This is a genomic window from Postechiella marina (assembly GCF_039538365.1).
GTDB classification, from domain to species: Bacteria; Bacteroidota; Bacteroidia; order Flavobacteriales; family Flavobacteriaceae; genus Postechiella; species Postechiella marina.
The window spans coordinates 57,672-115,342 of the sequence record NZ_BAABCA010000005.1 but is presented as its reverse complement, the minus strand read 5'-3'; the positions used below and the strand labels follow the sequence as shown (position 1 = coordinate 115,342).

Below are 57,671 nucleotides of genomic sequence, written 5' to 3'. Positions count from 1 at the left end.
TTTAATTAATGTACATTTTCAGCCTAAAAAAAAAGCGAATGATATTAGAAAAGAAGAGGTCGATTTACTTATGGCAGCCATCAAAGAAAAATTAAAGAGAAAACATTTTTGGAATGAAAATTTAATTATGTTAGGCGATACAAATTTGTATAAAACCGATGGCGATATTGTTGATGTTATTACAAAATCTAACTTTTTTGAAGCCGAAAGCTTAAAAGGTAAAGTGACTAATGTTAGCGAAACAGAAGTTTACGATCGTATTTTTTTAAACGTAAATAAAAAATATTTTCATTTAGAAAAAGACGAAAACGGTAAAGATATAGGAAATGTATTTAAGCCTTTTGAATCGGTTTACTCCGAAGAAAAAAGACATTTTTATCATGATTATATGTTAGCACACAAAGACGATCCTAGTACACTAACATCCGATGCTAAATTTAAATCGTATTACCATCAATACTGGAAACGCAATCAGTTGTCAGATCATAATTTAGTTTGGATAGAATTTACAATAGACTCCACTAATGCTTTTTTAAAGAGTAAATTATAATAAGTTTTTAACATTGTTAAACGCGATAGCCTTAAAGTTTGTAATAACTTTGTTGGCAGTAGAGTAGTCTTGGTTTTTAGAGTGTATACTATCAAAACCAACACAAAATATATTTGCAGAATTAGCAGCTTTAATTCCGTTTGTAGAGTCTTCGATAACAAAGCACTCCTCTCTGTTAAAACCAGAAGCTTCTGCAGCTTTAATAAAAATTTCTGGATGTGGTTTAGATGCTTTTAAATCGGCTCCACTTAATTTAGCTTTAAAATATGGGTTTAAATTAAACCTATTAAAAATACGGTTTATACTTGGCATAGAGGCAGACGAAGCTAAAATTAAAGTTAAACCATTAGCATGGTAATCTTTAATTAAGTCTAACACGCCATCAATTAAATCAAAGGTTTTATCGTTTTCAAAAATTTGCTCGTAATGTTTTCTTTTAATAGATACCAATGTCTCTGGAGATGCATCAAGGTTAAAAGTTTCACAAACTTGTTTGCATACATTTAATGTAGATTGACCTGTAAAAGCTTCATATTGCTCGCTTGTTACATCTGCATTTACGTCTTTAAACATCATATGGTAAGCTTTATGGTGCAAAGGTTCGCTATCTATAATAACACCATCCATATCAAATATAACTGCTTTTAACATTGTATCTTTTTTTTTACGAAGATATTAGAAAGACAAATAATACCAAATATATTTAAAATTGATTTTAGGATAACGACATAAAAAGTTATTTTAAAATTTAAAAGCTGTAATTTGCTTGCCCAATATTATTATGATATTAAATATTGTAAATAAGAAAAACGATCTAGTTTATGAATAACACAAACAAGGCAACTACAAACTTCCATAAAAGAAACAAGCACAAATCAGGGTATAATTTAGATGCTTTAGCTGCTATTTATCCAGATTTAACACCTTTTGTTTTTGTAAATAAATTCGATAAAAAAACAATAGATTTTGCAAACCCTAAAGCTGTTAAGGCTTTAAATACTGCTTTGTTATTTAAACATTACGATGTTGCGTATTGGGATTTTCCAGAAGCAAATTTATGTCCGCCAATTCCTGGTCGAGTAGATTATATTCATCATTTATCAGATTTGTTAAACAAATCAGAATTAAGAGAAAATATTTCTGTGTTAGATGTGGGTACAGGAGCCACATGCATTTATCCCATTTTAGGTCAGTCTGTTTATAATTGGAGTTTTGTTGGTACAGATATAGATCAATCATCTCTTAAAAATGCTCAGAATATTATTAATAAAAACGAATTGGGAGAATACATTTCGCTAAGGCATCAACCTCAAACATCATTAATCTTAAAAGGTGTTATAAAAGAGGACGATCAATTTTCTATAACCATGTGTAATCCGCCTTTTTATAAGTCTGAAACTGAAGCTCTAGAAGCTACAACTAGAAAATTAAAAGGGTTAAAAAAAGACGATAAGCCAACCGTTAGAAACTTTGCAGGAACCTATAACGAGTTGTGTTACTTAGGAGGCGAAAAAGCTTTTCTGCATAATTATTTATACGAGAGTTCTTTGTTTAAAGAACAAAGCCAATGGTTTACATCTTTAGTGTCTAAAAAAGAGCTAATAAAAGGTATGGAAAAATCATTAAAAAAGTTAGGGGCAACTCAGGTAAAGGTTATTAATATGGGACAAGGTAATAAACTGTCTCGCATTTTGGCATGGACATTTTCTAGTTAATAACAATATCAATTTCAACTCTAAAAATTTGATGAGTTTATTGAAAATAATGAGGTGATTTTAGGTTTTTAATGCGAATTTTTTCGAATAAAATTACATTTGCTACTTTATATATAAAATGGCTATATTGTACTACCTTAATAAGCACTATAGCTAGGTTTTTAAAAGCTTGAATTTATAGTGCTTAACTAAATTTAGACTAATAATATAGCACATGAAAAAATTAGCATTACACTGGAAAATAATAATAGGAATGGTTTTAGGCATCATATATGGGCTTATAATGCTTTCTTTAAATGCCGAGTGGTTTGTTCGAGATTGGGTAGAACCTTTTGGTGGTATTTTCGTTAAAATGTTAAAGCTTATTGCTGTGCCTTTAATTTTAGCGTCTTTAATAAAAGGTATTTCAGATTTAAAAGATATTTCTAAGTTTAAAAAAATGGGATTGCGTACCATTATAATCTATGTTTTAACAACAGTAATGGCCATTACCATAGGTTTGGTATTAGTTAATACTATAAAGCCAGGAAACGGTGTTACTCAAGAAACCGTAGAAACTTTAAAAGATAAATATTCTAACAGCGATAAAGCAACAACTATAATAAGCAATGCAAAAGCGCAAAAAGAATCTGGGCCATTACAATTTATTGTAGATATGGTGCCCGATAATGCGGTGTACGCCATGAGTAATAATAAGTTAATGCTACAGGTTATTTTCTTTTCTATATTGTTAGGTATTTGTATGCTTTTAATACCCGAAAAAGATGCAAAACCATTAAAAGATTTTTTCGATTCGCTTAACGAGGTTGTTTTAAAAATGGTCGATTTAATTATGTTATCTGCACCCGTAGCAGTATTTGCATTGTTAGCTACCGTAGTAGTTTCTGCAGACGATCCAGATATTCTTTTAGCCTTATTAAAGTACACTGGTGTTGTCGTTTTAGGTTTAGCATTAATGATTTGTTTTTATGTTACCGTAGTATCTATTTACACAAAAAGATCTCCGTTATGGTTTTTAAATAAAATAAGTCCTGCGCAACTATTAGCATTTTCAACAAGCAGTAGTGCAGCAACTTTACCAGTAACTATGGAGCGTGTAGAAGAGCATATTGGTGTAGATAAAGAGGTAACTAGTTTTGTATTACCAGTAGGAGCAACCATTAATATGGATGGTACTAGCTTATATCAAGGTGTTGCTGCGGTTTTTATTATGCAGGTTTTATGGCCAGAAGGACTATTATTTAGCAATCAACTAATTATAATAGTAACAGCTCTTTTAGCATCCATTGGTAGTGCAGCAGTTCCAGGAGCAGGTATGGTAATGCTTGTAATAGTGCTAGAGGCTATTGGTTTTCCTTCAGATATATTACCTATAGCACTTGCTCTTATTTTTGCGGTAGACAGACCTTTAGATATGTGCAGAACCGTAGTAAATGTAACAGGAGATGCTGCAGTATCTATGATTGTTGCAAAATCTTTAGGCAAACTACACGATCCAAAAGTGAAAAACTGGGACGATAATTACGATGCTGTTAAATAAATAATAATGAAAACAATTACTATTTCTAAACCATTAGTTACTACAGATTGGCTAGCAAATAATTTAAAAGCAGATAACCTTGTTGTGCTAGATGGAACCATAAACAAAGTTTTTAATGACTCTACACTACAAATACCAAAGGCACGCCTTTTCGATATTAAGAAAAAATTTAGCAATACTGCAAATCCTTTTCCTAGTGCATTTCCATCTATCGCGCTATTTCAAGAATCGGCACGAGAACTAGGTATAAATAATAATAGTGCTATTGTGGTTTACGACGATAAAGGTATTTATTCCAGCGCACGTGTTTGGTGGTTGTTTAAGGCTTTCGGATACAAAAATGTAGCAGTTTTAAATGGTGGCTTTCCTGCGTGGTTAAACGCAAAATTACCTACAGAACCTATGGAAACTTATACTGGAGAAATAGGCGATTTTACACCAAAGTTACAACCAGAATTAATGCGCTTTTTTAACGATGTGCAAACCGCATCGCAAGCAAAAACACATATTATAGTAGATGCCCGATCTTCTGGGCGTTTTAATTGCGAAACACCAGAACCTCGCGAAGGGTTACGAATGGGAACCATTCCAAATTCGGTTAATTTACCTTTTACCAATTTATTAAACAATGGCATTTTTAAGTCGCAAGTAGAAATAGAGCACCTATTTAAAAATGTGGCTGAAAAAGACGACGATATTATTTTTTCTTGCGGATCTGGAATTACAGCCTGTGTGCTGGCATTAGGCGCAGAACTTTCTGGATACAAAAACATATCGGTTTACGATGGTTCTTGGACAGAGTGGGGCAGTTTAGTTACAGAGTAGACGTTTAGTTAATAGAAGCTATTTCCCGCTTTCCGCTATATCTTTTTGAGAAAAACAAAAAGGATGCCGCATCAATCGGGGCTAGATTATCAGCTATGTTTGGGGGTAATATAAATATATGGTTTTGTATTAAAACGCTTATAGATAAATGCTAATTACTTCATCATCAATTTTAAAAGTATAACCTTCAACTAAACAAAACATTAATCATAATTTTTTTTAGCATCATTTTGTTTTTAATTATAAATAGTAATAAGTGGAGCTTAGTTAATTAGATTCTTTTAATAAAAAGCAACAAGCCATCGGTATACCTTCAATAAAAAAAGCAGAATATCTTAAATCGTTTTTTTAATTATATTTGCATCTTAATTTTGGCAATAACAACTGCCTGTAACCGTTCCGCTTGGAGCTTGTAACATCTACATTTTATTAGTTGTAGAAAGGTTTATAAAAGGCAATATGGAAAAAAGTAAACTTAAAGATTTTTTATTATCATTCGAACAAATACCTACTTTATTATACCTTTTTAAATGGATTTTAATCTGTTTAGTATTAGGTGTGTTAGCAGGAAGTGTTTCAGCTTTTTTTCTAATAAGTTTAGATTGGGCTACAAATTATAGAGAATCTCATTTATGGATTATTGCTCTTTTGCCTGTAGGCGGTTTTATAATTGGCTTATCTTATCACTTATATGGTAGCAGTGTTGTAAAAGGTAACAATTTATTACTAGAAGAATTCCATTCGCCTAAAAAAATAATTCCGTTTAGAATGGTACCTCTGGTTTTATTTGGTACAATTTTAACGCATTTGGTTGGTGGTTCTGCTGGTCGAGAAGGCACAGCAGTACAAATGGGTGGAGCTATTGCCGATAGGTTTACAAAAGTACTTAAATTATCTAATCGAGATAGAAAAATTCTTTTAATAGCAGGTATTAGTGCTGGTTTTGCCTCGGTTTTTGGTACGCCATTAGCTGGTGGTATTTTTGCACTAGAAGTGTTAGTATTGGGTAGAATACGTTTAGATGCTATTATACCAAGTTTTATGGCTGCTGTTTTTTCTAACTATTTTTGCGAAATATGGAATGTATCGCATACGCATTACAATATAAGTGTGGTTGCCCAAATAACACCTGTAAATGTTTTATGGGCTCTGTTAGCTGGTATTATTTTTGGACTTGTAGCCATGCTTTTTTCTAAATCGACACATTTTTGGAGTAATCTATTTTCTAAACACATAAAGTATCCACCACTTCGACCTGTTATTGGAGGCGCAATTTTAGCAATAATTTTATATTTTATGGGAACCACAAAATATATAGGTTTAGGTATACCTATGATTGTTGATGCGTTTAGCGAAAACCTTAATTCTTACGATTTTTTTCTTAAAGTCTTATTTACATCTTTTACCTTAGGAGCTGGTTTTAAAGGTGGTGAGGTAACACCTTTATTTTTTATAGGTGCTACATTAGGCAATGCACTTATTTGGTTTATACCGTTGCCTATGCCTTTACTTGCAGGCATGGGGTTTGTAGCTGTTTTTGCTGGTGCAACTAATACGCCTATAGCTTGTACTATTATGGGAATCGAACTTTTTGGAATAGAATCTGGTGTGTTTATTGCTTTGGCTTGTTCTACAGCTTATTTATTTTCTGGACACTCTGGTGTGTATGCTTCGCAAATAATTGGGAGTGCAAAACACGAATCGCTTGATAAAGAAATGGGACTTTCTTTGTCTGATATTAGTAAGAATAGACATAAAGAGTGAGGTTTAGATAATATTTTGTGAAACAGCCTAGCAGGAATGGGTATTAGGTATGACTGTACGTGTTTAATTTATAGTTGTTTAGTCATTTCGACAAAAGGAGAAATTGCATAACCAAACTTCAGTGAGTAAAGTGTGGGATATCTTACTGCGTTCGACATTACAGTACGTGTTTAATTTATAGTTGTTTAGTCATTTCGACGAAAGGAGAAATCGCATAACCAGACTTCAGTGAGTAAAGTGTGCGATGTCTCACTGCGTTCGACATGACAGTACGTGTTTAATTTATAGTTGTTTAGTCATTTCAACAAAAGGAGAAATCGCATAACCAGACTTCACCCTAAAATAAAAAAAGTACTTATATTTATTTCATGCAAAATAAATACTTCGTTTATATTACAACGAATCAGTATAGAACAACTTTATATATTGGTTTTACCAACAATATTCAAACAAGATTATCTCAGCATTATTTTGATAGTCAGAATTCAAAAAAGTCTTTCGCGGGTAAATATGCTTGTGTTTACTTAGTTTATTATGAGGTTTTTGAGTTCCCAAAAGAGGGTATACACAGAGAAAAGCAATTAAAAAAGTGGAGTAGGCGTAAGAAGAATATGTTAATAACAGATTTTAATCCTAAATGGGAAACGTTGAATAGTCAAGTTTTTTAAAAGATGGGTATATATTCGTTTCGATTTTAGCAAAAATCACCATAGCAAAGCACCAGTGATTAACGAGTGCAATGTCTCACTGCGTTCGACATTACAGTACGTGTATAATTTATAGTTGTTTAGTCATTTCGATAAAAGAAGAAATCGCATAACCAGACTTCAGTGAGTAAAGTGTGCAATGTCTCACTGCGTTCGACATGACAGTACGTGTATAATTTATAGTTGTTTAGTCATTTCGACAAAAGAAGAAATCGCATAACCAGACTTCAGTGAGTTGCGAGTGCGATGTCTCACTGTGTTCGACATGACAGTACGTGTATAATTTATAGTTGTTTAGTCATTTCGACGAAAGGAGAAATCGCATAACCAAACTCTTGTGAGTTGAGAGTGAGATGTCTCACTGCGTTCGACATGACAGTACGTGTATAATTTATAGTTGTTTAGTCATTTCGACGAAAGGAGAAATCGCATAACCAAACTCTTGTGATTAGCGAGTGCAATATCTCACTGCGTTCGACATGACTGTGTGTGTTTAACCACAACTAAGTATCTTAAAATTAGAATTTATTTTTTTAGCACACATAATAAGTACGAATAGCAAAAAGAAAAAAATAAAACGTTTAAAAATAGCCACAACAAGTACGTGCGCAAGGGATTGAAACGACATCCTTTTTTTACTTACCATTCTATATTTTTGTGTTGAATTGGAAGTTTGTAGACAGCCATGTTACAAATTTTGGGCAATAACCTTTAAAAAAGATATAGTTGAAAGCCCGACCTTTTTAGGTTGCGCCCAAATTGCATTACTCTAAAAATTTACTTTTTAATTTTGGAGTTGGTATCATACAAGCTTCTTTTTTACCATACCATTTATAACGGTTTTTAGCAATATAGCTGTAAACCCAGTTGCGAATAAATGGAGGTACAATAAAAAAAACACTTAAAATATTAGTAGGAAAGCCTAATTTTGAAGCTATTTTTAAAGCAGCTGTACTTTTGGATACAATGCCTTTTTCTGGTATAAACAGTAAAATAGAATCTGTTTTTTTTGGGTCTATATTATAAGTTTTTATAAGTTGTTTGCCTATATTACTTTGTAAAGGAGCAAACATAAAGCAATCTTTTTTATCGTGTTTTATAACGTATTGCACAGAGGTGTTACATAGGTTGCAAACCCCATCGAAAAGAATTAGTTGTTTGTTTTTTGGTAACTTTATCATTTCTTCATAGCTTCTACAAGCTCTAATTGGTCTATACTAACGTTAGTCGTAAATATACCATAATTAACAACAGCTTTGTTTTTTTCAATTTTATCTACGGTACCAATAGAGCGACCGTCTTCCATACGTACGCGGTCTCCAAGTCTAATAATAGCTTTTGGTTTTGGGTTTTCTATAGCCTTTTTCTTGGCTTCCTTTTTCTTTTCGCGAATAATTTCAACTTTCTTTTCTACCTCTTTTTTTACTTGTATTTCTTTAGCCTTAACTTTCTTTTTTTGCTTGGCTGTTATTTTTTTGCGTTTAGAGTTTTCTATTTGTACAAGTCTAAAAAGCTCATCCATTAATGGACGTTTTTGCTTGTTGTTAAAGTACTTTTCGGCTATATCGTTTACCTTTTGGCCTAGATAGATAAGACGTTGATTGCTGTCGTATAATTCTTGATAGCTTTCTAGTTTTTTTTGAATTTTATTGTTTATTTCTTCAAGTTTATCGGCTTCTTCAATTTTCTTTTTCTCGTTTTGTTTAAGTGACTGTCCTGTTTTTTCAAGACGAGAACGTTCTTTTTGAAGTTTTGCAATAGTAGCATCAAAACGAACTTTACTGCGTTCTATTTTTTTCTTAGCACGATTTATTAAACTGTACGGGATACCATTTTTTTGTGCAACTTCAAAAGTAAAACTGCTACCTGCTTGTCCAATAACAAGTTTAAATAAAGGTTCTAACGTGCGCTCGTCAAATAGCATGTTGGCATTTAACATGTTTGGCAACTCGTTAGCCAATATTTTTAAGTTAGAATAGTGAGTGGTAATAATTCCAAAAGCTTCACGATGGTAAAATTCTTCTAGAAAAGTTTCTGCTAAAGCACCACCAAGTTCAGGATCAGATCCAGTTCCAAATTCATCGATAAGGAACAGCGTATTTTTGTTACATTTTTTAAGAAAATAGTTCATTTGTTTAAGTCTGTAACTATATGTACTTAAGTGGTTTTCTATAGATTGATTGTCTCCAATATCGCTTAAAACCCTATCGAAAAGGCAAACTTTACTACGCTCGTGTACAGGAATTAAGAGTCCGCTTTGTATCATAACCTGTAATAGCCCAACTGTTTTTAAAGTAATACTTTTTCCGCCTGCATTAGGTCCAGAAATAACTATAATTCTACTGTCTTGTTCTAAGCTTATAGTTTGCGGAAACGTAGTTTGCTTATTCTCTAAATTATTTAAATAGAGTAGAGGGTGGTAGGCGTCGCGAAGAAACATGCTGCGGTCTTCTGCTATTTCTGGAAGAATAGCATTCATGGATTTGGCATATTTTGCTTTTGCTGATATTACATCTATATCTATTAAAAAGGCTTGGTATTTTTCTAATAAAGGCAGAAATGGACGAATAAAATTGGTAACTTCTTTTAAAATACGGTTAATTTCTTCGTTTTCTTCAAACTCTAAATTATTTAACTCTCTAGAGTGTTGTAATGTTGTTTCTGGCTCAATATATACAATGCTTCCGGTTTTACTGCTCCCCATTATAGAACCTTTAACCTTACGTCTGTGCATGGCTTTTACTGCAAGTACTCGTTTGTTTTCTACAACAGACTCTCTAATATCATCTAAGTATTCTAAATTATGATACGTGTTTAATGCGGTAGAAAAACTAGCATTAATTTTACCTTTTATTCTGTTTATAGACTGTCTTAAATCGTAAAGTAGAGGAGATGCATTGTCTTTTATATCTCCAAAACGATCTACAATACCATCTATTTTATCTATAATTATTTTAGTTACCTCAACATAAAAAGCATGGTCGTTAAGTCCGGGGTAGTATTCTTTAAACTTTTTTAAGTAAGTAACAATTTCGTTTGCTGTAATACTAATAGATACTATTTTTTTTAAGCTATGTACTTCTAAATAAGTGTTTTCTATTTTTAAAAGTTTAATTTCTTTGCTAATAGAATCGAAACCATGATTAGGAATTCTATTATCGTTATAAAAAGAAGATAAATATTCGTTAGTTAATTTTAAAGCATAAAGTAAGTCTTCTTTAGATTTGTAAGGTGAAATTTTTAAAACACTTTCGTTACCTAAAGGTGTAATACAGAGTTCGCTTACTTGCTGTAAAACAGTAGAAAACTCTAAATCTTGTAATGTTTTATCGTGAATATTAATCATTCGTTAATCATAATCTGTTGTAAAAGCACAAATTTAGGAACTATAGAGCGAAAATGAGGAGAAAACCAATTTAAAATAAATTCTTTTCTAATCTTTGTAACTTCGTCGTCAATTTTAATACTAATACGGAAACTATAAATTTATGAATTTTTTTAAGCGCGTTTTATCTACAATTACAGGAATTATAATTTTCTGTGTTATTTGTTTTGTTGGTTTATTTCTTTTAGGTGTTTTGTTTGGATCTGGATCTGAACAAGAAATTAAAGTAAAACCCAATACGGTATTAGATTTAAAATTAGATTTTCCTATTAAAGATTATGCAGGTAAAACAGAATTTGCTGAGTATCCTTTTTTAAATGAAAACGAAAAAAATGGCCTTTTTAATATTATTGATGCCATTAATTATGCAGCAACAGATAATAATATTAAAGGAATTTCTATCGAAAATAATTTTATTAATGCTGGTATATCTCAAACAAAAGCGCTTCGGGATGCTTTATTAAAGTTTAAAACGTCAGGGAAATTTATAACTGCTTACGCCGATATTTACACACAGAAAGATTATTATTTAAGCTCGGTTGCAGATACTGTTTATATAAACCCTGTTGGAGCTATGGAGTTTAAGGGTTTGTATTCTCAGCGTTTATACTATAAAGATTTTCAAGAAAAATCGGGTTTAAAAATGGAAGTTGTTCGTTTTGGTAAGTATAAAAGTGCTGTAGAGCCTTATTTAGCAAACAAAATGAGTGCAAATAATAGAGAACAAATAACGGTGTATTTAAATTCTATTTGGAGCGAGATAAAAAAAGAAATATCAGACAGTAGAGGTGTTACTGTTACTAGACTTAATACTATTGCAGATAGCCTTTTAGCTAGAAATGCGAAATTAGCTAAAGCAGCTAATTTGGTAGATCGTGTTGCTTACTACGATGAGTATATTGGCGATTTAAAGCAAGCTATAAATGTTGAAGACAAAAAGAAACTTGAGCGTATTACCATTAAAAAGTATGCTAAATATGTTGCGCCTAAAGTTAGAAAAGGAAATTATAAAAATAAGATTGCTGTTATTTATGCAGAAGGTGAAATAATTTATGGTGAAGGCGATTTAGGTTTTGTTGGGCAAGGCAGTATGAACAAATCTTTAAAGAAAGCTAGGGAAGACGATAAAATTAAAGCAGTTGTTTTAAGAATTAATTCTCCCGGAGGAAGTGCCTTAGCGAGTGAGCTAATTTGGAGAGAAATAGAACTTACTAAAAAAGTAAAACCTGTAATTGTGTCTATGGGTAATTTAGCTGCTTCTGGAGGATATTATATTGCTTGTAATGCCGATAGAATTTTTGCAGAACCCACAACTATTACGGGCAGTATTGGTGTTTTTGGCACATTGCCTAATGCAAAAGAACTGGCAGATAGTTGGGGAATAAATGCAGAACAGGTAGTAACAAATAAAAATGCAGTAACTTATAGCTTTTTTGAGCATTTAAATGATGAGCAACGTGCATTTATTAAAGAAGGAATTGTAGATATTTATGAATTGTTTACTGGTAGAGTGGCAGAAGGAAGAAATATGACACAAGATGATGTGAAGACTATTGCTCAAGGTCGAGTGTGGACAGGAAGTGATGCTTTAAAGAATGGGTTGGTAGATGAGTTAGGTGGATTAGATTTAGCTTTACAATATGCTGCACAACAAGTAGAAATGGATAGTTATAAAATTCAAGAATTCCCAGTGTTTGAAAAAAACTTAGATAAAATGCTAGAAGATTTTGGTTTGGTTAAAACAAAAGAGTCTATTTTAATAGAAGAGCTAGGAGAAGAAAATTATAAAATATTGAAAGAAATAAAGGCTATGTCGAAACGTAAAGGTGTGCAACTATTATTTCCTTTTGATGTAGAAATTAAATAAAACTATTTTAATAGTTTTTAAAATAAAAACAGATGCATTTTTGCATCTGTTTTACTTTTGTAAATTTAGTTAGTTTGATAACCATCTCCAAGTTGTAGGCTTAGTATAAAGCCATGTGTATTACCTAAAGGAGAATTTTTATTAGCTATATTGTAGTTATAAATAGCCCGAATATTATTAAATAAATAAAATCCTGCTAAAAAGTTTATAGAATTACTTGTTCTATAACCTGTTCCTATTTCAAATTTGTTTTTAAAACTAACAGCAACGTTAATGTCTGCTTGTAACGGGGAGCCTTCTTCATGTTTTAATAAGAGATTAGGTTTTATCATTAAATCGCGAAAACGGTTACTGTAAATACGATAGCCTAAATATCCATAAAAAGGACTTTTTAAAATCAATCTATCGTTTGATGCTAAGGCGTCTCCTATAACATTTGGAGTAGAAAACCCGACATAAAAAGAAGCATGGTTAAATAAAAAGCTTAAACCCACTGTTGGTATAGATGTGTTTATATCTTGAGCAAACTTTGGATCGGTTATAATACCCAATTCTGTTAAGTTGTTTTGGTATTGCTGCAAACCTGCAGTAATGCCAAAAGATAGAACACCAGCATCGTAGAGTTGCCAGTAAGGCCTGTTACTTTTAAAATCGAAAAATATTTTATAAGAATAGGCTGCAAAAAAAGAAGTGGATGTAGTAACTCCTATTTCGTCTCGAATTATACCAGCACCAAGCCCCATTTTATTGTTACTTAATGCCCCGTGCCCGCTAAAAGAAAAACTTCTAGGGCTACCTTCAAATTGATTAAAAAAGCCAGCGTTGCTCATAGAAAACTCTGTGTTTCTAGTTAAACCAGCATAAGCAGAGTTTATTAAAAATGGATTGTAGTTATACTCTGAAAACATAGGGGTTTGTTGTGCATTTAAGCAAATTGTAAACCCAATTAATATAGCTAAAGCTATTATTTTTTTTGTAATATTCATTTGTTAGGGTTTATCTTTTTATAACAACGAAACCTTTTAGTTTGTCAAAATTATGAGCGCCATTAATGGTAAATTGAAAGAAGTATGTACCTTCTGGTAATACACCAGCTCCCATTTTTGTTTTTTTATTGGCTATACCTTTAAATACATTTGTTGTATTGTTGTAGCCTTGTGTTTGGAAAACCATATCTCCCCAGCGGTTATAAATTGTAACCATATTATCTGGGTGATTTTCCATGCCATCAATTGTCCAAAAGTCGTTAATACCATCTCCATCAGGAGAAAAACCGTATTTAACATCGTTTTTAGGAGGGGATAAGGTCGTAAATATTTTTTCTGAACAAGAATTAGCATCTCCAACACTGTTGTATGGTGTAATGTTTATATAATACGTTGTGCCCAGTTCTAGGGCTTCATTTAAACTGTAAGAGGTTGTAAAACCAACATCTATATTGTTTAAAACATCGGTTCCTTTTGGTGTGGTTCCTAAAGATATTTTATAGCCATCTGCATTTAAAACGGTTTCCCAGGTAATATCTGTACTAGCATCTATGTCAATGGCATTATGATTAGGATAAATAAGAGTGGTGCAATTTGGAGCGGTAGGTAAGGTTTCAGTTGTAAAAGATTCTTCATAGCATCCTATAGCATCACCTATATTGTTATAAGGTATAATGGTTACAAAAATGGTAGTGGTTTCTGGTAAATTATTAGAAAAATTATAAGATGTGATATTTCCAATATCTTCATTATTTAAAATATTGTTAGCGCCAGTATTTGTTCCAACAGATAATTTGTAACCTGTGGCATCTGTAGCGATGTTCCAACTTAAATTTGTGGTTATATCTACATTTGTAGCATTATTTATGGGCGATGATAAAGTTGTGCAATTTGGAGCGGTAGGTAAGGTTTCAGTTGTAAAAGATTCTTCATGGCATCCTATAGCATCACCTATGTTGTTATAAGGAGTTATGGTTACAAAAATAGTGGTGGTTTCGGGTAAATCATCAACTAAATCATAAGATGTAATATTACCAACATCTTCATTATTTAAAATATTATTAGCACCAGCGTTTGTTCCAATAGATAGTTTGTAACCAGTGGCTCTATTAACAGAAGTCCAACTTAAGTTTGTTTCTATAGAAACATCTGTAGCATTATTAAGAGGATTGATAAGGTTTGTACATGTTGGAGGATCGGAATTAGCAAAATCGCCAGTTTCAAAATTTTCTTGATTACAGCCTATAGCATCACCAGAGGTGTTAAGAGGAATTAGAGTTACACTAACTGTTTCATTTTGATCGAAATGATTTGGGAAACTATAAGTGTTTCCGTTAGATATAATTAAATCTGTCACATTATTTGCTGTGCTATTACTAGCATTAACTGTTAATTTATAAGAGTTAGCTTCTGCAATGGTTGTCCACTCAATATTAGTGTCTATAGCAACATTTGTAGCTCCATCTCTAGGAAATATTAAATTGGTACACGAAGGTAGTGGCTTAATAGTAAAGCTTTCTGACGTGCAATTTATTGCGTCTCCAGATTCGTTATAAGGTGTAATACTAACAGTTACTGTTTCTCCTGGCTCGAAATTATTTGCAAAATTATAGGTTGTAGCTGTTGTATTAAATTCGGTTATATTATTTGCTGTACTTTCACTACCAGTAACCGTAAGCTTGTAACCTGTTGCATCTGTAACTGTATTCCATGTTATATCTGAGTTAATTTCCATATTTACTGCACCAGCTATAGGGTTGCTTAAAGTTGTACAGGTTGGAATAGGTTTTATTGTAAAACTCTCAGAAGTGCATCCTATGGCATCACCAATACCATTATAAGGTGTAATGGTAACAGTAACGGTTTCACCTTGTTCAAAATTGTTAGCAAACGTGTATGTTGTACTAGTAGTAACATTAAAATTGGTTATGTTATTAGCTGTGCTGCTACTGGCATTAACTGTTAGTTTATAGCCACTAGTATTGGCGGTAGGAGTCCATTCTAGTTCTGTGTTATTTGCTACGTTAGTAGTAGCATTTAAAGGACTAATTAAAGAGGTGCATAAAGGAACACCGTTTGTGGTAAAGCTTTCTTCTGTGCAACCTAAGGCATCTCCATTGGCATTATAAGGAGTAACGGTTACATAAATAACAGTGCTTTCGGGTAAGTTAGAAGTTAGGTTGTGAGTTGTAACGTTTCCAACATCGCCTGAAAAAACTTCAGTACCTCCGCTAGTTGTCCCTACTATAAGCTTATAGCCTGTAGCGGTTGTAGTGCTTGTCCATGCTATGCTTGTACTAGGATCAACTTCTGTGGCGTTATTAAGAGGTGTAGATAACGTTGTGCATGGTGGCGTAGTACTTAGGTCTTCGGTTGTAAAGGTTTCTTCTATACAGCCCATTGCATCACCTTCATCATTATATGGAATAATAGTAACGTAGTGTAATCTTGCTTCTTGTAAATCGTTTGGAATGTCGTAAGTTGTAAAATTACCTACATCAATATTGTTAACAACTTCGATACCGCCAGATGTTATACCAACAATAACTAAGTAGCCAGTGGCATTGGATATGGCGTTCCAACTTAATTGAGTGTTAATAGCAACATCTGTAGCTTGGTTTAAAGGCGAAGTTAAACTGGTACATGTTGGAGGGACAGGGATTATTTCTGTATGGAAATTTTCTTGTGAGCATCCAGAAGCATCACCTTCACTATTATAAGGTGTTATAGTAACAAATATATCGCTGTCTTCTGGTAGATTTGTTGGGAAATTGTACGTAATAACGTTGCCAACATCTTCATTGTTGAGTATATCATTAGAGCCACTAGAAGTACCAACAGTTAATTTATATCCATCTGCGTTGGATATAGGTGTCCAACTTAAATTTGTAGTTACAGCTACATCTGTATCGCTATTTAATGGCTCGGTTAGACTTGTACATTCTGGTATTGTTGCAGGATTACTAGAAATTGTAAAACTTTCTTCTATACATGGTCCTAGAGCATCACCTTCATCGTTAAAAGGAATTATAGTAACGTAAATAATAGCTCCTATATTAAAATCTGAAGCAAATTCATAAGAGGTTTCGTTTATAATAGTGGTATTGTTTACAATATCATTTCCTGCAGGGCTTGTACCAACGGTTAAGCGATATCCTTGAGCAAAAAGAGCAGCATTCCAATTAATATTTGTATTAACAGGGACATTGGTGTCTCCATTTAAAGGAGAGGCCAATTGTGTACATTCTGGAATAGGACAATCGCGAACGTCTTGGTCAAATATCCAACCATAGGTGTCTATTATAGCTTGTCTTTCTTCTTGAGCATCGCAATACGGTAACCCTTGAGCGCCAAGAGTAATACTATTAATTAGTGTTTGCTCAGACCAAGCAATTAATGTATTGTCATAGTTTTCTCTTGTAAGTGCAGTATTATCTAGCATATCGTTCATGTTAGTTACATGGCTAACATCCCAATCGCCTAAGTATTGATTAAGCGCTGTTGCATTAAAAAAAGTAGAGCGCATGCTTACATCTCCCAAATTCCATAAGTTCATAGTTTGGTTATAGGTAGATGCTTCTCTAAACATATAATCCATATTATTTACTCCCAATACCCGCCAGTTATTAAGGTTTTGGTTGAAGCTAGTTGCGTTACTAAACATTTCTTCCATGGTAGTTACACCTCTTACATTCCAAGCGCTAATATCTCCATTAAATGTGGTTGCGCCTTTAAACATATCTTCTGTGGTAGTAACAGAAGCTACGTTCCAAGAATTCATATTTTGGTTATAAGTTATGGCATCGTTAAACATGGCTTCTAGAGTGGTTACAAAAGAAACATTCCAAGAATCAATATTCTGATTAAAAGTTGCAGCTTCTCTAAACATGGCTTTCATGGTTAATGCTTCGCCTGTGTTCCAGTTAGAAAGGGGTTCATTAAATAGTAAAGCACCTTTAAACATAGCCTCGAAATTAGTTACTACTGCGGTGTTCCAAGAGTTTAAAGGTTGGTTAAAACTAATAGCGTCTTCAAACATAGACTCCATAAGGGTTACCGAGCTAACATTCCATATGTTTATAGGCTGATTAAAAAGAGATGCATCTTCAAACATTTCGGTCATATTTGCTACTGCACTTACATCCCAATTATCTAAAGGCTGATTAAATACTGAAGCATTACGAAAAGTAGCTCTCATATTTACAACAGAGTTAACATCCCAGGTATTTAGCGGTTGGTTAAAAGCTATAGCGTTGCTAAACATATAAGACATATTTATAACGTTTGTAACTTGCCATTTACTAATGTCTTGGTTAAAACTTTGTGCACCACTAAACATACTTGCCATGTTGGTTACAGCTAATACATCCCAATCTTCTAATGGTTGATTAAATGCATCGGCATTACTAAACATAGACGATGTGGTTGTTACAGATGATACATCCCAAGTGTTTAAAGGTTGATTAAATACACCTGCATTACTAAACATACTACTCATGTCTGTTACTTTGCTAACATCCCAAACACCAATATCTTGATTAAAAACCATAGTATTTTGAAACATTTCTGACATGTCCAAAACTTGGCTTACATCCCATTTATTAAGGGGTTGGTTAAAAGCATTAGTGTTAGCAAACATTTGATTCATGTCTACAACCTTACTAACATCCCAATCATTTAAGGGGTCGTTAAATACACTTGCGCCATTAAACATTCTAGAGGTATTTGTAACACTAGTAGTAGTCCAGTTTCCTATGGGTTGGTTAAATTCTTTACAACTAAAAAACATACCAGACATGTTCTCGACATTGCTTACATTCCATAGATTTAATGGTTGATTAAAACTTCGAGCACCAATTAAAAAGTAGCTCATATTGGTAACATTGCTAACATCCCAATCATTAATATTTCCATTAAATAAATTACAGCCAGCAAACATGTTACTCATATTTGTTACATTAGATAAGTTGGGGGTATCTGTAGCTTTGTACTCCATATTTTCGCAGTAGTAAAAGCCAAGATTCATAGATTGCCAAACTTGTGTTCCCCATTGGTCAATAGAAAGTAGTTTAATAGCATCTGTATTCGAGTAGTAGTGTTGTGGCGCAGGAAAATCTCCTATTATAGATACGGTGTAAATACCTGGTGTTAAGTATGTGTGTGTTATATCATTGCTTACATGGTTATCGTATTGGCCATCTCCCCAATCTATAGAGTAATCGTAAACTAGGTAATCTGGATAGCCTGTATTTGCTTCTATTTTTAATTGATTTGCTGCAGTAGTGCCATTTTTTAAAATACGCGTATCATAAGTCAATTTAAAAGCATCAGGACTATTAACCCAACTTTCTACTACAGTAAAACTTATCTCTTGGCATCCTGTTGCTGGGCCTTCGTTGTTGTAAGGTACAACGGTAGCAAAAACCATATCGTTTGCCATAAACTCATTTGTAAAACTTACTCCAACTACATTACCTACATCATAGTTGTTCGCAGGGTTGCCATTTATTGTTACATAATTCCTTATGCCATTACGTTCAAACTCTATAGTTACTCGGTAGCCTGTTGCATTTGGAGCAGGGTTCCATCTAATGTCACTGTTAGCAGGTGTTTCTGTATCGCTAGCATGTGGCATGGTTATCTCTGTACATAAAACATAAGAGCAGTTAACAGCATCTCCAGTTATTGTCCATCCATGGTTATCTATTAAATTTTGTCTTTGGCTTAATGCATCGCAATATTGTAAATTTGTTGCGCCTAAATTAATACCAGTTTTTACGGTTAAACCAGACCATGCTATTAAGGTATTATCGTAGTTTTCTTGAGATATGTTAGAGTTAGATAGCATGTTTGTCATGTTAGATACGTTTGATATATCCCAAACCCCTAAATTTTGATTAAAAGCACTAGCATTGCTAAAAGCATTGCTCATATTGCTTATTTTGCTAATATTCCAATTGTTTATCGATTGATTGTATATGGTATTATTTGCAAAAATGGAAGAAATATTAGTTAGACTACTTGTATCCCAACTATTTAAAGTCTGATTAAAACCATCATTTTGTCTAAACATTTGAGACATATTAGTTACGTTACTTACATCCCAATTGTTTAGAGGTTGGTTAAAGGCATCAGTATTATTAAACATTTGATACATATTGATAACAGCAGAAACATCCCAATCATTTAAATTTTGATTAAAAACCTGATTGTTTGAAAACATGGATGACATGTTGGTAACAGCAGAAACATTCCAACTGTTTATAGGTTGATTAAAAACGGATTGATTATAGGTAGAATGAGATCCAAACATGGATGACATGTTGGTAACAGCAGAAACATTCCAACTATTTATAGGTTGATTAAATGCCTGTGCAGATTCAAACATTCCAGACATATTGGTAACATTTGCTACATCCCATTTATTAAGTGGCTGGTTAAAGTTTGGAGTGCTTGTAAACATTTGCGACATATTGGTTACTTTAGATACATCCCAATCATTCATAGGGTAGTTAATAGCACACTCGTCAAACATACGCTGCATATTTGTAACATTTCCAACTTTCCATTTACTTAAGTCTTGATTAAAGTCGTTGGTTCTAAAAAACATTAAACTCATATCGGTTACTTGGCTAACATTCCAGTTGTTAAGTGGTTGGTTAAACCTTCTGCAGGCAATAAACATTCCAGACATGTCGGTAACTTTGCCAACGTTCCAGTTATTAATATTTTGATTAAAATTTACACAAGCATATAGCATATCTTTCATATTGGTAACAGAAGCGGTGTTCCAATTATCTAGAGGCTGATTAAAAGCAGTGTTTTTAAATGTTTCGGACATGTCGGTAACAGAGTTTGTTGTCCAATTATCTACAGGGCGATTAAAAATATTACAGTTAGAAAATATTCCAGAAATATCAGTAATTGTTGAAACGTCCCAATCGTTAACTATTCCTGTAAAAGAAGTAGCGTCTCTAAACATATTTTTTAAAGAAGTGGCTTGACTTAAATCAGGAGAATCAATAGCATCAAAATTTAAATTAGTACAACCATAAAAAGCATTTTCCATGCTTTGCCATTGTATATTTCCCCAAGAAAGAATTTCTATTATTTTTTCGACATCACCAGAATTGTTAAAATAAATTGAAGGAAAATCTCCTGAAATTTCTATAGTATACGTGCCACTAGACGCATAAGTATGTGTAATATCTCCTGTAACATTAGAGTCTGTATTTCCATCTCCCCAATTAATATTATAGTTATAAGTTGTATATGCTGGGTTTGTAGGTATTCTAACCGCATTGTTTGCAGAAGATCCAGTACTAATATTAGATGTTTTCCATGTAGAAATAAATTCTGTCTGAGAAAACAGAGAAATACTTGAAAATAAAAAGAGTAGGCCTAATATATATTTCATGTGTCGGGAGTGTTTATAGCTATAATTAGGTGGCTAAAATAATGTTAAAATTTTACTTTACAATTTAAAGCAGTTATTTTCAAATAGTTTGTCTCTTTTAATCGACGTTACTCATTCAAAAGAACATTTCACTCATTATTGGTTTTATAAAAGGCAGCTTGACTATAGTTTTATACAGAACTTAAAAATCAACTATTATGAAACTATTTTTTAAAACCTTTTTTGTATTGATATCGATGCAAATGTTTTCTCAAGAAAAATTAATAACAGGAGTTATAACATCTTCTGCCGATGGTATGCCTATAGCAGGTGCATCTATAATTGTAAAAGGCCAAACTAAGGGTGCTGTTACTAATTTTGATGGTAAGTACAAGATTAAAGTAAAAGAGAAAGATGTATTGGTTTTTTCTTTTTTAGGCTATACAAGTAAGCAGGTAACAGTAGGGGCTATAAATGTTATAAATGTTGTTTTAAATGAGGATTTATCTGCCCTAGAAGAAGTGGTTGTTATTGGTTATTGCACACAAAACAAATCGTATAGCAAACCATCTGCAGCGCAAATAAAGCGAAAAACACAAAGGGCTTATCATAGTCAATTGGCAAGCAAAATTAAGTCAGAATCTACTGTAAAAACGCTTCAAGGAAAAGTAGCAGGTTTAAATGTTGTAAAGAGCAAGGGTATTTCTAACGCTAATTCTAAAATATTAATACGAGGGTATAATTCTTTAAAAGGTAAAAATAAACCACTATATGTTGTAGATGGTGTACCATACAATTCAGATCCGCAATTAAATGTCAATAATATTAAATCTATAGATATTTTAAAAGACAATGCTAGTACTGCAATTTATGGTAATAGAGGTGTTAATGGTGTTATACTTATTTCTACTAAAAAGGGAAAAAGTAATTTAGAAAATGAGCCATTATACATTGTTGATGGGGCTCCTATTAAAAAAGAAAATAATTACATTATTAAAAATTTACCAGAATCGGATGTCGATTCTAGAAATAGTTATAACAAAGGAGAGGCCAAGAAAAAATTTGGTAAAATAGCTAAAAACGGATGTGTAGTTATAACAACGCATCAAGGGAATTTTAGAATTAAAAATAATGAAAGTTATGCTGTAATAGACGAAAATAACTTTGAGAGAACAACATTATCGCCATTATCTACCTTTTCTATAGATGTTGATAAGGCTTCGTATAGTAATGTAAGACGCATGATAAATAGCGGAGTAGCAGTAAATCCTGATGCAGTGAAAACAGAAGAGATGATAAATTATTTCGATTATAAATATCCGCAGCCAACGGGTAAACACCCATTTTCTATTCATACAGAGGTTGCAAAAACACCATGGAATTTAGATACTAAAATTGTTAAAATAGGCTTACAAGGTAAAACTTATAACAATGAAGCCTTGCCAGCATCTAACTTAACGTTTTTAATAGATGTTTCTGGTTCTATGAGCTCTCAAAACAAATTACCTCTTTTAAAACAAGCTTTTAAACTTTTAGTTAATCAATTACGAGAAAAAGATAAAGTATCTATTGTTGTTTATGCAGGTGCTGCAGGAGTTGTTTTAAAACCAACATCTGGCAAGCATAAAGAGGAAATTATAAAAGCTTTAGATTATTTAAATTCTGGCGGGTCTACTGCTGGCGGACAAGGAATTAAACTGGCTTATAAATTGGCAGAAAAACACTTTGTAAAAGGAGGAAATAATAGAGTGATTTTAGCAACCGATGGCGATTTTAACGTTGGTGCTTCTAGCGATAAGGCTATGAGCAAGCTTATTGAAGAAAAAAGAAAAAGTGGCGTATTTTTATCTGTTTTAGGTTTTGGATATGGAAATTACAAAGACTCTAAATTAGAAACTCTTGCCGATAAAGGTAATGGTAACCATGCATTTATAGACAATATGCAAGAAGCCCAAAAGGTTTTTGGTAAAGAGTTTGGAGGCACTTTGTTTACTATAGCTAAAGATGTAAAAATACAAGTGGAATTTAACCCAACAAAAGTACAAGCTTATAGGTTAATTGGTTACGAAAATAGAATACTTGAAGACGAAGATTTTATAGATGATACTAAAGATGCTGGCGAATTAGGAAGCGGGCACACCGTTACAGCTTTATACGAAGTAATTCCGGTAGGTATTAAGAGTAATTATTTAAAAAAAGTTTCTAGTTTAAAATACACAAAGTCAGAACGTATTTCTAATTATACAGACGAATTGTTTACTGTTAAGTTTAGATATAAGCATCCAGATGAGAATAAAAGCATAGAAATGATACATGTGCAAAAAGACGAAATTAATGAAGCTTCTCAAGATTTAAAATTTGCAGCTGCAGTAGCACTATTTGGTATGCAATTGCGTCAATCTAAATACACAAATAATACTACGGTTAATAAAGTGGTACAGTTAGCAACTTCTGGTAAAGGAGACGATACAGATGGCTACAGATCTGAATTTAAAAGATTAGTATTGTCTTATCAAAACCTTTAAAAAGTTTAAACTATTAGAGTGTTTATAATTGCTTTTTATAAACACTTTAGTAGTTTCATAAATACCTAATATTGGTTATTTTATAAGTATTTCGATTTTGTTAAATTTGAGAGAACAAAAAAACAAAATAATTATGCAGAAAATTACAATTTTAAGTTTTTTTATTTTAACAATGGCTTTACAAGCTCAAGATAGAATATACTCTTCTATAAATGGTTATAATAATGGCGGTTCCTGGGAGTATAATTCTGGTAGTAATTATGAATACGATGGTAACGGTAATTTAATTAGCCAAACTGAGTTAGTTTGGAATTCGGTGTCTAGTACTTGGGAAAACAACTATAAGTACAATTATACCTATAATGGAAATAATAAAGTAACCTTAGAGGTATACCAACAATGGAACTCTACAACAAACCAGTTCGAAGATTATTATAGATCTACTCATAGTTATAATGGAGCAGGTTTAAACACATTAATAATAGACGAAACTAAAGAAGGAGCTTCTTGGAATTTTGATTACAAAATTGAATTTACTTATGCAGGAGGAAAAGTTGATGAATCTATTAGTTATACACACAATGGAACAGATTGGGATATAGATAGTAGGTCGGAGATAGCATACGGTACTAATGGAAGAGTAGACGTTATTAATATTTACTATCCTAATGGTGCTAATTGGGATTTAACTTACAGAGATTTATATACATATGATGCTAATGATATGGTGTCTAATCAAACTTACCAAGAATGGAATACTAATACAAACACATGGGATGAAAGCGAAAAAACAGAGTACATTGTTGCTGCTAATGGTAATAGAACGAAGGAAACATCTACATATGATGGAGATACTTATGTAAAAGATTTTACTTTTGATTCTGGAGCTTTAATGTCTAGTTTTATGCACCCTTTTAAAGATAAAACAGGTTTGGAATACATAACGGAAGATTTTCCATACTATAATAAAGTATTAGAAGAAGTTGAAAATGGAATTTATAAAACAACTTATAATTATAGTAACCCAATAGTATTATCTGTTAAAGAAGCAAAAATAGTAGAAAATAAAATTACTGTATTTCCTAACCCTACACGTGGAGATATTAATATAGAAAGTTTAAGTAATAAAATTAGCAACGTAGCTATTTATAATGCTATAGGAAGTAAAGTATATTCTACAAATGACACTAATTTTAGTATAGATTTTCTAAAAATAGGCGTTTACTTTTTGCACCTAACAACTAGTAACGGAGTAAAAACAACAAAACAAATTATTAAAAAATAAAAAGTTTTAAACTGTTTTTTTAAAGAAAAGAGCGATTAAATTAATTAATCGCTCTTTTTATTACATTTTATGCGTTTTTTTTATAACTACACCTGTAAAATACCTAAGTTAAAAGGTTTTTCAATAGGAGCATGGTTTGCAGCTTCTATACCCATAGAAATCCATTTTCTAGTATCTAAAGGATCTATAATGGCATCAGTCCAAATTCTAGCAGCAGCATAGTATGGCGATACTTGGTTGTCGTATTTATCTTTAATTTTATTATAAAGTTCAGTTTCTTTTTCAGGAGTAATTTCTTCTCCTTTTTTTAAAAGCGATGCTTTTTCAATTTGTAGTAATACTTTGGCAGCAGAGTTTCCACTCATTACAGCAAGTTCTGCACTAGGCCACGCAGCAATAAGTCTAGGATCGTATGCTTTTCCGCACATTGCATAATTACCAGCGCCATAACTATTACCTATAATAATAGTAAATTTTGGCACAACCGAGTTACTTACAGCATTAACCATTTTAGCACCATCTTTTATAATACCACCATGCTCGCTTTTACTACCAACCATAAAGCCTGTAACATCTTGTAAAAAAACTAGAGGTATTTTCTTTTGATTGCAATTAGCAATAAAACGCGTAGATTTATCTGCGCTATCATTATAAATAACACCGCCAAATTGCATTTCGCCTTTTTTTGTTTTTACTAACTTTCGTTGGTTAGCAACTATACCAACAGCCCAACCATTAATTCTAGCATAACCGGTAATAATAGTTTGCCCGTAACCCGCTTTGTATTCATCAAATTCAGAGTTGTCTACTAAGCGTTTAATAATTTCGTACATATCGTACTGGTCTGCTCTAGATTTTGGTAAAATTCCATAAATATCTTCAGGATTTTCTTTAGGTTTTTTAGCTTCAATCCTATTATATCCAGCTTTGTTGTAATCACCAATTTTATCAATAATATTTTTAATAGTATCTAAAGCATCAGCATCATCCTTAGATTTATAATCGGTAACACCAGAAATTTCGCAGTGTGTTGTTGCACCTCCAAGAGTTTCGTTATCAATAGTTTCTCCAATAGCAGCTTTTACTAGATAGCTGCCAGCAAGAAAAATACTTCCTGTTTTATCTACAATTAAAGCTTCGTCGCTCATAATAGGTAAGTAAGCCCCGCCAGCAACGCAACTACCCATAACAGCAGCAATTTGAGTAATACCCATACTGCTCATTATGGCATTATTTCTAAAAATACGCCCAAAATGTTCTTTATCAGGGAAAATTTCGTCTTGTAAAGGCAAATAAACCCCAGCAGAATCTACTAGGTATATAATTGGTAATTTGTTTTCTATGGCAATTTCTTGAGCTCTTAAGTTCTTTTTTCCAGTAATAGGAAACCAAGCACCTGCTTTAACGGTAGCGTCGTTGGCAACAACAATACACTGTTTACCTTTAACGTATCCCATTTTAACAACAACACCTCCAGATGGGCATCCGCCATGTTCTTTATACATGTCTTCTCCTGCAAAAGCAGCTATCTCAATGGCGTTAGATTTGGCATCTAATAAATAATCAATACGCTCATGCGCAGTCATTTTACCTTTGCTCTTATGTTTTTCAATTCTAGCTTTACCACCGCCAAGATGTACTTTGGCAAGTCTTTTTTTTAACTCTGATACTAATAGTTTATTATGATCTTCGTTTTTATTGAAGTTAAGATCCATTTATTATATAGTTTGTTGCTAATGTACAAAAGTTGTATTTCTTTTTTTAGTTTAAATATAAAATTTTAGATACTACATTAGTATATAGATTATTATTAGTAACATGGAAATATATTCCTTGGAATATAAATATATATGATTTATATTTGTAATGCATTAAATAAATGAAATTATGAAAAATATTATAGCTTTTGCAGGAAGCAACAGTAAGCGTTCAATTAATAAAGATTTAGCAATTTACGCATCAACTTTGGTAGAAGGTGCTGAGGTTAATGTGTTAGATTTAAACGATTTTAATTTACCTCTATATGGTATAGATTACGAAATAGCCAATGGTATTCCAGATCTTGCTCATAAGTTTTTAGAGCTTATAAAAGCGTCTAACGGTATTATTTTATCTCTAGCCGAGCATAATGGAGCTTACACTACAGTGTTTAAAAATCTTTTCGATTGGATGTCTAGAATAGATGGTAAACTATGGGGAGATATACCTATGCTTTTAATGGCAACATCGCCAGGTGCTAGAGGAGGAATTTCGGTTTTAGAAATGGCCAAAGCACGCTTTCCGTTTATGGGAGGTTATGTTGTCGCAGAGTTTTCGTTACCTTCTTTTGGAGATAATTTTTCTAAAGGAAAAATTGTTAACAACGAATTAAATGCAAAACTTGAAGAACAAGTAAAACTATTTAATCAGGCATTGTAATTTTTAATATAGTTAGACAGAAAGCAATTATAGAATGGGAGATATTTCAAAGGATATTAATTCTACATTTTTAAATAATAAAGTCAAGGCCTTGTTAAATATTATTTACACAGCAAACTGGATAAATAGTAAGCAAAATGCATACTTTAAACCTTATGGAATTTCGCCTCAACAATTTAATATTTTACGTATTCTAAGAGGAGCGGGCAAAGCTATAAAAGTACAAACCATTAAAGAGCGTATGGTAGAAAGAGCACCTAATGCCACAAGATTAATGGATAAATTACACGATAAACAATTAATTAAAAGGTTACCGTGTCCAGAAGATAGACGTGTAGTACATATAGAAATTACAGATAAAGGTTTAGCGTTGTTAACACAAATAGATAAAAATTATAAAAATGATTTGTTAGAAAAAATCTCTGAAGAAGAGGCTTTACAATTAAGTAATTTATTAGATAAAATTAGATAAATAAATAGTCGTTTTTTTTTTAAGAATAAGGTTTCTTAGCAAGAGTATAGTCTTTAGCAAAAAAATGAAAATAATTTAAAATATTAATAGAGATGAAAACTATAGTGCACAGAGCAAACACCAGAGGATTTGCCAATCATGGTTGGTTAAAGTCTTACCATACGTTTAGTTTTGCAGGGTATCAAAATAAAGAGCGTGTGAATTTTGGAATGTTACGCGTACTTAATGACGATGTTGTACAACCCAAAATGGGATTTGGCACACATCCGCACCAAAACATGGAGATTATTTCTATACCTTTAAAAGGCGCTTTGTCTCATAAAGATAGTATAGGTAATACACGCGCTATAGAGGTAGGCGAGGTTCAAGTTATGAGTGCAGGTACAGGGTTAACACATTCTGAATTTAACGATAGTGAAACCGAAGACGTTAATTTTTTGCAACTTTGGATTATCCCTGAAGAAAAAGGTGTTACCCCTAATTACGAGCAACGCAAATTTAACGATACAAACCAACTAAATAAATTAGAAACGGTTGTAGCTCCAAAAGATAAGTTAGAAGGTAATGCTCTGCCTATTAGCCAGCAAGCTTTTATATATCGTACAAATTTAGAAGCAGGGAAAAATATAGATGTAAAATTAAAAACAGATAAAAATGGGGTTTATGTTTTTGTTGTATCTGGAGTAATAAATATAGATAATAAAGTGCTTAATGCAAGAGATGCTATAGGTGTATATGATGTAAAAAACATTACTATAAATGCTTCAGAATATGCTAAACTTATTATAATTGAAGTACCCATGTCTTAAAACCAGAATTTCGGTTTTTAGAATAAATAAAAATCACACAAAATTTACAATATAACATCGATTAATAGCAAAAAGCATCCTTTTAAGGATGCTTTTTTATTAAAAAACACGATATTTGCCTTTACACTAACAACCAAATAATAAGATTATAGATTATGGCGATGAATAAAAATACAGTTTTAGCTTGGGCTACTTGGATAATGATTTTGATGGGGCTACTACTAATGGGATTAGGAGCTTTTAAATACGATGATGTAGCAGGCTGGGGCTTTGGCGCTGTAGGATTAGGCTTTTTTGCAGTGGCTTGGGTGTTTAACGCCTTAAAAGGACGTGTATAGTTTAATAATAATAATAAAATAAAGTAAGCGTTAAAATGAGCGACGATAAAAAAATAATATTTTCAATGTCTGGGTTAACCAAGACATTCGCTGGAGCAAATACTCCTGTTTTAAAAAATATACATTTAAGTTTCTTTTACGGAGCTAAAATTGGTATTCTGGGGCTTAATGGTTCTGGTAAATCTACCTTGTTAAAAATTATAGCAGGTGTAGATAAAAATTTTCAAGGCGATGTAACCTTTTTGCAAGATTACTCAGTAGGGTTTTTAGAGCAAGAACCACAGTTAGATCCAGAAAAAACAGTAATTGAAGTTGTAAAAGAAGGCGCTGCCGAAACAGTTGCTATTCTTGATGAGTATAATAAAATTAATGACCAATTTGGTTTAGAAGAAGTGTATTCTAATCCAGATAAAATGGAAAAATTAATGAATCGTCAGGCAGAGCTTCAAGATCAAATAGATGCTGCAAATGCATGGGAACTTGATACAAAGCTAGAAATTGCTATGGATGCATTACGAACTCCAGATGGTGATAAAAAAATAGGCGTGCTTTCTGGTGGAGAAAAAAGGCGTGTGGCTTTATGTCGTTTGCTATTAAAAGAACCAGATGTACTTCTATTAGATGAGCCTACCAACCACTTAGATGCAGAATCTGTACATTGGTTAGAGCACCATTTAGCACAATATAAAGGAACTGTAATTGCAGTAACACACGATAGATACTTTTTAGATAATGTTGCTGGTTGGATTTTAGAGTTAGATAGAGGCGAAGGTATACCTTGGAAAGGAAACTATTCGTCTTGGCTAGATCAAAAGTCTAAACGTATGGCTCAAGAAAGTAAATCTGCTTCTAAACGTCAAAAAACATTAGAGCGTGAGTTAGATTGGGTACGTCAAGGAGCTAAAGGGCGCCAAACAAAACAAAAGGCACGTTTAAAAAACTACGATAAGTTAATGAGTCAAGACCAAAAACAACTTGACGAAAAATTAGAGATATATATTCCTAATGGGCCACGTTTAGGTACAAATGTTATTGAAGCCACAGGTGTAAGCAAGGGTTATGATGATAAGTTACTTTATGATGACTTAAACTTTAACTTACCACAAGCAGGAATAGTTGGTGTTATTGGGCCTAATGGGGCTGGTAAAACTACTATTTTTAGAATGATAATGGGAGAAGAAACACCAGATAAAGGAGAGTTTACTGTAGGCGAAACTGCTAAAATTGCTTATGTAGACCAAAGCCATACTAATATAGATCCAGAAAAAACAATTTGGCAAAACTTTAGTGACGAGCAAGAATTGGTTTTAATGGGAGGAAAAGAAGTAAATTCTAGAGCTTATTTAAGTCGATTTAATTTCTCTGGAGGCGAGCAAAATAAAAAAGTAAAACTTCTTTCTGGTGGAGAGCGTAACCGTTTGCACTTAGCTATGACTTTAAAAGAAGAAGGTAACGTATTACTTTTAGATGAGCCTACTAATGATCTTGATGTAAATACATTAAGAGCTTTAGAAGAAGGTTTAGAAAACTTTGCTGGTTGTGCTGTTGTAATATCTCACGATAGATGGTTTTTAGATAGAATATGTACTCATATTTTAGCATTCGAGGGCGATTCTCAAGTATACTTTTTCGAGGGTAGTTTTAGTGAATACGAAGAAAATAAGAAAAAACGTTTAGGTGGAGATTTAATGCCAAAACGTATTAAGTACAAAAAGCTTGTTAGATAGTATATTTAATTATTACACATAAAAAAAGCCTGCTATTGCAGGCTTTTTTTATAATATATCTTAACCGAGATATATTGGTATTAAGGTTGTAAAAATTATTTAATTAAAACCTTTTTAGAAACTTCTCCATTTTCGGTATTCATTTTAATAATGTATGTTCCTGCTTGTAATTGTGTGGTCTTGTATTCTAGGTTAGTATTGTTTTCTTTAGTTTTAAAGTTATAAATTTCTTGGCCAACAAGGTTGTAAAGTTCTACAGATTTTATAGTTTTTAAGTTAGGGTTGTGTACTACAATACTCTTATTCTCATTGTTGTAGTGTACACTAAAAACTGTATTTTCTGTAAGCTCTGTTCCTAAAGTTTTTTGTTGTGCAAAGGTAATTTCAAAACGATCGGAATATGTACCTTGATTTAAATAAACTTCGTAATTGCTTTCTTTTAAATTATGATATACATCTAGTTGTTTATCATGTATATAAATATTTTTATCAGAAGAAATATTAATTAATTCGTCAATTTTTATAGTCGATGTTCCGTTTTTACTCGTTTTTATTCCTAATGGTAAAATTTGTTCATCATTTATATTGTTTACTGCCTGAATAATAAGTTTAGCATCATTTAAAAGCCAATACATATCTTCATTATTATTTTCTATTAAAGAAGCTTCGTAACCAACATCATATCCTTTTGATGCCTTACTGTCTACACCAACTAATAATTCTCTGTGATATCCGTTGGGAGAATCTAACATTAACCTTATTTTTTGTCTGTTGTCAACATCTTTAGCCTCTGTTGTTGCTTTTCGTTTTGAGTTCGATTTTAAGAAAAGAGATCCTGTATTTGTACCTGTAACAATTTCTTTTTGAAAAGCACGCTGAGTATTTTTAAATACGACATCTCCACCTACAATAGGATTAGAAAAACTAGGGTTGTTCGTTGTTAAATTAGTGTCTTGAATAGCCGATACAAAGAAGCCTTGACCTACAGGAATGTACCTTTCAGGAACTTTTGTACCTACAGCATTCGATGCATTAATTCTTGTATCGTTAGATATTGCTCTAGCTCCTCCCATTAGTGTGTATGTTGCATACCCGCCTTCGTAAGCTCCTAAACTATGAGTATTATTTGCAAAATGATCCCAGAAATATAAAGCACCATTTATAATATTACCATTAGTATTTCTTCCGTCTACTTCTAAATTACTAATGTTATCTTTAATAAATTCATCAGCATCCATTGCAGAAGGGTAAGGGTTGCCAATTAAATATTCGTTTCCAGCATTTACTTCTAATGTAAAATCACCATTATTTGGTTGCCCTTGAAACACATAATTTTGATTAGCTGTAGGTGTTCCTGGTCCTTTCATGGTAAAACCTTCTCCAATTTTTAAAGATCCAGTACTTCTTACATGTTGCCATTCAGAATATTGGTTACCTGTTCTATTTGTGTATTTCCAAATCCAATAATCTGCTAAACTAACAGGAGATGCTGTACCATTATATCCTGAAGAACTAAAACTAACATTAGAGAAAACATCTGGTAACGTATAGTCTGAGTTACTATTTGGAGCAACAGGCGAACACCAATAGTTATATAAGTAAGTGTTAGATGTGCCTTGTTGATCTCTTTCTAAAGTACCAGTACTACTAGAATCGAAATCACTTCTATCGGTTTGTATAAGTTGAGATTCTCCTTCTAAATCTATTACACCGTCAAGTTTTAAATAATGTGTAACAGTAAGACCAATACCAGTGTTGGCAGAGGTACTTCCATTTACTTGAAGGGTTCCGCTGTTAATTATTAATCCTTGAACCCATGCTTCTCTAGATCTTACATCGGTTGCATTGGCCCCTAAATACACATCGTGATTAACTTCAATAATATTCCAATCTATTGGAGATCCATCTACTATCGATAAGGCGTTAGGCAATGTTTGTACTGTATGGTTTTCCCAAGTAGCATCTGCATCCCAAGATCCATTAGCTTGACTAACGTAAGGAAGCGGAGCTGTTTGCCTATCTACTGTATTAAGGTTTCTTAATGCACCTTGGTTATTGTTTCCAGACATATCATCTGTATTAGTATATGTATAAACAGACATTGGGTAATATCCTGCTAAATTAGACCAAGGAATTGGGCTTATTTCGTTTTTTGTTATGGTTGTAGGTATAACATCTCCAGCTTCAAGAGCTAAAGAAACGTCGTTAGAAATTTCTTGATTCATAATATATCGCAGCTGGTTTACTGTAAGTGCAGTCTCCCATATTCTTACCTCGTCAATATTTCCTGCAAAATACGATGTTGTATTAGGATCGAAACCATCGGCTGCAGCAATTAAGAATTTTTGAGTGGTAGGAGTGGGAGCAGGTAATGATGAAGCAGATGTATCTGCAACACCATCAATATATAATGTTGCGTTTCCGTTATCATAAATTACAGCTACTTGATGCCATTCTTCTTCTGGAATTGCCACAGACGATATTAATTCTGGAACACCTCCATTTATATTAAATTCTAACCTACCAAGAAGGTTTATTTTAAAATCGTAACCTTCTGTATTAGTAAAGTTTCTTTTAGAAAGTATAGAAGCGTTTGTAGTACCTAAATCTCTTTTTATCCAGGCAGATAAAGTAAACTCAGTAGGGTTTAAGTCTAAATTATCATCTACATCAATATAATCAGCAGTACCATCAAAATAAACAGAGCGTTCTACTATAACCTGCGGTGCATATCCAAATGTTATATATTTAGTTGCATTAAAATCATATTCTGCTTCTAAATTTCCATTACCGTCTGGTGTTAATATTCTATAATCTGCAGTAGGATCAAAAACCCCATTATCAGATATAAACATGTAGTAATTACCAGGAGGTGTAATGTTTCTAATGGCATTTTGTGGTATTCTTACTTTACAAGACGGAATATCACCTCCATTTTCTACAACTTTCCAAACACGCTGCATTGCTATAAAAGATACCGGAGTACTTAATGCAGGAGAAATACCAGAACTCATATCTACGCTTATTGCAGTGGCAGCAAGGTTTATATCGGCTCCATTGTTTCCCCAAGTTAAATATTCTCTATTGTTAAAAGTGGTTGTGTTTGTTGAAATGTTGTCGTTGTTAGTATCGTAAATATCTGACAAACCTATTGATAAAAAACCACTAGTTAATGTTGGGCCATAAGCATCTGTACCATCTGAAGCTACATTTTGACTTTTTGATTGTTTTTGGTTTAAAATTGATGCATCATCTCTACCAATACCAGCAATGTCGTAATTATATCCTGAATTTGCACTTGTATCCCAGATAACAGTTCCTTGAGAATCAATATAATCTACATCGTTAACTCTATAATCTGTTAGTGCAGTTCCTGGCGCTTGTAGAGTAATGCCATATTTAACACCTAAATAACTTTGTATTTTTTGTTGATTTAAGGCAGAATTAGGAGATGAATACGAAATAACTTCGCCTAACATACCATTTAATTGTGATGATGTTCTACCAGCCAATCCGCTTCGACCAGTACCTAATAAAAAAGATAAATTGTTAAACTCGTAATAATTTAAAGGAGTACCAGTTCCAGAGGTTCCTGTTGTTCCTGTGGTGTTATCAACTTTTTTACCGTTTTTATATATTTCTTTTTGAGTTCGAGCAGTGTTAGCTTTAACATTGATAATCATAACATGATCGATACTAGCGCTCGAAGATGTATAAGCTCTACCATAAGAGTCTACACCTGGAGTAGTACCAGAGTTTGAGTAAGCTCCCATATTATGAGCTATTACCTCGTTTACATATCGTCCTGTTGCACTACCAAAAGATAAACCAGTTGGGTCTTCGTGGTAGTTAGCATCGTCTGATCGAGCACCAATAGGAAATTGTCTCCCTGGAGAAAATGTTCCTGTTTGTGTATCTACAACATCGTCGCTTTTTACTACTATAAAGTAATCTTGAGAAAAGAAACCTCCTTTTCCATTCATGTAATCTGTACCTGTATTATCAAAATCTGCCACAGGATTAAAGTTTATATTTCTAGACGCATTATCTCTATATGTTGGTGCTAAAGCAGATGCAGCAGAAGCATCTTCTTTATCTAGAGCATCATCGTATGCTTGATCTTCCCAATGTGTAAGTGGTGCGCCATCTGTAACAGCAACACCTTCGTTAGCTTTTAGCCAAAGTCTTAAATTGGGTGTAATGTTTGCAGGAGCTACCAAAGCGTCGTTTAAAGATGTTATAGGGTCTGCTTCAATTCTAAAATTATCGAAAGCTACACCTACATCTGTATTAGAGCCATTTGTTGCAAACTCTATTCTAAATCTTACATTACTTTGGTTAGAAAATGTAGCATCAGATAAATCTAAACTAGCATTCTGAAAGTGGTTATAAGGCCCAGAAAAAACAGGAGCAGATGGTTTGCTATCATCATTCCATCCATCTGTACCTAATGCATTTACAGTATCTTCATACCAATTGGTTCCAGATCCAGAAGCTCCTAGAGTTGTAAAAGGACCTCCAGCAACAGAATACAAAATACGCATACCATCTTGATTGTTTTCCGTATTATATTCTACATCTAAACTTAACTTTAAGTTTTGTAAGTTGGTGAAATCGTATACCGGACTTTCTACTATTATATTTGTATTATCTAAGTATGTGTTATAGTTATCGTTTCTCCAAAAACTTCCTTCAGCCAATTCATTAACAGCCGATGCAGGATAACTATCTGTCCATACCCAAGAATCGTTTGTAGAGGTTATTCCTGTCCAACCCCCATTATTTGAATCGAATGTTTCAAAAACAGCTGTGTATTGTGGCGGACCAGTTGTACCAGAGCCCTGTATGTTAAAATTAAAAGGATTTTCGTTGCTATCATTATTTTCTATACTAACCGATGCTGTTCTTATGCCTCCAGCACTAGGGTTAAAGGTTATTTCGAATGTTGTACTATTTCCAGCCGAAATAGTTGCTGCTGGTACTAAAGTAACAGTAAAGTCTGATGCATGAGTGCCAGTAATATTAATAAGAGGAGATCCTGTTAAATCTAAATCGCTAAGTGTTCCTAAGTTTTCTATTGTAAACGTATGAGATGTGCTACCACTTGATACAAGCATGCTACCAAAATCTGTGTCATCTGCTGCAGAAGGACTCGTATCTCCATCGGTAATAGATGTAGCGTTTCCTATAACTTCAATTTCTTGAAAAGTAGAAGCCCCATTACCTTGAATATTAAAATTATATGGATCTTCGTCAGGATCGTTACTTTCAATACTTACAGATGCGGTTCGTAAACCTGTTGCACTAGGGTTAAAGGTTATTGTAAATGTTGTACTTCCAGAGCTCGCTATAGTTGAAGATGGAGTAGAAGTAACACTAAAATCTCCTGCATGAGCTCCTGTAATGTTAATTAATGGACTACCTGTTAAATTTAAGGCAGCAGCTCCGGTGTTTTGAATAGTAAATGTATTTGCGTTAGTAGAAAAAGTTACGTTTACGTTTCCAAAATCAGTATCATCTAACGTGTCAGGAGTAGTGTCTCCATCAATTATAGTGTTGCCATTACCTACAATGTTAATTTCTGGCATAGTAACACCGTCTATTAAAGAAATTTCATCTACCGAAATATCTCCAGTATAATTTGTCCCTCGTATACCTCTTAGTCTTAACTTTATTGTTTGTCCTATGTAAGCCGATAGGTTTACAGTTGTAGTTGACCAAGCAGCTCCATTCGAGGTTTGTACTTGTCCAGACTGTGTCCAGATGTTAGTCGGATAAGTTGTTCCTCCGTCAGTACTAACATCAAGATTAAGACTACCAGTAGTACTTCCATACATATGATAACTAAATGTAAATTCTGGATTAGATAGCCCTGTTAAATTAAAACAAGGACTTTCGAGATTGGCAACATGTCCATTTACTCTAGGGCTTGATGTTTCTATATAAATATAATATGTACCTCCTGCAGCAGAATTTGGTCCAGTAAAATTTGAAAATGTACCACCACTATTTACAGACCAATTAAAGTTATCTGTTGTACTTTGAGTCCAAGCGCCAACAGAATTAGATTCAAAGTTCTCTGTATAAGGAAATGTATTAACTATTGGTCCGCATGGGTCTGTACCATTTCCTTCTATACTAAAAGTATATGGGTTTTCGTCACTATCGTTATTAGCAATAGAAACTGTTGCTGTTCTTAAACCTGTAGCGCTAGGGTTAAAAGTAATAGTAAAATTTGAACTACCACCAGTGTTTATGTTTGAAGAAGGATTAGCAGTTAAAGTAAAATCTGAAGCATGAGTTCCAGTTATAGTTACATATGGAGAGGCTCCTGTTAAATTTAAAGTTGCTGTACCTGTATTTTGAATTGTAAAGGTATTAGCGTTGGTACCTGAAGTTGTATCTACATCTCCAAAATCTGTATTGTTAGTTAAGCTAGGTGTAGTATCTCCATTTGTAATATTATTACCATTGCCAACTATATTTATTTCTGGAGCTATTGCGCTTGTGGTTAAGCCACTTAAATCAACAATTTGAATTTGATGATTCATAGTATTTCCACTTCTATGAGACCAATGTGCTGCTTGCGTTGTAGAGTTTAAATAGTAATTTCTCCAGCCTCTACCATAAGCAGTTCCTCCTCCACTAGATGTAGAGGAACCAATTATTAAAGCTTCATTAATACTTGTTAAACCTGCACTAGTAATATTTAGGGTGGTTTGATTTGCTGTATTACTTGTGTTTTGGTATCGAGTTACATTTAGCCCTGTGTTAACAAGCACATGTGCAAAGTGTCTATTTGTTCCTGAAGAGTCATGCTGACTATTAAAAGTCCAATCTACTCTCTGATTATTAGAACCAGGATCCATTACTGGCCAATTGTCAGCAATAGCATCATTAGTTCCGCTTGCGTTAGTATCTCCAATATGTTGACTAAAAATTGCAGCATTATTCCATGAACTTACGCTTGTTGCAGTTCCTGAAGCATCAGAGCCATTACGCAAGGTTATAGTACCTGCGTCTGCACTAACATTTCCAGAATCTCCATGAAGTACTGTCCAATTACTTCCTGTAAATTCTACTAGAGTTATATAAACAGTAACATTATTTCCGTTAGAACCTTTTAAAACTCTCAACGTCGAAGCATTTTGTAAGTAAGCAATAGCTGTTCCAGAGTCTGCATCATCATTTGTTGTATTATTCATTATACCCGTAATAAATGGTATACAACGATTAGCGTTAGTCACTCCCGTTACAACTTGTACTGTGTTATTAATTGCTCCATTTAAGTTTACAGTATATCTTCCTCTTACAATCATCTCATTATCTCCAGAAGGAGGTCCAATATATTCCCAAATAGAAGAATTGAATCTAGCATTTGAATTTGACGATGCAGACTCCCTATAATAGCTTAAAGTTCCTGTGGCTGTTAATCTCCGTGCTCCAGCAAGATCATCTCCATCTAAATTATCAGAACTCCCGTTAAAACCTGCATTAGTTTTACGGTTGTTATTTGCCAAAGCAAATGCATTATTAATAGACGATACAGCTGTAAAGCTTGTATTTGTTCCTCCAGAACGAGGAATATCATCTTGAATATGCTGTACATTAAAATCTGGAGTTTGTGAAAATATACTTAAAGTTGATAGAATGCATATCAAAAGTATACACCAAGAGAGAGCAGTAAAATTTTTCATGAGAGGTAACTTTGAGATTGAGAGCTTAACTATTAATTAGACTTGAGATTTATAGTTTCAAAATTAGCTTCTTATTCCTTGAAATGCAAATTTAATCGATGAAATGCATTTTTGTATATTAAGATATTGATTTACAGCTTTTTATTTTGTCTTGATATATTGTTTTTAATCGATTTGAATTGTTGTTTCTGTAGGTATTATCTCTGTTTTGGTTTTAAAGACGATTAGTTTATGTTGTAGTATAAAGAAAATAAGGCTAAGTAATTAATTACTTAGCCTTATTATTAAATACGCTTTTTTTTTTTTAGTATTTGATTATTTTTTTAATAGTTATAGAATTAATTTTTTGGTCGACTATTTTAATTAAGTACGGTGCTTGTTCTAAATTATCTAACCCATGCACATCTATGGTATTGTTTATAGATGAGTATATTTTGCTAAAAACTAATCTTCCATTTAGATCAAATATTTGAACGTTAAATGAATGGTTATTAAAGTTTGATGGTACCTTAATAGTTACATTATTATTAAAAGGGTTAGGAGCAATGCTTAACGTGTTAAGTTTTGGTGCTTCAATTTGTAATGTTGTTTCGTCAGATCCGTTACAGTCTTGATCGATACCATCATTAGCTACTTCTGGAGCTCCAGGGTAAATGGTGTTGTCTGTATCATCACAATCTGTATTGTTATAGACGTATCCTGTTGGAATCGAGCAAGCCATTATTGAATTATTAAGATCCCCAAATCCATCTTTATCAGAATCCATATAGTAAGTAATTCCTGAACCGTTATTGGTTATATCCCAAGAACATGTTGTATCATTAAAAGTTGCTGTTTCATAGCATTCAGTAGCAGGTTCCTCAGGTTGAGATCCATTGTTTACCCAAGTACACGATGTGGTGTTAAACTGGTAATCGTCCCAACAGTTTGTTGCAGTTGGCTCCTCAGGTTGCGATCCATTGTTTTCCCAAGCACAAGATGTGGTGTTAAACTGGTAATCGTCCCAACAGTTTGTTGCAGTTGGTTCCGCAGGTTGCGATCCATTGTTTTCCCAAGTACAAGATGCGGTATTAAACTGGTAATCATCCCAACAGTTTGTTGCAGTTGGCTCCGCAGGTTGCGATCCATTGTTTTCCCAAGTACAAGATGTGGTGTTAAACTGGTAATCGTCCCAACAGTTTGTTGCAGTTGGTTCCGCAGGTTGCGATCCATTGTTTTGCCAAGTACAAGATGCGGTATTAAACTGGTAATCGTCCCAACAGTTTGTTGCAGTTGGCTCCTCAGGTTGCGATCCATTGTTTTCCCAAGCACAAGATGTGGTGTTAAACTGGTAATCGTCCCAACAGTTTGTTGCAGTTGGCTCCTCAGGTTGCGATCCATTGTTTTCCCAAGCACAAGATGTGGTGTTAAACTGGTAATCGTCCCAACAGTTTGTTGCAGTTGGCTCAGCAGGTTGCGATCCATTGTTTTCCCAAGCACAAGATGTGGTGTTAAACTGGTAATCGTCCCAACAGTTTGTTGCAGTTGGCTCCTCAGGTTGCGATCCATTGTTTTCCCAAGTACAAGATGTGGTGTTAAACTGGTAATCGTCCCAACAGTTTGTTGCAGTTGGCTCCGCAGGTTGCGATCCATTATTTTCCCAAGCACAAGATGTGGTGTTAAACTGGTAATCGTCCCAACAATTTGTTGCAGTAGGCTCCTCAGGTTGCGATCCATTGTTTGCCCAAGCACAAGATGTGGTGTTAAACTGGTAATCGTCCCAACAGTTTGTTGCAGTTGGCTCCTCAGGTTGCGATCCATTGTTTTCCCAAGTACACGATGTGGTGTTAAACTGGTAATCGTCCCAACAGTTTGTTGCAGTTGGCTCCTCAGGTTGCGATCCATTGTTTACCCAAGCACAAGATGTGGTGTTAAACTGGTAATCGTCCCAACAGTTTGTTGCAGTTGGCTCCTCAGGTTGCGATCCATTGTTTACCCAAGCACAAGATGTGGTGTTAAACTGGTAATCGTCCCAGCAGTTTGTTGCGGTTGGCTCCTCAGGTTGCGATCCATTGTTTACCCAAGCACAAGATGTGGTGTTAAACTGATAATCGTCCCAACAGTTTGTTGCAGTTGGCTCCTCAGGTTGCGATCCATTGTTTACCCAAGCACACGATGTGGTGTTAAACTGGTAATCGTCCCAACAGTTTGTTGCAGTAGGCTCCTCAGGTTGCGATCCATTGTTTACCCAAGCACAAGATGTGGTATTAAACTGGTAATCGTCCCAACAGTTTGTTGCAGTTGGCTCCTCAGGTTGCGATCCATTGTTTACCCAAGCACAAGATGTGGTGTTAAACTGGTAATCGTCCCAACAGTTTGTTGCAGTTGGTTCCTCAGGTTGCGATCCATTGTTTACCCAAGCACAAGATGTGGTGTTAAACTGGTAATCGTCCCAACAGTTTGTTGCAGTTGGTTCCGCAGGTTGCGATCCATTGTTTACCCAAGCACAAGATGTGGTGTTAAACTGGTAATCGTCCCAACAATTTGTTGCAGTTGGCTCCTCAGGTTGCGATCCATTGTTTACCCAAGTACACGATGTGGTGTTAAACTGGTAATCGTCCCAACAGTTTGTTGCAGTTGGCTCCTCAGGTTGCGATCCATTGTTTACCCAAGCACAAGATGTGGTGTTAAACTGATAATCGTCCCAACAGTTTGTTGCGGTTGGCTCCTCAGGTTGCGATCCATTGTTTACCCAAGCACAAGATGTGGTGTTAAACTGATAATCGTCCCAACAGTTTGTTGCAGTTGGCTCTTCAGGTTGCGATCCATTGTTTACCCAAGCACAAGATGTGGTGTTAAACTGATAATCGTCCCAACAGTTTGTTGCAGTTGGTTCCGCAGGTTGCGATCCATTGTTTACCCAAGTACACGATGTGGTGTTGTATTGGTAATTGTCCCAACAGTTTGTTGAAGCAGGAGCGTCTTGTCTAGTTACCGTAACAGTAGCCACGCAACTATCCGTATTATTAGAATCATTAGGATCTGTAGCGGTTAATGTTATATTATTAGTGCCTATATCTGCACAAGTAAAATTAGAAATATCTATTGATAAGTCTCCTACACTACTGCCTTCATCTATATCATTAGCAATAATACTTGCATTTCCTGTTTCATCTAAAGTAACATTTATGTTTTTACAAGATGCGATAGGAGTGAAGCTAGAGACTGTATTAGCTGTTAAAACAATATTATCGATTGAAATATCACTTGTATAATTTGATCCTGTAAGTCCGTAAAAACGTAGTCTTATTACAGATCCATCATAAGCCGAAAGGTCAACAGGTTGAGTTATCCAAGAGTCTGCATTTGCATTTTGGTCAGGATGATTGCCAGTTCTACTAAATAAAGGTGTGTATGTATTACCATTATCGGTACTTACTTCTAGCGATAGGCTACCCATATTAGCACCAAACATATGATAATCAAAATTTAATGTAGCATTTTGGTAGCCATTTAAATCAAAGCATGGACTTAATAAATAAGCTTTTTTGTTATTATTTGATCCAGAAGATTCTGTATAAAGGTAGTATGAACCATTTGATGCAGTACTAGGACCTGTGGTATTTGCAGGATTGTTACCTGTATTAGATGGAGTTAATCCTGAAAATCGAGTCCAATCGATTTCGTTTATATTTGCTTGATTCCAATCTCCTAAATTACTTTCAAAGCTTTCAGAGTAAGGAAATGTGTCTATTATAGTATTACAATTAAGAGTATTAAATATAGTTAAGACAGAATAAGCACTATTGGTAGACGAATTACAAACTGTTCTTACTTGTACTTCATATTCAGTGCCTGCAATAAGATTAGGAATGTTGTAAAAATTTAAAGCTCTATCATTAACATTTATCCATGTGCTAGAACTGGTTGCTCTGTATCTTAAGTCAAAATCAGACCCTTCAATATCATCCCAATTAATTGTTGCGCTTGATGCACTAATATCATCAGCGGTTACATTTGTAGGTGTGCTACATGAAGCTGTCGTAAAGTTTATTACAGTAGAGTAGGCAGATGAAGAAGAGTTACAATCTGTTCTTACTTGTAAATCATATGTTGTATTAGGAGCAAGGTTTGATACGTTTAACGCATTAGTATTTATATTAGATATATTGCTCCATCCTCCTGATGGACTTACTCTGTATCTTAAATCGTAAGTTGTATCTCCAGCGCTATCCCAGATTACATTTGCTCCGTTTATAAATATTTCTGAAACACTAACATTATTTGGAGCAACACAACCTAGAGTGGTAAATATAGTTGATGTGCTGTATGAAGAATTTCCGCCTCCAGGACAATTAGTTCTTACTTGTACTTTGTATTCTGTAGCTTCGTTTAGGCCAGAAATATTGTAAACAGGTTGATCTAAAACTAATCCTGTTCCCGCAGTAGAAGTCCATGAATTACTTCCGTTAAGGCTATATCTTACATCGTAAGTTGCGTTTGGAATCTCGTTCCAGTAAATTCTAGCAGTAGATAAACCAACATCGGTTGCGGTTACATTTGTTGGTGCGCTACAAGCTAAAGTTGTAAATGTAATAGTGTCACTGTATTCTGAATTTGAGCTACTACCACACTGGCTTCTTACTTGAAAATCATAAGTTGTTCCAACTGTTAAACCCGAAATTTCTCTTGTGTTTTCGTTTATATTATTAATATTAGTCCAACTGCTACTTCCGTTAATTCTATATCTTAAATCGTAACTATTATTAAAAACTTCGTCCCAATTTAATGTAGCAGCATTTGTTGTTTCTTTTGATGCCAACACATTTGTTGGTTTGCTAGTTACACATCCTGCAGCAATAACTTTAAAATCATCAAAAGTAAAGCCTTCAAAATCTACGTTTTTATAAGAGTCTCTTCTGTTAGAGCTATCTGTACGTAATCTAAACCTTAAAAATACAGTGTTTTGATTGTATAAAAATGAGTTTGTAGACGCATCAATAACAATTTCTTCCATACTCCATCTATCTTGAGTATCGCCATCATAAAGTGCCGAAATTCCATTTTGTCTAGCGTCATCTGTACTAGATTTATTAGCGCTTTCTCCACCACTAGTAGTACTAGAGTAAGAATTGTTTGCGGTAGGAGCACCAGGTTTTGTAAGTCTACCACATAATTCTGTCCAAGAGCTTCCATTAGTAGAGCCTTCAATTACAACAAAATCGTAACTACGCTCTAAATCCCATTTAGCATAAAACTGAACTATGGCAGACTGCATTCCATTTAAATTAAAAGAACCGTCATATTGTAGTGTTCTATTTTGATTTGTAGCATATGGTATTGTTGCGTTCGATCTTATTGCTGATGCATCATTAAAACCATCTGTTACTGCACTCCATGAACCAGAACTTGTCCAGTTGCTAAAGTTTGTAGGGTCTAATGTAGATATAACTGTAGGGTTAAATATTTTGGTAATATTTACTTCGTAAAGAATATTACTTGAAGCATTATCATTAGTTAAAACAACTTTAAATTTAATTTCGTCGTTTGCAGCTATACTTGGATCTAAAGTATAATTGATATCGACTGTTTTTTGAGTTAAAATTTCTTCTGCAGTAAAGTTCTGACTTGCACTTGTAGTGTTTATTGTAATGTTTGGAGTTATAGCGGTTACTGTTACTGTAAAAGCATTTGTACTTGGAGTGGCATCATTACCATTTTGTCCTAAGTTTTCTATGCCAAATTGTAAGCTACCTGTTGTGTTTGTAATGTCTGTTTGACTAAGATCATGAAGTTTGGCATATTTACCACTAAAATAAGCAGCTAGTAAATTCATGCGCATAGCACGCTTAGCTATTGGCAAATAGTTAATAGGGTTTGGCCAAAAGCCACTATAAGAACCTCCTGGTCCGCCAGCTCCTTCAGAAAATAGTCCGTTTTCTGGAGTCCAAGATAGGGTGTGTTTTCCAGATCCAATTCCGGTAGGTGTGCCATTAGCACTTACACCAGCAGGACCACCAAGCATCCAATCGTTCATATTACCACTATTTAAACCACTAATAGAAGTACTAGGTCCATGGGCGTAACGGTTATAGAACGTCATATCATGGTTATATTTAGAATATTCGTCTGGTCTTGGGTTTTCTATAGATGTACCTGCGTAGGCATGTAGCATTGCATTTTTATAAGAGTGGTGATTTAATGCCAATTTAAAATCGTGTTCGTAAACAAAATCACGCATTATTTGTGTTTCATTTTCAGAAAAAGGACCACTTCCTGCGTATGTAGCACTACAACCATCTGTTGTTGATGCACCACCATTACCCCAATAATATGCAGAGTTTCTATTTAAGTCTATTCCATTATCATATGTACCACAGCCACCAGTAAAATTTCTGTTTTTTCTTTGACCACCACCTCCATTAGGAGCTACAGTTTGGTTGTAAACAAATCCGTCTGGGTTAAATACAGGAATAAAATATAAAGCATGGTTGTTTACTAAATTTTTAATAGCTGGATCAGAATCGTAGTTTTCTAACAAATACCACATAAAGTAAAGCTGATTCATTACTGTTGCAGCCTCGCGAGAGTGAATTAAAGATTGGTACAAGGTTTCTGGTTCAGCAGGTTCGTCAACTTCCGGATTATCAGAAATACGTACCATCCACATTGTTCTACCTTCTTTAGTTAATTGGTTTGTAGGAGATGCGTTTTTCTTTTTAGAAATTAAATGAGGGTATAATGCTTTCATGTCATCCAACTCTTGTTTAACCATGTCGTAAGTTAAACAACCACCAAAGTGGTTAGTTTCGTTAGGGTAACTGTCTGCGTCGTTTAGGTTCCAGTTGTCTGGAACATCCCAGTCAATTTCATCACATTCGTCATATTGACCAACGTTATTGGTTAGTTCTTTTATTGTTATAGATTTAGACGTCTTGCCTTTACTAGAAGATTTTTTTCTTCTTTTTAAAGCTTTTTCCTTTTTTATTAAAGCAGTTGCTTCTGGTAGGTACTTAATAGCTCTTTCACTATAAAATTTGGTCATGTCTTCTATTAAAACATTGTATTTTATGTTGTGATGTTCAAGCTCATGTAGTTGATGCTCGTTTAATTCTAATGTCATGTCATCTGTAATAGAGACGCCACAAGTCATGTCTACACCTAGATGATGTAGTTCTTCAATTATTTGAGGATTGATGTTGGGAATACTTACTCTTTTTTGTTTTTCTTGGGAGTAAGTTAGTTGTGTCATTACAAAAAATAAAATGACTTTTACGAGAGTAAATTGTTTCATGAGGTTTGAGAGTTAGAGACTTATTTGGAAGCAAATATAAAATAATATTTGAAAAACCATCTATGAAACGCATAAAAAATCGATGAAATACAATTTTATTGTTAAGCTTTAATCTGAAAACATAACAAAAACAACTAGTGATTTTTTTGTAAATTTAGAAATGATGAGCTGATTATGAGCTGTATACTAGTGTTACTGAAAATAAAAAAAGACCTAAAGAGTGAGGTTGAGATTAGGGTGTATTTTTTTAATAAATTAAATAACAAGCATTAAATCATGGCAATATAATTGCTTAGGTTGTCTTTTCTATTTAAGTTAAGTTTTTTTCTAACACGAGATCGCGCCATATGTACACTTTGAAGAGAAATCCCTAAAATATATGACATTTCTTTGCTGTCAAATTTTAATTTAATTAGCGCGCAATGCTTTAAATCATTTGGCGTTAGGGTAGGGTGTAGTTTTAATAATCGGTTATAAAAAGTAGAATTTATTTGTGTAAATCTAAGATTAAAATCTTCCCAAATTTGTTTATTACTTTGTTTGTGTTTTTTAGAAAGACTTTTGTATTTACTTGGTGCATTTTCTTTTATAATATCTAGAAGTTCTTTAAAAGCATTTTCTTTTTCAATAATTAAAAGCGCATTTGCAGTAAGCTCTTTATTCTGAATTTGTAGCATCGATTCATTCTTTGCTTTACTTATTTTCAATTGTTTCATTTTGTTTCTTTGCTTGTAAACTACAGCAACAATTATGGCTAATAAAACAAGAATTACTATTAATAGTTTTAATATAAAACTAACTTTTTCGTTTAACAATATTAGTTTGTTTTGAGCTAGTATTTGCTTTTCTTTTTCAATAATATCTTCTTGATATTTATTTTTAATTTCAAATAATTCTTTATTTAATTTACTTTGAGTGTGGTATAAACTATCAGAAATATTTTTGGATAATAGCGTATATTTAAACGCATTTTTAATGTCATTTTTTTCGATGTATATATTAGACAGGTTCTCTAAAACTATAGGTTTTTCTTCTATATGCACCTTCATTTTATTCATTATTTTTAAAGATGCTTTGTAATAATAAATGGCACTATCTTTTTGATTTATAGCATGTTTTAAATCGGCATTAAAAGAGTAAAGCATGGCTAAAAAGCCTAATTTTCTTTTTTTAAACTCCGGAATTAAATTTTTAAAATAGATTTGAGCCTTGTTGTAAAACCCTTTTTTTGTGTTAATTAAACCGTAGTAGGCATCAATATAAATAAGTCTATTTTTACTGTTTTTATTAAGGTAGCAAGAATCTAAATAACGTTCTGCGTTTTTATAAGATTCCATTTTAACATATTGTACAGCAAGAGAAAAGTACGAGCTAACTAAAGCATTTTTGTCTGTTTTTTTACTAAGTTCTATGCTCTTTTTTAAATGAGAAATAGATAAACTATCTTTGCTATAACTTCCATATAAAAGTCCCAGTTTACGGTGTATTTGAAGTAAAGGAGATTTATCTTTAATTAATTTAGCTTCAGGCATAATATCCCAAAGCATTTCAAAAGATTTGTTGAATTTTCCTTTTCGCTTTTCAATTTCTACAAGACCAATTAGGCATTCTAAATAGGCAGATTTGTTTCCATTATTTCTGTAATAATTGGCTCCATTTGTAAAATGTGCATAAGCTTTATCTTGATTTTTATTAGATAAACTATATCCTTTTTGAATGTACTTATGTGGATTTGCAACAGTAGAATCTTTACTATATATAGTTCTGTTTTGACTATATGTTAGGTTGGTTAAGATTAAAAATAGGATTAAAGTGTTTTTTATTTTTCTGTATATCAATTATTTATGTATGATGTTTGTTTGGATTAGTGAATGGTGTATATGCGTTATAATATAGTTAATATTTTAACTTTTTTAATACGAATATAGTTATAATATAGGTGTTATTTTTAGTTTTTATAAGTCTAAGGCTTAGATTTGGTAAAAGTATTTTATTAAAAAAATGCAAGAAACTAAATTTTATGAAGAAAAAGGGATTTACAATAATAGTCTTATTAATAGTTGTTTTTACAAAATGTAATGCCCAAGTAAAAGACAGTGTATTTTTTACTACTGGCTTTAAAATTGGGGAAGTTACAGATTCTTCTGCAGTAATATGGACAAGACTTTGTAAAGTTTCAAAACCAAACCCTATAACACATCAAAGAAAAAATGCACCATTTAGAGCCCCTCTTAAATTTAAAAACAATACTCCAGTTAGTAAAATGGATGGAGAAGTAGCAGGTGCTTTTGGAGAGGTTAAAGCTATTTTAAAAAGTAATAACAAAGTAATAGAAACAGATTGGGAATTTGTTTCCTCGCTTGACGATTATACATATAAATCTGTTATAAACGGACTAGAATCTAATACAAAATACACCGTCGAAATTCATGGGCGAACGTTTAAAGGTAGAAATAAAAAAGGTGTAGAAAAAGAAGATACACCAATTACGGTTATTAAGGGTGGTTTTTCTACAGCACCTTCAAAAAACGATATTGTTCCTGTATTTTTTACATCATCTACATGCCAATACTTTTGGGATTATGATGATAAAGTTCGTGGGTTTAAAATTTACGATGCCATGCATAAACTTAACCCTTCATTTCATTGTCAAACAGGCGATTTTGTATATTATGATAAACCAGGACCAATGGCATTAAATATAGAACAAGCGCGAATGAAATGGCATGCTATTAACGCTTGGCCAGGTTCTGTAGATTTTTATAATAATGTGCCTTTGTATTTGCAAAAAGACGATCACGATTTATTAAGTAATGATGCTTACCCTGGCATGCAACCGTTTGGAGAGATTACTTATAAAGACGGACTTAAAGTTTGGTACGAGCAAGCTCCTTTAAAAGGAAAGCCCTATAGAACTTTTCGATGGGGAAAAGATTTGCAAGTATGGCTGTTGGAAGGTAGAGAATATCGATCTGCAAATTATTTACCAGACGGAGATACTAAAACCATTTTTGGAAAAGAGCAAAAAGAATGGTTGGCCAAAACTGTAAAAGCATCAAAAGCAACTTTTAAGTTGTTTATATCTGCTACGCCTGTTGTGGGGCCAGATAGGGTGTCAGACAAAAGCGACAACCATGCAAATAGTGCTTTTAAGGTTGAGGGCGATTGGTTAAGACAGTTTTTGGCAGATTATAACATGTTTGTTTTAAATGGTGATCGCCATTGGCAATACGTATCTAAAGACAATAAAACGGGTGTAATGGAATTTTCGCAAGGACCTACAAGTAATGCTCATGCTCAAGGCTGGTCTCAAGAAAATAAAATGCCAGAACATAAGTTTTTACGTGTTTCTGGAGGTTTTTTAGGTGTGAATGTATATCGTAAAAAAAACACAGCTATAATAGAATTTATTCACTTTGATGTTGATGGAAACCCCGTAAATAAAGAGGTTGTAAAAAGAAAACTGTAACTAAAAAAATATAATCAACTAACTAAAAATGAGAAAATTAATAATTTTATCTATATTATGTATTTGTGCTTTTACAAAATTACAAGCTCAAAAAAATAGAAAACCAAATGTATTGGTTATTTATACAGACGATCACCGTTATTCTGGTGTACACGCTCTAGGAGGTCAAGCTGTAAAAACACCGAACCTAGATCAATTAGCAGCAACTGGTATTGCTTTTACAAAAGCTTTTTTACAAGGCTCTTTTTCTGGCGCAACTTGTGTACCTAGTAGAGCTATGTTACTAACAGGTAGAAACTTATTTGAATTAAAAGGAAGAGGTTTTACTATTCCAAACGAGCATACTACTATGGGAGAAGTTTTTATGGATGCTGGTTATCATGCGCATCATGTTGGTAAGTGGCATCAAGATTTCGAATCGCTTTCTAGGTCTTTTAATACAGGAGATAAGGTTTGTGGCAAACCTGCATACTTAACAGACCAGTTTAGAATGCCTTATAGCGATTGGCATGCCGATGGAAAATATCCGATAGAAGATGTGTATTTACTGGAGTACGATAATAGTAATAACATAATTAAAAGAGCCTTTAATAAAAAGACAGACAAACGTGGACCAACCGCAACAGAAAAAGTTGGGCCCCATGTTTCTAAAGTTCTTGCAGATGCAAGTATAAATTTTATTTCTAATTATAAAAAAAAGAAACCTTTCTTTCATTATTTAGCATTTCCTACTCCACACGACCCTCGTCAGGCACCAAATAAATACAAAAACATGTATCCGGAAACAGAAATTGCTTTGTTACCATCTTATATGCCACAGCATCCATTTGATAATGGTCACATTTATTTACGTGATGAATTGTTAGATGTTTGGCCACGTACACGACAGATAGCAAAGAAGCATTTGTCAGATTATTATTCAATTATAACACATTTAGATGCTCAAATTGGACGTGTTATTTCAGCATTAAAAGAAAATGGAATGTATGAAAACACGATAATTATTATGGCTGGAGATAGTGGTTTGGCTGTAGGTAATCATGGTTTAATAGGAAAACAAAATATCTATGATGAAGATGGAATTCACATTCCGTTTATTCTTTCTGGCGGATTAGTAGATAAAGCTAACCACGGAAGACGTGAAGATGCCTTATGCTATAATTACGATATTTTGCCTACAATTTGCGATATGGCTGGTATAAAAATACCAGAATCTTCTTCTGGAAAAAGCTTATTGCCTGTAATTAATAATAAAGTAGAAAACATTAGATATTATACCTATCACGCATACCGTCAACACCAACGTGCTTACAGAAAAGGCGATTACAAACTTATAGAATATGTAAAAGCTCCTGTAGCAAAAGATTATGCTAGAGAAGCACATGTTGCAGGTTCTCGTGTAACACAACTATTTAATATTACAAAAGACCCTTGGGAGACTTTTAATATGGCAGATTTTCCTAAATACGCTGATATTGTTGCACAAATGAGAAAAGAATTGAGGTTAAAATCTAAAGAAGTTGGAGATAAACCTGATGGCGAATCTGTTAAGGTCGATTTTTGGGATTATTACAATTAAATCAATACTAATTTAAACCCCAAAAATTCAGCTACCCTTTTACATTCAAGATTGAGTAAATGAAAAAGACCTTTTTTGGGGGTATTACAGATTATTTATTTGTTAAGTGTTCGTCAAAACTACCATATAAAATAGACTAAGCTATAATAGCTAACAGTATTAGGTTTTAAAGTTTATCCTGTTTAAAAATAAAGTATTAGTATAGTGAGTGTATTAAAATCAATTTAATAAGTATAAAAAAAGAAAAGATCTAAAAAATATTAATTAATTATGAGTAGAAAACTATTAGTTTACTTACTATTTATTGTTTCGACAATTGCAGTAAACGCACAAAAAAAGAAGCAACCAAATGTAATAATTATTCTTGCAGACGATTTAGGTTGGGCAGATGTAGGTTTTAATGGCTCTACAGACATACCAACACCAAATCTTGACAAACTAGCAAATAGCGGTGTAAATTTTTCTGCAGGTTATGCTACACATCCATATTGTGGTCCAAGTAGAGCAGGTTTATTAGCAGGTAGACCTCAACAGCGTTTTGGTTGCGAAAATAATATTGGTAAAAAATTTAAAGGCGAAATTATGGGAATGCCTCTAGGTGAAACCATGATTTCTGAAGTATTGCAAGACAATGGCTATCAAACTTGTGCTATAGGTAAATGGCATTTAGGGCACACAAAAGAATATTGGCCAAATAATAGAGGGTTTAACGATTGGTTTGGTTTCTCTGGTGGTTCTAGAAATTATTGGGGTAAATCTTGGGAAAAAGATTTTACGACTTGGCATCAAATTATGCGAGATGGAAAACCAGAACCTCTTGAAAACCTAAGCTACCTTACAGACGATTTCTCGAATGCTGCAGTAGAATATGTAGATAAATATTCTAAAAACAACAAGCCATTTTTTATGTATTTGGCTTATAATGCGCCACATGCGCCTATACAAGCTACTAAAGCTTATTTAGATAAAGTCGATTATATTGAACAAGGCGAAAGAGCTACCTATGCAGCTATGGTTGCTGGTATGGATACAGGTATAGGTAAACTTGTTGATAAACTAAAGGCTACCGGAGAATATGAAAACACACTTATCTTTTTTTATAGTGACAATGGTGGACATGGAAAAGGCTCTAATCAGTTTCCCTACAGAGGGCAAAAAGGCATGTTGTTTGAAGGCGGAATTAGAGTGCCTTTTTTTATGAGTTGGCCCGCAGGTTTTAAAGGCAACCAGAAATTAGATAAACCTATAATAGCTTACGATATTTTTACAACTGTTTTAGAGGCTGCAAACATTAAATACCATGATGCAAAAAAATTAACAGGTGTAAACTTATTGCCTTTTGTAAAAGAGAATAGACCAAATAAAAATCCTCACGAAAAACTGTTTTGGCGCTATAGTGATGGAAACGGATATGCGGTTCGTATTGGTAATTATAAGCTTGTAAAAGAACTTGTAAGAGACGATTTACTTCTGTTTAACTTAAAAACAGATAAATATGAGCATCATAATTTGGCGTCTCAAATGCCAGAAAAGGTTAAAGAATTACAAGAAGAATATAAGATTTGGAATAAAAATAATGTAGATAATCTTTGGCCAGATACTCATATTCCTAATGTGCTTAAAATGAAAAAGGCAAGAGAAGATGCTGTAAAAAAGGCAGTATCTGGAGAAAACAGATATAAGTAATTCTATTTAATTTAGAATAAGCCAGCAAATAAAGCCATTTAAATATCAACTAAATAAAACCTTATCATGTACATAAAAAAGCCCAATTTGGTGATGTTACTTTTCGTTATAATTACATTAACAGATGTAGCAGTTTGGTCTCAAAATAATAAAATAAGAGATTTATCATCTAACGAGTTTATTCCCGAAGGTTGGGTTAAAGAGTTTTTAAATAGGCAGGTTGAAGGCTTAGGAAGTCATCCTGAAGAAAGCGGTTTCCCTTTTAATACAGGTATGTGGACAGAAAACATGAAGTATACAGATAGAGAATTTGAAGGAGGAAGCGATTGGTGGCCATACGAACAAACTGGGTATTATTTAGATGGTATTTTACGATGTGGACAAATGACTGGCTCAGAAACCTTGAAAAACAAAGTAGAGCAAAACTTAAATAGCATTTTAAAAGGTGTAGATAACGAAGGTATACTTCATGCTGGAGATATTGGGCTTAGTCGAGAGGGTTGGCCAATGGTAGTTATTATTCGCATGCTTATTGAAAAATATGAGATTAGTGGTAATACAAAATTATTATCTGCAATAGATAAGCATTACAAAGCGATATTTAGCAGACCAGAAATTTTTGATTCTGTTAATAAAGGAGGATTCGAAATACGTCCTGTTTTAAATATTGAATTGTTAGGGCACATGTATGGTATAACTAGAGATGATTGGTATGTAGAAACTGCAGAAAAGTTATATGATGCTTTTCAAAAAAAAGCGAACCAAAAAGGAAATAAAAACTACATGATTTCTGTAAAAGGAATGAATGAAGGTGTTGTTCCATCTGGTCATGCAGTGACATATCATGAGTTTTTAAAACTTCCTGCAATACTGTATAAAATTACCGGTAAAGAAAAATATAAAACAGCACTTTATAAAGCTTATAAGTTGTTAGAAGAAACACATGAGTTGGCAGATGGTGGTACTGCAAATCATGAAGGTTTAGCAGGAAAAGGATCTAACGAGAGTGTAGAGGCGTGTAGTCTTATAGATTCTAACTGGACTACAGGTTGGGCTCTTTTAGCAACAGAAGACCCATATTTTGCCGATAAAATGGAAAAAGTACTTTATAATGCTAGTTTTAGTTTAATAACTAAAGATTTTAAGGCATATCAATATTACCAAATGCCTAATTTGCTAATAAGCACAAATAGTTCAAGTTTTTATAACGATCATCAAGGTTGGGGAGCTCAAGCAAAAGGACGTTTATGCTATCGTCCAGGACATGATACCGAGTGTTGTGCAGGCAATATTCATAGAATGCTTCCTACCTTTATTAATAGATCTTGTATTGTTGGCGAAAATAAAGTAAAAGTAGCATTGTACTTGCCAGGAACCATATCTACAAAATTAAAAAAAGGAGCGTTTAGTTTTTCGCAAGAAACTAATTATCCGTTTAATCATTATATAAAAATTACAATTAATGAAGCGCCATCATCAAAAGTAGAGTTGGGTTTAAGAATTCCAAAATGGTCTGATGCTTATACTATTAAATTAAATGGTAAAAGTTATGTGTCAGGAAAAGATAATACGATTTTTAAAAGTATTTCTAGAACATTTAAAAAGGGCGATGTGTTAGAAATAAGATTTAAAACAGAGCCAAAAATTGATGACCGTAATCAAGGAGTTGCTATAAATTATGGTCCGTTAGTTTTCTCTTATCCTATAGAAAGTAGAGTTAGAAAGAGCACCTTCGATTCGGGTAGTAAAAGTAGTCTAGAGTTTCCTGCATACGAGCATTTTCCTAAAGACATTAAAGATTCTGGTTGGGCTATAGCACTTTCAAAAGATATTTTGGCAAATAATATAGAGGTTATACAAACAAATGCATCAGGATATCCGTGGGAATACAACAATGTGCCAATAAAATTGAAAGTAAAAGCAAAACATGTAACAAATTGGACGTTAAATAATTGGACTGAGTCTGCACCTTATCCAGAAAATATAATAACAGGTAAAGATTTAACTATAGAGCTTTATCCTGAAGCAAGTACAATTTTAAGAATAACGGAATTTCCTAAAGGGAATTTTTAACGAAGTCTTTTTAACATTTATAACCATACATAAACCAAATAATGAAGATAAGTAAAAAACTAAGTTTAATTTTTTGTGGGGTATTGCTAATAGCATGCAGTAAAGCACCTACAGCTACTTTAGATATAAATACAACAGAAAACTTTGATTTTGGATGGAAATTCTTTGCAGGAGAAATTGCCAATTCAGAAAATTTTGATTTTGATGATGGTAATTGGAGAGACGTTAACTTACCTCACGATTGGAGTATAGAAGGCAACTTTAGTAAAAACAATCCATCTTTTTCTCGAGGAGGATGGTTACCAACAGGAAAAGTAGCTTACAGAAAAAAATTTGTAATTCCTGATACCGATAAAGGTAAGCGCATTGTTATAGCTTTTGATGGAGCTTATAGAAATTCTGAAGTTTATATAAACGGACACTTATTAGGTAAACGCCCTTTTGGATATATTGCTTTTCATTACGATCTTACTAAACACGTTAATTTTGGTAAAGAGAATATTGTCTCTGTTAAGTTAGATAACTCAAACCAACCAGGCTCTCGTTGGTATACAGGTACAGGTATTTATCGACATGTAAAACTTATAAAAACAAACCAAGTATATATTCCTATTTGGGGTAATTATATTATTGCCAATAACGTGGTAGATAACGAGGCTTTAATAGAAATTGAAACTACCATAAATAATGACTTTAATAAGGATAAAGATGTACAAATTAGCTTATCTGTTATTAATCCTAAAGGAGAAAAAATAACAGAAAAATTAGTAAACCAAGGCATAAAGGCTAACCAAGCAGAAGTTGTTAAAACATCAATAAAAATAACAAACCCAGAATTATGGGATGTTAATTCGCCTAGACTTTATACGGTTAAAACAGATATTATTGTAGAAGGTAAAATTGTTTATACTCAAAATAAAAAAACAGGAATTAGAACTTTAGAGTTTAATAGTAATACAGGGTTTGCTATTAACGGGAAAACAATAAAACTTAAAGGTGTTTGTTTACATCACGATGGCGGACCGTTAGGTGCTGCTATAGGAAGAAGAACAGCAGAACGTCAATTAGAAAAACTAAAAGAAATGGGGTGTAATGCTGTGAGAATGGCGCATAATCCTTTTTCTGAAGAGTTTATGGATGTGTGTGATGAAATGGGAATGTTGGTAATGAATGAGGCCTTTGATGAGTGGGAGCGACCAAAATCGCCAACCACGGTTCAAGATGGTAAAAAGGTAAAGCTGCAAGTGTATAAATATGCACATCATTTTAAAAAATGGGCAGATAGAGATTTAACAGATTTTATACTGCGAGACAGAAATCATCCTTCTGTAATTATGTGGAGTATTGGTAACGAAATTGATCAAATGCGAGACCCAGAAGGTGCTCCAATAGGTAAACGTCTTGCCAATATTGTACATAGGCTAGATTATCGTCCGGTTACCAATGGAGTACATGGTTACGGAAACCCTAAACGACCAAACCAAGAAGCTGCAGCAACAAGCGATATTTATGGTTATAATTATATTAAAGAACCTCGTTTAATAAAGGAAAGAACGTCTTTTCCTAACGTAAAAGCTGTTTTTACAGAGCATCAATCGGCTCAAATGTATTATCCACGATCTACATATTTATATGGAAAGGCAAAAGATGAGTGGTGGAAAAATTTAAATTATAAGCATAATGATGCTTACAATTGGGTTGAAAATAGTCGTGGCTTTTTAGGTAAAGATGGTATGGAAGCTTGGAGGCTAGTTAAAACTAATCCGTATGTTATGGGCGAGTTTATTTGGACAGGTTGGGATTATTTGGGCGAAGTTATTCCATACGGATGGCCAGCACGTTCTTCTTCTTTTGGTGTTATAGATTTAGCAGGTTTTCCTAAAGATGGGTATTATTTTTATCAAAGTCAATGGTCAGACAAACCAATGGTTCATATTTTTCCACATTGGAATTTAGAAGGTATGGAAGGAAAACAAGTTACAGTTTATGGCTATACCAATGGAGATGAAGTAGAGTTGTTTCAAGATGGAAAATCTTTAGGCAAACAAACCAACGCTATTGAAGGTGTGGAATACCAAAGTTGGAATGTAGTATACAAGCCAGGCGAACTTAGAGCGGTATCGTATAAAAATGGAAAAGTAATTGCCGAAAAAATAGTTCGAACTGCAGGTGTTGCATCAAAAATAAAAATGGAAACACGTCGAACAGAAATGTTAGCCAACGGACAAGATTTAATATATGTAGAGTGTACCATTCAAGATAAAGACGGTAACGAGGTACCTACCGCTAACAACCTTCTTAAATTTAAAATTGAAGGCTCGGCAACTATTGCTGGTGTAGGTAATGGAAATAATATGGGGTTAGAACCTTTTAAGGCAAATAAACGATCTGCTTTTAATGGTAAATGTTTAGCTATTATTAAATCAACAAAAAAAGCAGGAAATATTAAACTCACTGTTAGTGCAAATGGATTAGAGTCTAGCACCATTAATTTAATAGTAAAATAATAAAATGAAAAAAATATTTATAATACTGTTAATTTCTAATGCAGTAATAGCACAAGAAAAAATAGTTAACATTCTAGATTATGGAGCTAAGAAATCGCATACTGTACTAAGTACAAAAGCTATTCAATCTGCTATAAACGATTGTGCTAAAAGTGGAGGAGGTGTAGTTGTAGTGCCAAAAGGAACGTATGTAACTGGCACTCTGTTTTTAAAAAGCAATGTTACCTTTAAAATGGAAGCAAATACAGAGTTATTTGGTAGTTCAGACTTAAAAGACTACGCTACTGTGCCTTTAGGTACAGAAGAACCTCATTTTTCTAAATGCTTGTTTTATGCTAAAAATCAAAGTAATATTAAAATAATTGGTCATCCTCGATCTGAAATTAATGGAAAAGGATACATGTTTAAGCATAGTAAAGAAAGACCTAAACTATTTAGAATAGAAAACTGTAATAATATTGAGTTTGATAATGCTATTATAAAAAACTCAGGATCTTGGTGTGTGTATTTTAAAGAATGTAATAATGTTAATATCCATCATACTTCTGTTTATAACAAAGAAAATAGAAATAACGATGGGATGAATTTTGATGGTTGCTCTAATGTACGCATTACAGATTGCAATTTGCAAGTTGAAGATGATGCGATTTGTTTAAAAAGTAGTGTAGATAAAATTTGCGAAAATTTTTATGTCGAAAACTGCACAGTAAGCAGTTATTGGGCATCGTTAAAATTTGGAACAGCATCAAAAACAGGGTTTAGAAATATAACAGTTAAAAATTGCCAGTTTTTTGATAGTCGCCATGGCGCCATAAAATTGTTAGCTGTTGATGGTGCTGTAATAGAAAATGTTGAAATATCAGATATAAAGATGTATAACTGTGGCGGGCCTATTTTTGTGCGATTAGGAAATCGTGGTCGCGACTATTCAAAATCAATAAAGCAAGTTTATAAAACCGATGCAAAACCAGAAGGGAGACCTGTAGGGAAAATAAGAAACATTACATTTAAAAATATCGAGGCTAGATTAACAGGAAGAATTGATCCGCCAACAGAAGGTCTTATGTTTACCGGTTTG

29 protein-coding genes (2 of these 29 cut by a window edge) are annotated in these 57,671 nt (G+C 33.3%); 20 read left to right on the top strand and 9 right to left on the bottom strand.

Annotated features, from left to right (window positions below; genetic code table 11):
• On the top strand, window positions 1-550 hold the 3' end of the coding sequence (locus tag ABD715_RS12065; RefSeq protein ID WP_344788504.1) for an exonuclease/endonuclease/phosphatase family protein. It extends 596 nt beyond the left edge of the window; the window shows 550 of its 1,146 coding nt (coding positions 597-1,146); its start codon lies beyond the left edge, outside the window; it ends in the stop codon at window positions 548-550.
• On the opposite strand, the gene ABD715_RS12060 is transcribed toward ABD715_RS12065, so the two are convergent.
• Window positions 545-1,201, bottom strand: a complete 657-nt coding sequence (locus tag ABD715_RS12060; protein ID WP_344788503.1) for an HAD family hydrolase — start codon at window positions 1,199-1,201, stop codon at window positions 545-547. The two genes, ABD715_RS12065 and ABD715_RS12060, sit on opposite strands and share 6 nt — an antisense overlap.
• Window positions 1,202-1,371: 170 nt before the next feature.
• Between ABD715_RS12060 and rlmF the strand changes: the two genes are divergently transcribed.
• The 5 genes from rlmF to ABD715_RS12035 all read left to right on the top strand — a co-directional run bounded on the left by rlmF (window position 1,372) and on the right by ABD715_RS12035 (window position 7,062).
• The gene (gene rlmF, locus ABD715_RS12055) at window positions 1,372-2,265 is read left to right on the top strand and encodes a 23S rRNA (adenine(1618)-N(6))-methyltransferase RlmF (RefSeq protein ID WP_344788502.1); all 894 of its coding nucleotides are present in this window, start codon (window positions 1,372-1,374) and stop codon (window positions 2,263-2,265) included.
• Window positions 2,266-2,479: 214 nt separating this feature from the next.
• Complete coding sequence (locus ABD715_RS12050) at window positions 2,480-3,805, top strand: dicarboxylate/amino acid:cation symporter (protein ID WP_344788501.1); 1,326 nt, start codon at window positions 2,480-2,482, stop codon at window positions 3,803-3,805.
• Window positions 3,806-3,811: 6 nt separating this feature from the next.
• Window positions 3,812-4,630: a sulfurtransferase gene (locus ABD715_RS12045; RefSeq protein WP_344788500.1), complete on the top strand. Its 819-nt coding sequence runs from the start codon at window positions 3,812-3,814 to the stop codon at window positions 4,628-4,630.
• Window positions 4,631-5,089: 459 nt separating this feature from the next.
• Window positions 5,090-6,394: a voltage-gated chloride channel family protein gene (locus tag ABD715_RS12040; RefSeq protein ID WP_344788499.1), complete on the top strand. Its 1,305-nt coding sequence runs from the start codon at window positions 5,090-5,092 to the stop codon at window positions 6,392-6,394.
• A 368-nt stretch (window positions 6,395-6,762) separates the two neighbouring features.
• Window positions 6,763-7,062, top strand: coding sequence for a GIY-YIG nuclease family protein (locus tag ABD715_RS12035; protein WP_344788498.1), 300 nt, complete (start codon window positions 6,763-6,765; stop codon window positions 7,060-7,062).
• Between the two features lie 803 nt (window positions 7,063-7,865).
• Here the strand turns inward: ABD715_RS12035 and ABD715_RS12030 are convergent.
• Both ABD715_RS12030 and ABD715_RS12025 read right to left on the bottom strand, forming a co-directional pair.
• Window positions 7,866-8,282: a thiol-disulfide oxidoreductase DCC family protein gene (locus tag ABD715_RS12030; protein WP_344788497.1), complete on the bottom strand. Its 417-nt coding sequence runs from the start codon at window positions 8,280-8,282 to the stop codon at window positions 7,866-7,868.
• A complete protein-coding gene (locus ABD715_RS12025) occupies window positions 8,279-10,447 on the bottom strand; it encodes an endonuclease MutS2 (protein ID WP_344788496.1) in 2,169 nt (722 codons plus the stop codon). The genes ABD715_RS12030 and ABD715_RS12025 overlap by 4 nt, the downstream gene beginning before the upstream one ends.
• A 142-nt stretch (window positions 10,448-10,589) precedes the next feature.
• On the opposite strand from ABD715_RS12025, the gene sppA reads away from it, so the two are divergent.
• Entirely contained in the window at window positions 10,590-12,353 is a 1,764-nt protein-coding gene (gene sppA, locus ABD715_RS12020; RefSeq protein ID WP_344788495.1) for a signal peptide peptidase SppA, read from the top strand.
• Window positions 12,354-12,418: 65 nt separating this feature from the next.
• Here sppA and ABD715_RS12015 read toward each other — a convergent pair whose 3' ends face one another.
• Window positions 12,419-13,339, bottom strand: coding sequence for a PorP/SprF family type IX secretion system membrane protein (locus tag ABD715_RS12015; RefSeq protein ID WP_344788494.1), 921 nt, complete (start codon window positions 13,337-13,339; stop codon window positions 12,419-12,421).
• 10 nt (window positions 13,340-13,349) lie between these two features.
• Complete coding sequence (locus ABD715_RS12010) at window positions 13,350-20,756, bottom strand: BspA family leucine-rich repeat surface protein (protein WP_344788493.1); 7,407 nt, start codon at window positions 20,754-20,756, stop codon at window positions 13,350-13,352.
• A 197-nt stretch (window positions 20,757-20,953) separates the two neighbouring features.
• Here ABD715_RS12010 and ABD715_RS12005 point away from each other — a divergent pair, with 197 nt between their 5' ends.
• Window positions 20,954-23,260, top strand: a complete 2,307-nt coding sequence (locus ABD715_RS12005) for a YfbK domain-containing protein (protein WP_344788492.1) — start codon at window positions 20,954-20,956, stop codon at window positions 23,258-23,260.
• Between the two features lie 133 nt (window positions 23,261-23,393).
• Window positions 23,394-24,545 carry a T9SS type A sorting domain-containing protein gene (locus ABD715_RS12000; protein ID WP_344788491.1) on the top strand — a complete coding sequence of 384 codons (1,152 nt, stop codon included), beginning with the start codon at window positions 23,394-23,396 and terminating at the stop codon, window positions 24,543-24,545.
• Between the two features lie 86 nt (window positions 24,546-24,631).
• Here ABD715_RS12000 and ABD715_RS11995 read toward each other — a convergent pair whose 3' ends face one another.
• Window positions 24,632-26,260, bottom strand: coding sequence for an acyl-CoA carboxylase subunit beta (locus tag ABD715_RS11995; protein WP_344788490.1), 1,629 nt, complete (start codon window positions 26,258-26,260; stop codon window positions 24,632-24,634).
• Window positions 26,261-26,432: 172 nt separating this feature from the next.
• On the opposite strand from ABD715_RS11995, the gene ABD715_RS11990 reads away from it, so the two are divergent.
• From ABD715_RS11990 to ettA, 5 genes are all read left to right on the top strand, one after another.
• Window positions 26,433-26,963, top strand: a complete 531-nt coding sequence (locus tag ABD715_RS11990) for an NADPH-dependent FMN reductase (protein ID WP_344788489.1) — start codon at window positions 26,433-26,435, stop codon at window positions 26,961-26,963.
• Between the two features lie 34 nt (window positions 26,964-26,997).
• Window positions 26,998-27,435 (top strand): MarR family winged helix-turn-helix transcriptional regulator, encoded by a 438-nt coding sequence (locus ABD715_RS11985; protein ID WP_344788488.1) that lies wholly within the window; start codon window positions 26,998-27,000, stop codon window positions 27,433-27,435.
• A gap of 92 nt (window positions 27,436-27,527) precedes the next feature.
• Window positions 27,528-28,244 (top strand): pirin family protein, encoded by a 717-nt coding sequence (locus ABD715_RS11980; protein ID WP_344788487.1) that lies wholly within the window; start codon window positions 27,528-27,530, stop codon window positions 28,242-28,244.
• 155 nt (window positions 28,245-28,399) lie between these two features.
• A complete protein-coding gene (locus tag ABD715_RS11975) occupies window positions 28,400-28,582 on the top strand; it encodes a CAL67264 family membrane protein (protein WP_344788486.1) in 183 nt (60 codons plus the stop codon).
• A 35-nt stretch (window positions 28,583-28,617) separates the two neighbouring features.
• Window positions 28,618-30,309 carry an energy-dependent translational throttle protein EttA gene (ettA, locus tag ABD715_RS11970; RefSeq protein ID WP_344788485.1) on the top strand — a complete coding sequence of 564 codons (1,692 nt, stop codon included), beginning with the start codon at window positions 28,618-28,620 and terminating at the stop codon, window positions 30,307-30,309.
• A 95-nt stretch (window positions 30,310-30,404) separates the two neighbouring features.
• Here the strand turns inward: ettA and ABD715_RS11965 are convergent, their stop codons facing one another.
• The 3 genes from ABD715_RS11965 to ABD715_RS11955 form a co-directional block, all read right to left on the bottom strand.
• A complete protein-coding gene (locus ABD715_RS11965; RefSeq protein WP_344788484.1) occupies window positions 30,405-38,006 on the bottom strand; it encodes a choice-of-anchor D domain-containing protein in 7,602 nt (2,533 codons plus the stop codon).
• A 304-nt stretch (window positions 38,007-38,310) separates the two neighbouring features.
• Entirely contained in the window at window positions 38,311-45,279 is a 6,969-nt protein-coding gene (locus ABD715_RS11960) for a M14 family zinc carboxypeptidase (protein ID WP_344788483.1), read from the bottom strand.
• Window positions 45,280-45,548: 269 nt separating this feature from the next.
• Entirely contained in the window at window positions 45,549-47,117 is a 1,569-nt protein-coding gene (locus ABD715_RS11955; protein WP_344788482.1) for a helix-turn-helix transcriptional regulator, read from the bottom strand.
• 182 nt (window positions 47,118-47,299) lie between these two features.
• Between ABD715_RS11955 and ABD715_RS11950 the strand changes: the two genes are divergently transcribed.
• The 6 genes from ABD715_RS11950 to ABD715_RS11925 form a co-directional block, all read left to right on the top strand.
• Window positions 47,300-48,748 carry an alkaline phosphatase D family protein gene (locus tag ABD715_RS11950; protein ID WP_344788481.1) on the top strand — a complete coding sequence of 483 codons (1,449 nt, stop codon included), beginning with the start codon at window positions 47,300-47,302 and terminating at the stop codon, window positions 48,746-48,748.
• Between the two features lie 28 nt (window positions 48,749-48,776).
• Window positions 48,777-50,327 carry a sulfatase family protein gene (locus ABD715_RS11945; RefSeq protein WP_344788480.1) on the top strand — a complete coding sequence of 517 codons (1,551 nt, stop codon included), beginning with the start codon at window positions 48,777-48,779 and terminating at the stop codon, window positions 50,325-50,327.
• 270 nt (window positions 50,328-50,597) lie between these two features.
• Complete coding sequence (locus ABD715_RS11940; protein ID WP_344788479.1) at window positions 50,598-52,013, top strand: sulfatase family protein; 1,416 nt, start codon at window positions 50,598-50,600, stop codon at window positions 52,011-52,013.
• 66 nt (window positions 52,014-52,079) lie between these two features.
• Complete coding sequence (locus tag ABD715_RS11935; protein ID WP_344788478.1) at window positions 52,080-54,086, top strand: beta-L-arabinofuranosidase domain-containing protein; 2,007 nt, start codon at window positions 52,080-52,082, stop codon at window positions 54,084-54,086.
• Window positions 54,087-54,127: 41 nt separating this feature from the next.
• A complete protein-coding gene (locus ABD715_RS11930; RefSeq protein WP_344788477.1) occupies window positions 54,128-56,593 on the top strand; it encodes a glycoside hydrolase family 2 TIM barrel-domain containing protein in 2,466 nt (821 codons plus the stop codon).
• A 4-nt stretch (window positions 56,594-56,597) separates the two neighbouring features.
• Window positions 56,598-57,671, top strand: partial view of a glycoside hydrolase family 28 protein gene (locus tag ABD715_RS11925; RefSeq protein WP_344788476.1) — the 5' portion only. It continues 369 nt past the right edge of the window; only the first 1,074 of its 1,443 coding nucleotides appear in the window; its start codon is at window positions 56,598-56,600; its stop codon lies beyond the right edge, outside the window.

Excerpts from the sequence above, each read along its gene's own strand:
- sppA (WP_344788495.1), top strand. The coding sequence starts at position 10,590 with ATGAATTTTTTTAAGCGCGTTTTATCTACAATTACAGGAATTATAATT.
- ABD715_RS12060 (WP_344788503.1), bottom strand. The coding sequence starts at position 1,201 with ATGTTAAAAGCAGTTATATTTGATATGGATGGTGTTATTATAGATAGC.
- ABD715_RS11980 (WP_344788487.1), top strand. The coding sequence starts at position 27,528 with ATGAAAACTATAGTGCACAGAGCAAACACCAGAGGATTTGCCAATCAT.
- ettA (WP_344788485.1), top strand. The coding sequence starts at position 28,618 with ATGAGCGACGATAAAAAAATAATATTTTCAATGTCTGGGTTAACCAAG.
- ABD715_RS12045 (WP_344788500.1), top strand. The coding sequence starts at position 3,812 with ATGAAAACAATTACTATTTCTAAACCATTAGTTACTACAGATTGGCTA.
- ABD715_RS12030 (WP_344788497.1), bottom strand. The coding sequence starts at position 8,282 with ATGATAAAGTTACCAAAAAACAAACAACTAATTCTTTTCGATGGGGTT.
- rlmF (WP_344788502.1), top strand. The coding sequence starts at position 1,372 with ATGAATAACACAAACAAGGCAACTACAAACTTCCATAAAAGAAACAAG.
- ABD715_RS12035 (WP_344788498.1), top strand. The coding sequence starts at position 6,763 with ATGCAAAATAAATACTTCGTTTATATTACAACGAATCAGTATAGAACA.
- ABD715_RS11930 (WP_344788477.1), top strand. The coding sequence starts at position 54,128 with ATGAAGATAAGTAAAAAACTAAGTTTAATTTTTTGTGGGGTATTGCTA.
- ABD715_RS11975 (WP_344788486.1), top strand. The coding sequence starts at position 28,400 with ATGGCGATGAATAAAAATACAGTTTTAGCTTGGGCTACTTGGATAATG.
- ABD715_RS11960 (WP_344788483.1), bottom strand. The coding sequence starts at position 45,279 with ATGAAACAATTTACTCTCGTAAAAGTCATTTTATTTTTTGTAATGACA.
- ABD715_RS11995 (WP_344788490.1), bottom strand. The coding sequence starts at position 26,260 with ATGGATCTTAACTTCAATAAAAACGAAGATCATAATAAACTATTAGTA.
- ABD715_RS11990 (WP_344788489.1), top strand. The coding sequence starts at position 26,433 with ATGAAAAATATTATAGCTTTTGCAGGAAGCAACAGTAAGCGTTCAATT.
- ABD715_RS12050 (WP_344788501.1), top strand. The coding sequence starts at position 2,480 with ATGAAAAAATTAGCATTACACTGGAAAATAATAATAGGAATGGTTTTA.
- ABD715_RS11940 (WP_344788479.1), top strand. The coding sequence starts at position 50,598 with ATGAGTAGAAAACTATTAGTTTACTTACTATTTATTGTTTCGACAATT.
- ABD715_RS11965 (WP_344788484.1), bottom strand. The coding sequence starts at position 38,006 with ATGAAAAATTTTACTGCTCTCTCTTGGTGTATACTTTTGATATGCATT.
- ABD715_RS12000 (WP_344788491.1), top strand. The coding sequence starts at position 23,394 with ATGCAGAAAATTACAATTTTAAGTTTTTTTATTTTAACAATGGCTTTA.
- ABD715_RS11945 (WP_344788480.1), top strand. The coding sequence starts at position 48,777 with ATGAGAAAATTAATAATTTTATCTATATTATGTATTTGTGCTTTTACA.
- ABD715_RS11985 (WP_344788488.1), top strand. The coding sequence starts at position 26,998 with ATGGGAGATATTTCAAAGGATATTAATTCTACATTTTTAAATAATAAA.
- ABD715_RS12025 (WP_344788496.1), bottom strand. The coding sequence starts at position 10,447 with ATGATTAATATTCACGATAAAACATTACAAGATTTAGAGTTTTCTACT.
- ABD715_RS12010 (WP_344788493.1), bottom strand. The coding sequence starts at position 20,756 with ATGAAATATATATTAGGCCTACTCTTTTTATTTTCAAGTATTTCTCTG.
- ABD715_RS12005 (WP_344788492.1), top strand. The coding sequence starts at position 20,954 with ATGAAACTATTTTTTAAAACCTTTTTTGTATTGATATCGATGCAAATG.
- ABD715_RS11950 (WP_344788481.1), top strand. The coding sequence starts at position 47,300 with ATGAAGAAAAAGGGATTTACAATAATAGTCTTATTAATAGTTGTTTTT.
- ABD715_RS12040 (WP_344788499.1), top strand. The coding sequence starts at position 5,090 with ATGGAAAAAAGTAAACTTAAAGATTTTTTATTATCATTCGAACAAATA.
- ABD715_RS11935 (WP_344788478.1), top strand. The coding sequence starts at position 52,080 with ATGTACATAAAAAAGCCCAATTTGGTGATGTTACTTTTCGTTATAATT.
- ABD715_RS12015 (WP_344788494.1), bottom strand. The coding sequence starts at position 13,339 with ATGAATATTACAAAAAAAATAATAGCTTTAGCTATATTAATTGGGTTT.